The 56,898-nt window shown below is 67.8% G+C and carries 60 protein-coding genes (1 of these 60 only partly in view); 55 read left to right on the forward strand and 5 right to left on the reverse strand.

Annotated features, from left to right (window positions below; genetic code table 11):
• Positions 1–204 precede the first annotated feature (204 nt).
• The 25 genes from tsf (at position 205) to VF651_09595 (ending at position 27,006) form a co-directional block, all read left to right on the forward strand.
• The gene (gene tsf / locus VF651_09475) at positions 205–1,080 is read left to right on the forward strand and encodes a translation elongation factor Ts (protein ID HEX7965935.1); all 876 of its coding nucleotides are present in this window, start codon (positions 205–207) and stop codon (positions 1,078–1,080) included.
• 173 nt (positions 1,081–1,253) lie between these two features.
• Positions 1,254–1,991 carry a UMP kinase gene (gene pyrH, locus VF651_09480; protein HEX7965936.1) on the forward strand — a complete coding sequence of 246 codons (738 nt, stop codon included), beginning with the start codon at positions 1,254–1,256 and terminating at the stop codon, positions 1,989–1,991.
• Positions 1,988–2,548: a ribosome recycling factor gene (gene frr, locus VF651_09485; protein HEX7965937.1), complete on the forward strand. Its 561-nt coding sequence runs from the start codon at positions 1,988–1,990 to the stop codon at positions 2,546–2,548. The genes pyrH and frr overlap by 4 nt, the downstream gene beginning before the upstream one ends.
• 39 nt (positions 2,549–2,587) lie before the next feature.
• Positions 2,588–3,316 (forward strand): polyprenyl diphosphate synthase, encoded by a 729-nt coding sequence (gene uppS / locus VF651_09490; GenBank protein ID HEX7965938.1) that lies wholly within the window; start codon positions 2,588–2,590, stop codon positions 3,314–3,316.
• Positions 3,309–4,109 (forward strand): phosphatidate cytidylyltransferase, encoded by an 801-nt coding sequence (locus VF651_09495; protein HEX7965939.1) that lies wholly within the window; start codon positions 3,309–3,311, stop codon positions 4,107–4,109. Before uppS ends, VF651_09495 begins: the two co-directional genes overlap by 8 nt.
• Positions 4,106–5,293, forward strand: coding sequence for a 1-deoxy-D-xylulose-5-phosphate reductoisomerase (gene ispC / locus VF651_09500; protein ID HEX7965940.1), 1,188 nt, complete (start codon positions 4,106–4,108; stop codon positions 5,291–5,293). The genes VF651_09495 and ispC overlap by 4 nt, the downstream gene beginning before the upstream one ends.
• A 1-nt stretch (position 5,294) precedes the next feature.
• Positions 5,295–6,659 (forward strand): RIP metalloprotease RseP, encoded by a 1,365-nt coding sequence (gene rseP / locus VF651_09505; GenBank protein ID HEX7965941.1) that lies wholly within the window; start codon positions 5,295–5,297, stop codon positions 6,657–6,659.
• Between the two features lie 11 nt (positions 6,660–6,670).
• Positions 6,671–9,052, forward strand: a complete 2,382-nt coding sequence (bamA, locus tag VF651_09510) for an outer membrane protein assembly factor BamA (GenBank protein HEX7965942.1) — start codon at positions 6,671–6,673, stop codon at positions 9,050–9,052.
• A gap of 22 nt (positions 9,053–9,074) precedes the next feature.
• Positions 9,075–9,620, forward strand: a complete 546-nt coding sequence (locus VF651_09515; GenBank protein HEX7965943.1) for an OmpH family outer membrane protein — start codon at positions 9,075–9,077, stop codon at positions 9,618–9,620.
• 5 nt (positions 9,621–9,625) lie between these two features.
• Positions 9,626–10,648, forward strand: coding sequence for a UDP-3-O-(3-hydroxymyristoyl)glucosamine N-acyltransferase (lpxD, locus tag VF651_09520; protein HEX7965944.1), 1,023 nt, complete (start codon positions 9,626–9,628; stop codon positions 10,646–10,648).
• A gap of 3 nt (positions 10,649–10,651) precedes the next feature.
• The gene (fabZ, locus tag VF651_09525) at positions 10,652–11,110 is read left to right on the forward strand and encodes a 3-hydroxyacyl-ACP dehydratase FabZ (GenBank protein HEX7965945.1); all 459 of its coding nucleotides are present in this window, start codon (positions 10,652–10,654) and stop codon (positions 11,108–11,110) included.
• Positions 11,107–11,883 (forward strand): acyl-ACP--UDP-N-acetylglucosamine O-acyltransferase, encoded by a 777-nt coding sequence (gene lpxA, locus VF651_09530; protein ID HEX7965946.1) that lies wholly within the window; start codon positions 11,107–11,109, stop codon positions 11,881–11,883. The genes fabZ and lpxA overlap by 4 nt, the downstream gene beginning before the upstream one ends.
• A 162-nt stretch (positions 11,884–12,045) precedes the next feature.
• Positions 12,046–13,203, forward strand: coding sequence for a lipid-A-disaccharide synthase (gene lpxB / locus VF651_09535; GenBank protein HEX7965947.1), 1,158 nt, complete (start codon positions 12,046–12,048; stop codon positions 13,201–13,203).
• Between the two features lie 40 nt (positions 13,204–13,243).
• A complete protein-coding gene (gene rnhB / locus VF651_09540) occupies positions 13,244–13,825 on the forward strand; it encodes a ribonuclease HII (GenBank protein ID HEX7965948.1) in 582 nt (193 codons plus the stop codon).
• Complete coding sequence (dnaE, locus tag VF651_09545; GenBank protein HEX7965949.1) at positions 13,822–17,373, forward strand: DNA polymerase III subunit alpha; 3,552 nt, start codon at positions 13,822–13,824, stop codon at positions 17,371–17,373. The genes rnhB and dnaE overlap by 4 nt, the downstream gene beginning before the upstream one ends.
• Positions 17,374–17,437: 64 nt before the next feature.
• Positions 17,438–18,394 (forward strand): acetyl-CoA carboxylase carboxyl transferase subunit alpha, encoded by a 957-nt coding sequence (accA, locus tag VF651_09550; protein HEX7965950.1) that lies wholly within the window; start codon positions 17,438–17,440, stop codon positions 18,392–18,394.
• Positions 18,395–18,421: 27 nt separating this feature from the next.
• Entirely contained in the window at positions 18,422–19,771 is a 1,350-nt protein-coding gene (gene tilS, locus VF651_09555) for a tRNA lysidine(34) synthetase TilS (GenBank protein HEX7965951.1), read from the forward strand.
• A 129-nt stretch (positions 19,772–19,900) separates the two neighbouring features.
• Positions 19,901–21,556, forward strand: a complete 1,656-nt coding sequence (locus VF651_09560) for a CTP synthase (protein HEX7965952.1) — start codon at positions 19,901–19,903, stop codon at positions 21,554–21,556.
• On the forward strand, positions 21,553–22,386 hold the full coding sequence (gene kdsA / locus VF651_09565; protein ID HEX7965953.1) for a 3-deoxy-8-phosphooctulonate synthase: 834 nt from the start codon (positions 21,553–21,555) through the stop codon (positions 22,384–22,386). The genes VF651_09560 and kdsA overlap by 4 nt, the downstream gene beginning before the upstream one ends.
• A gap of 28 nt (positions 22,387–22,414) precedes the next feature.
• Positions 22,415–23,707 carry a phosphopyruvate hydratase gene (eno, locus tag VF651_09570; GenBank protein HEX7965954.1) on the forward strand — a complete coding sequence of 431 codons (1,293 nt, stop codon included), beginning with the start codon at positions 22,415–22,417 and terminating at the stop codon, positions 23,705–23,707.
• On the forward strand, positions 23,704–24,021 hold the full coding sequence (gene ftsB / locus VF651_09575) for a cell division protein FtsB (GenBank protein HEX7965955.1): 318 nt from the start codon (positions 23,704–23,706) through the stop codon (positions 24,019–24,021). Before eno ends, ftsB begins: the two co-directional genes overlap by 4 nt.
• A 10-nt stretch (positions 24,022–24,031) precedes the next feature.
• The gene (ispD, locus tag VF651_09580; protein ID HEX7965956.1) at positions 24,032–24,736 is read left to right on the forward strand and encodes a 2-C-methyl-D-erythritol 4-phosphate cytidylyltransferase; all 705 of its coding nucleotides are present in this window, start codon (positions 24,032–24,034) and stop codon (positions 24,734–24,736) included.
• A 2-nt stretch (positions 24,737–24,738) separates the two neighbouring features.
• Positions 24,739–25,212, forward strand: a complete 474-nt coding sequence (gene ispF / locus VF651_09585) for a 2-C-methyl-D-erythritol 2,4-cyclodiphosphate synthase (GenBank protein HEX7965957.1) — start codon at positions 24,739–24,741, stop codon at positions 25,210–25,212.
• 5 nt (positions 25,213–25,217) lie between these two features.
• A complete protein-coding gene (gene truD / locus VF651_09590; protein HEX7965958.1) occupies positions 25,218–26,264 on the forward strand; it encodes a tRNA pseudouridine(13) synthase TruD in 1,047 nt (348 codons plus the stop codon).
• Positions 26,248–27,006 (forward strand): enoyl-CoA hydratase/isomerase family protein, encoded by a 759-nt coding sequence (locus tag VF651_09595; protein HEX7965959.1) that lies wholly within the window; start codon positions 26,248–26,250, stop codon positions 27,004–27,006. Before truD ends, VF651_09595 begins: the two co-directional genes overlap by 17 nt.
• 553 nt (positions 27,007–27,559) lie before the next feature.
• On the opposite strand, the gene VF651_09600 is transcribed toward VF651_09595, so the two are convergent.
• Positions 27,560–28,105: a Smr/MutS family protein gene (locus VF651_09600; protein ID HEX7965960.1), complete on the reverse strand. Its 546-nt coding sequence runs from the start codon at positions 28,103–28,105 to the stop codon at positions 27,560–27,562.
• 62 nt (positions 28,106–28,167) lie between these two features.
• On the opposite strand from VF651_09600, the gene surE reads away from it, so the two are divergent.
• The 4 genes from surE (at position 28,168) to rpoS (ending at position 31,377) form a co-directional block, all read left to right on the forward strand.
• A complete protein-coding gene (gene surE / locus VF651_09605) occupies positions 28,168–28,923 on the forward strand; it encodes a 5'/3'-nucleotidase SurE (GenBank protein ID HEX7965961.1) in 756 nt (251 codons plus the stop codon).
• A gap of 20 nt (positions 28,924–28,943) precedes the next feature.
• Entirely contained in the window at positions 28,944–29,579 is a 636-nt protein-coding gene (locus tag VF651_09610; GenBank protein ID HEX7965962.1) for a protein-L-isoaspartate(D-aspartate) O-methyltransferase, read from the forward strand.
• Positions 29,576–30,286, forward strand: coding sequence for a peptidoglycan DD-metalloendopeptidase family protein (locus VF651_09615; protein HEX7965963.1), 711 nt, complete (start codon positions 29,576–29,578; stop codon positions 30,284–30,286). The genes VF651_09610 and VF651_09615 overlap by 4 nt, the downstream gene beginning before the upstream one ends.
• Positions 30,287–30,354: 68 nt before the next feature.
• A complete protein-coding gene (gene rpoS / locus VF651_09620) occupies positions 30,355–31,377 on the forward strand; it encodes an RNA polymerase sigma factor RpoS (protein ID HEX7965964.1) in 1,023 nt (340 codons plus the stop codon).
• A gap of 2 nt (positions 31,378–31,379) precedes the next feature.
• Here the strand turns inward: rpoS and VF651_09625 are convergent, their stop codons facing one another.
• Positions 31,380–31,754: an Mth938-like domain-containing protein gene (locus VF651_09625; GenBank protein HEX7965965.1), complete on the reverse strand. Its 375-nt coding sequence runs from the start codon at positions 31,752–31,754 to the stop codon at positions 31,380–31,382.
• On the opposite strand from VF651_09625, the gene VF651_09630 reads away from it, so the two are divergent.
• The 5 genes from VF651_09630 (at position 31,753) to VF651_09650 (ending at position 38,378) form a co-directional block, all read left to right on the forward strand.
• A complete protein-coding gene (locus VF651_09630; GenBank protein HEX7965966.1) occupies positions 31,753–32,718 on the forward strand; it encodes a hypothetical protein in 966 nt (321 codons plus the stop codon). The genes VF651_09625 and VF651_09630 overlap by 2 nt on opposite strands.
• Positions 32,715–34,439: a single-stranded-DNA-specific exonuclease RecJ gene (recJ, locus tag VF651_09635; GenBank protein ID HEX7965967.1), complete on the forward strand. Its 1,725-nt coding sequence runs from the start codon at positions 32,715–32,717 to the stop codon at positions 34,437–34,439. Before VF651_09630 ends, recJ begins: the two co-directional genes overlap by 4 nt.
• A 19-nt stretch (positions 34,440–34,458) precedes the next feature.
• A protein-coding gene (gene prfB, locus VF651_09640; GenBank protein ID HEX7965968.1) for a peptide chain release factor 2 occupies positions 34,459–35,554 on the forward strand; the annotation gives its coding sequence in 2 pieces (ribosomal slippage) (positions 34,459–34,530 and positions 34,532–35,554; 1,095 coding nt in all).
• Positions 35,555–35,572: 18 nt separating this feature from the next.
• Positions 35,573–37,072 carry a lysine--tRNA ligase gene (lysS, locus tag VF651_09645; GenBank protein ID HEX7965969.1) on the forward strand — a complete coding sequence of 500 codons (1,500 nt, stop codon included), beginning with the start codon at positions 35,573–35,575 and terminating at the stop codon, positions 37,070–37,072.
• Positions 37,073–37,079: 7 nt separating this feature from the next.
• The gene (locus VF651_09650; GenBank protein HEX7965970.1) at positions 37,080–38,378 is read left to right on the forward strand and encodes an RsmB/NOP family class I SAM-dependent RNA methyltransferase; all 1,299 of its coding nucleotides are present in this window, start codon (positions 37,080–37,082) and stop codon (positions 38,376–38,378) included.
• Between the two features lie 106 nt (positions 38,379–38,484).
• On the opposite strand, the gene VF651_09655 is transcribed toward VF651_09650, so the two are convergent.
• Positions 38,485–39,399: a folate-binding protein gene (locus VF651_09655; protein ID HEX7965971.1), complete on the reverse strand. Its 915-nt coding sequence runs from the start codon at positions 39,397–39,399 to the stop codon at positions 38,485–38,487.
• A gap of 91 nt (positions 39,400–39,490) precedes the next feature.
• On the opposite strand from VF651_09655, the gene VF651_09660 reads away from it, so the two are divergent.
• The 7 genes from VF651_09660 (at position 39,491) to VF651_09690 (ending at position 43,775) form a co-directional block, all read left to right on the forward strand.
• On the forward strand, positions 39,491–39,664 hold the full coding sequence (locus VF651_09660) for a DUF1674 domain-containing protein (protein ID HEX7965972.1): 174 nt from the start codon (positions 39,491–39,493) through the stop codon (positions 39,662–39,664).
• 9 nt (positions 39,665–39,673) lie between these two features.
• Positions 39,674–40,060 (forward strand): succinate dehydrogenase, cytochrome b556 subunit, encoded by a 387-nt coding sequence (gene sdhC, locus VF651_09665; GenBank protein HEX7965973.1) that lies wholly within the window; start codon positions 39,674–39,676, stop codon positions 40,058–40,060.
• The gene (sdhD, locus tag VF651_09670) at positions 40,057–40,437 is read left to right on the forward strand and encodes a succinate dehydrogenase, hydrophobic membrane anchor protein (GenBank protein ID HEX7965974.1); all 381 of its coding nucleotides are present in this window, start codon (positions 40,057–40,059) and stop codon (positions 40,435–40,437) included. The genes sdhC and sdhD overlap by 4 nt, the downstream gene beginning before the upstream one ends.
• Positions 40,438–40,439: 2 nt before the next feature.
• A complete protein-coding gene (gene sdhA / locus VF651_09675; GenBank protein ID HEX7965975.1) occupies positions 40,440–42,227 on the forward strand; it encodes a succinate dehydrogenase flavoprotein subunit in 1,788 nt (595 codons plus the stop codon).
• Positions 42,228–42,236: 9 nt separating this feature from the next.
• On the forward strand, positions 42,237–43,013 hold the full coding sequence (locus VF651_09680) for a succinate dehydrogenase iron-sulfur subunit (GenBank protein HEX7965976.1): 777 nt from the start codon (positions 42,237–42,239) through the stop codon (positions 43,011–43,013).
• Positions 43,014–43,177: 164 nt separating this feature from the next.
• Entirely contained in the window at positions 43,178–43,372 is a 195-nt protein-coding gene (locus tag VF651_09685; GenBank protein ID HEX7965977.1) for a succinate dehydrogenase assembly factor 2, read from the forward strand.
• Entirely contained in the window at positions 43,341–43,775 is a 435-nt protein-coding gene (locus VF651_09690; protein HEX7965978.1) for a protein YgfX, read from the forward strand. The genes VF651_09685 and VF651_09690 overlap by 32 nt, the downstream gene beginning before the upstream one ends.
• Here the strand turns inward: VF651_09690 and nadB are convergent, their stop codons facing one another.
• Positions 43,776–45,407, reverse strand: coding sequence for an L-aspartate oxidase (gene nadB / locus VF651_09695; protein HEX7965979.1), 1,632 nt, complete (start codon positions 45,405–45,407; stop codon positions 43,776–43,778).
• Between the two features lie 154 nt (positions 45,408–45,561).
• Here nadB and rpoE point away from each other — a divergent pair, with 154 nt between their 5' ends.
• From rpoE to VF651_09760, 13 genes are all read left to right on the forward strand, one after another.
• Complete coding sequence (gene rpoE / locus VF651_09700; protein HEX7965980.1) at positions 45,562–46,164, forward strand: RNA polymerase sigma factor RpoE; 603 nt, start codon at positions 45,562–45,564, stop codon at positions 46,162–46,164.
• A 13-nt stretch (positions 46,165–46,177) separates the two neighbouring features.
• Positions 46,178–46,786, forward strand: a complete 609-nt coding sequence (locus VF651_09705; GenBank protein HEX7965981.1) for an RseA family anti-sigma factor — start codon at positions 46,178–46,180, stop codon at positions 46,784–46,786.
• Positions 46,787–46,840: 54 nt separating this feature from the next.
• Complete coding sequence (locus VF651_09710; GenBank protein ID HEX7965982.1) at positions 46,841–47,482, forward strand: PDZ domain-containing protein; 642 nt, start codon at positions 46,841–46,843, stop codon at positions 47,480–47,482.
• Entirely contained in the window at positions 47,479–47,727 is a 249-nt protein-coding gene (locus VF651_09715; GenBank protein ID HEX7965983.1) for a glutaredoxin family protein, read from the forward strand. The genes VF651_09710 and VF651_09715 overlap by 4 nt, the downstream gene beginning before the upstream one ends.
• A 208-nt stretch (positions 47,728–47,935) precedes the next feature.
• Complete coding sequence (gene lepA / locus VF651_09720; protein ID HEX7965984.1) at positions 47,936–49,729, forward strand: translation elongation factor 4; 1,794 nt, start codon at positions 47,936–47,938, stop codon at positions 49,727–49,729.
• Positions 49,730–49,744: 15 nt separating this feature from the next.
• Positions 49,745–50,551, forward strand: a complete 807-nt coding sequence (lepB, locus tag VF651_09725) for a signal peptidase I (GenBank protein ID HEX7965985.1) — start codon at positions 49,745–49,747, stop codon at positions 50,549–50,551.
• Positions 50,552–50,593: 42 nt separating this feature from the next.
• Positions 50,594–50,971: a DUF4845 domain-containing protein gene (locus tag VF651_09730; GenBank protein ID HEX7965986.1), complete on the forward strand. Its 378-nt coding sequence runs from the start codon at positions 50,594–50,596 to the stop codon at positions 50,969–50,971.
• Positions 50,968–51,645 (forward strand): ribonuclease III, encoded by a 678-nt coding sequence (gene rnc, locus VF651_09735; GenBank protein ID HEX7965987.1) that lies wholly within the window; start codon positions 50,968–50,970, stop codon positions 51,643–51,645. The genes VF651_09730 and rnc overlap by 4 nt, the downstream gene beginning before the upstream one ends.
• Complete coding sequence (gene era / locus VF651_09740; GenBank protein HEX7965988.1) at positions 51,638–52,537, forward strand: GTPase Era; 900 nt, start codon at positions 51,638–51,640, stop codon at positions 52,535–52,537. Before rnc ends, era begins: the two co-directional genes overlap by 8 nt.
• Positions 52,534–53,253, forward strand: coding sequence for a DNA repair protein RecO (recO, locus tag VF651_09745; GenBank protein HEX7965989.1), 720 nt, complete (start codon positions 52,534–52,536; stop codon positions 53,251–53,253). The genes era and recO overlap by 4 nt, the downstream gene beginning before the upstream one ends.
• A 22-nt stretch (positions 53,254–53,275) precedes the next feature.
• Positions 53,276–54,013, forward strand: a complete 738-nt coding sequence (gene pdxJ / locus VF651_09750) for a pyridoxine 5'-phosphate synthase (GenBank protein ID HEX7965990.1) — start codon at positions 53,276–53,278, stop codon at positions 54,011–54,013.
• Positions 54,010–54,399: a holo-ACP synthase gene (acpS, locus tag VF651_09755; protein ID HEX7965991.1), complete on the forward strand. Its 390-nt coding sequence runs from the start codon at positions 54,010–54,012 to the stop codon at positions 54,397–54,399. Before pdxJ ends, acpS begins: the two co-directional genes overlap by 4 nt.
• Before the next feature lie 205 nt (positions 54,400–54,604).
• A complete protein-coding gene (locus VF651_09760; protein ID HEX7965992.1) occupies positions 54,605–54,793 on the forward strand; it encodes a hypothetical protein in 189 nt (62 codons plus the stop codon).
• 50 nt (positions 54,794–54,843) lie between these two features.
• Here VF651_09760 and VF651_09765 read toward each other — a convergent pair whose 3' ends face one another.
• Entirely contained in the window at positions 54,844–56,073 is a 1,230-nt protein-coding gene (locus VF651_09765) for a cupin domain-containing protein (GenBank protein ID HEX7965993.1), read from the reverse strand.
• Between the two features lie 143 nt (positions 56,074–56,216).
• On the opposite strand from VF651_09765, the gene VF651_09770 reads away from it, so the two are divergent.
• Positions 56,217–56,898: the 5' portion of a SagB/ThcOx family dehydrogenase gene (locus VF651_09770; protein HEX7965994.1), read on the forward strand. Its footprint extends 383 nt past the window's final position; 682 of the gene's 1,065 nt are visible here — the first part of the coding sequence; it begins with the start codon at positions 56,217–56,219; its stop codon lies off the right edge, out of view.

Here is a 56,898-nt window from a genome sequence, read left to right on the forward strand (position 1 = left end):
CCGCCGAGGGCGGTGCGGAAGGCGGCGAACGTCCGGCCCAGCGCCGCGGCGCTCCCGGTGGTGCTGGCGGCGGCGGTGCCCGCAAGAAGCCCCCGGTGCGCAAGAAGGCTGGCGGCCGCAAGCCCGAGGGCGGCGCCGGCGCGTGATCGCCGGCCCCAGGCCGTCCCACACAACCTATATAGATACGGATCAGGTACCAAGGAAATGACGATCTCTGCGAACATGGTGAAGGAACTGCGCGAGCGCACCGGCGCCGGCATGATGGAGTGCAAGAAGGCCCTCACCGAGACCAACGGTGACCTCGACCTCGCGGTCGAGAACATGCGCAAGTCGGGCCTGGCCAAGGCCGACAAGAAGGCCGGCCGCGTGGCGGCCGAAGGCCGCATCGCGATCGAGCAGTCCGGCGACGCCGTGGCCATGATCGAGGCGAACTGCGAGACCGACTTCGTCGCCAACGGCGACGAGTTCGGAGGTTTCGCGGCCGCCGTCGCCAAGGCGGTACTCGCCTCGGCGCCGGCCTCGGTCGAGGCGCTCAACGACGTGAAGCTCGCTTCCGGCGAGACTGCCGACACCACCCGCCGCAACCTGGTGGCGAAGATCGGCGAGAACATCACCGTGCGCCGCATCGAGCGTTACCAGGCCAAGGGCACCGTGCTCGGCGCCTACGCCCATGGCACCCGCATCGGCGTGCTGGTGGAGCTGAAGGGCGGTACCCCCGCGCTGGCGAAGGACATCGCCATGCACGTGGCCGCCAGCCGTCCGCTGTGCGTGAAGCCCGAGCAGGTCGCGCCTGAGGTGCTGGCGAAGGAGCGGGAGATCATCCGTGCCCAGTCCGCCGACAGCGGCAAGCCCGAAGCGATCATCGAGAAGATGGTCGAGGGACGGCTCAAGAAGTTCCTGGCCGAGGTCACCCTGCTGGGCCAGCCCTTCGTGAAGGACCCGGACCAGACCGTCGAGAAGCTGGTCAAGTCGGCCGGCGCCGAGGTGCTGCGTTTCACCCGTTTCGAGGTGGGCGAGGGCATCGAGAAGAAGCAGGAAGACTTCGCCGCCGAGGTCATGGCCCAGGCCAAGCGTGGGTGAGCCGCGAAGCGGCGAGCGCCCGGCCATGGATGGACGGGCCGGACAGCGCGCGGAGCAGGAGTGCAGCGCGCTGATAGGGCCCTCAGAGGCCGTTTACGCTACAATCTGATGACGACGAGGAGCCCCGCTTTGCGGGGCTCCGTTTAACAGCCACCGCCCGGACCCGCAGCGACATGGCTACCCAAGCCCCCGCCTACAAACGCATCCTGCTCAAGCTCTCGGGCGAGGCCCTGATGGGCTCCGGCGACTACGGCATCGATCCCAAGGTGCTGGCGCGCTTCGCCGCGGAGGTCCGCGACATACGCGATGCCGGGGTGCAGGTGGGCCTGGTCATCGGCGGCGGCAACATCTTCCGCGGCGCCGGCCTCGCCAGCGGCGGCATGGACCGGGTCACCGCTGACCACATGGGCATGCTCGCCACCCTCATGAACGCGCTGGCGCTGCAGGATGCCCTGGAACGCCTCGGGGTGTTCGCCCGCGTCATGTCCGGCATGCGCGTCAACCAGGTGTGCGAGGACTACATCCGCCGCCGCGCGGTCCGCCACCTGGAGAAGGGGCGGGTGTGCATCTTCGCCGCCGGCACCGGCAACCCGTTCTTCACCACCGACACGGCCGCGAGCCTGCGCGCCATCGAGACCGGCGCGGAACTGCTGATCAAGGCCACCCAGGTGGACGGCGTGTACTCCGCCGATCCCAAGAAGGATCCGAAGGCCAAGCGCTACGACCACCTCACCTACGACCGGGTGATTGCCGACAAGCTCATGGTGATGGACGCCACCGCCATGGTGCTGTGCCGCGACAACGACATCCCGCTCAGGGTGTTCGACATCTCGCACGAGGGCGACCTCATGCGCATGATCATGGGCGACACCAGCGTGGGCACGCTGGTGGACAACGGAGGAAATTCATGAGCATCGCCGACCTGAACAAGTCCGCCACCACCCGCATGCAGAAGAGCGCCGATACCCTGAAGGATGCGCTTTCCAGGCTGCGCACCGGCCGCGCCAACACCGCCATGCTCGATCACCTGCGTGTCGAGTACTACGGCAACATGGTGCCCCTGAACCAGGTGGCCAACGTCGCGCTCGGCGACAGCCGCACCATCACCATCACGCCCTGGGAGAAGCCCATGATCGCGGTGGTGGAGAAGGCCATCATGACCTCGGACCTGGGGCTCATGCCCGCCACCGCCGGCAACATCATCCGCGTCCCCATGCCCGCCCTCACCGAGGAGCGCCGCAAGGAGATCATCAAGGTCGCCAAGCAGGAAGCGGAAGCCGCGCGGGTGTCCGTGCGAGGCGTGCGCCGCGACGTGAACAACGAGCTCAAGGCCCTGCTCAAGGACCGCAAGGTCACCGAGGACGAGGAGCGCCGCGCCCAGGACGAGGTGCAGAAGCTCACCGACAAGTACATCGCCGACATCGACAAGATCCTGGCTGCCAAAGAAGCCGAGCTTTTGGCTGTCTGAGCGTGCCGGGCCATCGAGCCCGGAACCAGAGGGCGGAACATGACCGAGAACCATGCCAGCGCACCGCCCGCGCACATCGCCATCATCATGGACGGCAACGGCCGCTGGGCGAAGTCCCGCGGCCTCATCCGCCACGCCGGCCACAAGGCCGGCCTCGACACGGCCCGCACCATCATCGAGCACTGCGCCGAGAACAAGGTCGGCGTGCTGACCCTGTTCACCTTCAGCAGCGAGAACTGGCAGCGGCCCGAGACCGAGGTCAGCCGCCTCATGGAGCTCTTCCTCGGCGCGCTCGGCAAGGATGCGCGCGAGCTGCACCAGAACCGCATCCGCCTGCGCTTCATCGGCGACCGCTCGGCGTTCTCCACGAGGCTGCAGGCAGGCATGGCCGAGACCGAGGCGCTCACGGCCGCGAATCCCCGCATGGTGCTCAACATCGCGGTCGGCTATGGCGGCCGCTGGGACATCCTGGATGCGGCGCGCAGGCTGGCGCGGGAAGGGCGCCTGCAGGACGCGGACGAGTCCGCGTTCGGCGCGGCGCTGTCCCTGGATGGCCAGCCGGACCCGGACCTCTTCATCCGCACCGGCGGCGAGAAGCGCATCAGCAACTTCCTGCTGTGGAACCTCGCCTATACCGAGCTCTACTTCACGGACACCCTGTGGCCGGATTTCGGCAAGCCCGAGCTCGACGAGGCCCTGGCCTGGTTCGCGGCGCGCCAGCGCCGCTTCGGCAAGACCGGCGAGCAGGTGGCGGGCGCCCGTGCTTAAGCAGCGCGTCATCACCGCGCTGATCGTCGGCGCCGTCGCGCTGGCGCTGATCTTCTTCGCGCCCCGCTGGCTGTTCACCGCCACGATGTTGGGGTTGCTGGTGATGGCCGCCTGGGAATGGTCGGCCCTGGCCGGCAGCCCGGACCGCAACTCGCGCCTCATGCTGGCCGTGGTCTTCGGCCTGCTGGCGCTGGCCGCGGGCTGGCTGCAGGGCAGGGAGCCCCGGGCACTCCTCATATATAGCGTGGCGGCCCTCGCCTGGTGGGCGGTGAGCCTCGTCTGGATCGCATCCTGGCGGGCCGGGTTCAGCCGTCCGGTGAAGATCCTCTGCGGCCTCCTCACCCTGTTGCCGTCCCTCGCGGCGGTGGTGGCGATCCGCGGCTGGAGTCCCTGGTATCTCCTGGTGCTGCTGCTCGTCACTTCCGGGGCGGACATCGGTGCCTACTTCGCCGGCCGCGCTTTCGGCAGGCACAAGCTCGCGCCGCAGGTGAGCCCCGGTAAGACCTGGGAAGGCGTGGCGGGCGGCGTGGCCATGGTCATCCTGGTGGCAGCCATCTGCGATCATTGGCTCGAACTGCCCGTGCTCCCGTTCATCGCGCTCTGTGTCTGCGTCGCGCTGCTCTCGGTGGTGGGCGATCTCTCCGAGAGCCTGTTCAAGCGCCAGGCCGGCCTCAAGGACAGCGGCAACGTCTTCCCGGGCCACGGCGGAGTCCTGGACCGGGTGGACAGCATCACCGCCGCCGCGCCCCTCTACTGGCTCGGCATGAGCTGGCTGCTGGGAGGTCTGTCGTGATCGGCGTCGCGGTCCTCGGTTCCACCGGCAGCGTCGGTGTCAGCACGCTGGACGTGGTGGCGCGCCACCGCGACCGTTTCAGGGTCCTCGCGCTCACCGCGCACCGGGACGTGGACGGCCTGCTCAAGCAGTGCCTGGAGCACCAGCCAAAGCTCGCGGTCATGGTGGACGAGAAGGCCGCACAGGCGCTTGCCAAGCGCCTCAAGGAGAGCGGCCTCGACACCGAGGTGCGCGCCGGCGCCGGCGCACTCCTGGAAGCGGCCGCGCTGCCGGAGGCGCGCTACGTGATGGCCGCCATCGTCGGCGCCGCGGGGCTCGAGGCCACCCTCGCCGCGGTGCGTGCCGGCAAGCGCGTGTTGCTCGCGAACAAGGAAGCCCTGGTGATGGCGGGACCGCTGTTCATGGACGCGGTGCGCGCCCACGGCGCCGAGCTCATGCCCATCGACAGCGAGCACAACGCGGTGTTCCAGTGCATGCCCGGCGGCTACCACGCCGGCACCTGGCCGCGCGGCGTACGGCGCATCCTGCTCACCGCTTCCGGAGGCCCGTTCCGCGGCTGGCCTGTGGAGCGCCTGGCGGAAGTCACGCCGGCGGAAGCCTGCGCCCATCCCACCTGGAGCATGGGCCGCAAGATATCGGTGGACTCCGCCACCATGATGAACAAGGGCCTGGAGGTGATCGAGGCCTGCTGGCTGTTCGGCACCGGTCCTGAGCGGATCGAGGTGGTGGTGCATCCGCAGAGCGTGATCCACTCCATGGTGGAATACGACGACGGCTCGGTGTTGGCGCAACTCTCCAACCCGGACATGCGCACGCCCATCGCCCACGGCCTTGCATGGCCGGAGCGGCTCGAGGCAGGCGTCGAGCCCCTCGACATCCTGGCCCGCGGCAACCTGGACTTCGAGCCGCCGGACCTGGAGTCTTTCCCCTGCCTCAAGCTCGCCATGCAGGCGGCGGAGGCGGGCGAGGGGGCGCCGGTGGTGCTCAATGCCGCCAACGAAATCGGGGTAGCCGCGTTCCTGGAGGGACGGCTAGCCTTCACCGGCATCGCTGACCTGGTGGCCGCCGCATTGGACGAGGTGCCGCGTGCGCGCTGCGCCAGCCTGGACGACGTGCTGGCCCTGGACCGGCGCGCACGCAAGACCGCCGAGGCGCGCCTCGCCGCCCTGGCCCGGAGCGCCTGACATGCAGATCATCATCAGCATCCTCGCCTACGTGGCCGCCATCGGCGTGCTGGTCACGGCCCATGAGTTCGGCCATTTCATCGTGGCGCGCCGGCTCGGCATCAAGGTGCTGCGCTTCTCCATCGGCTTCGGCAAGCCGCTCTATACCTGGCGCCGCAAGGGCGACGAGACCGAGTACGTGCTCGCAGCGCTGCCGCTCGGCGGCTACGTGAAGATGGCGGACGAGCGGGAAGGCGAGGTGGCGCCGGCGGACCTGCCGCGTGCCTTCAACCGCCAGCGCATCCCCAAGCGCTTCGCGGTGGTGCTGGCGGGCCCGGTGTTCAATTTCCTGTTCGCGATCCTCGCCTACTGGGTGATCTTCATGGCCGGTGTGCCCGGCATCAGGCCGGTGGTGGGCGACATCAAGCCGGGCTCGGCCGCCGCGGCCGCCGGCTTCGAGGCGCGCGATGTGATAACTGCGGTGGCCGGCCACGAGACCGCCACCTGGGACACCGTGCAACTCGAACTGTTCCGCGAGGTGCTGCGCGGCGGCCCCATAGCCATGCAGGTCACTACCCCGGCCGGCGAGAGCCGGGCGCTCGAGGTGCAGGTCCAGGACGTCCATGCCCTCACCGAGCCCGGCATGCTGCTGACCGGCCTGGGCTTGGCCCCCTGGGTCCCGCCTATCCCCGCGGTGGTGGGGGAGCTCACCCCGGACGGCACCGCCGCGGCCTCGGGCCTCAAGAGCGGCGACCGCGTGCTGTCGGTGGCGGGGAAACCCGTGTCCGACTGGCAGTCCCTGGTGCAGGTCATACGCGATTCGCCGGGCCGGACTTTGGCGCTGGTGGTGGAGCGGGACGGCCGGAGCCAGGAGCTCGCGCTCAAGGTCGGCAGCGCAGACGTGGATGGGGTCAGCGTCGGCCGCGTGGGCGCCGGTTTCGCCAGGCTGCCGGACAGCTTCTATGACAGTTTGACGGTGGAACAACGGTATAATCCCCCGGCCGCCCTGTGGCAGGGGATCAAGCGCACCGCCGACATGTCGTGGCTGACGCTGGTGGCCGGCTGGAACATGCTGATCGGCAACGTGTCGCTGAAGAACCTCAGTGGGCCCATCGACATCGCGCAGTACGCCGGTTACGCCGCGGAGAGCGGCCTGACCACGTTCCTGGAGTTCCTGGCCTTCGTCAGTGTCAGTCTCGGCGTGCTGAACCTGCTACCGATACCGGTGCTGGACGGCGGACACCTGCTGTACTTCTCGGTCGAGGCGGCCAAGGGGTCGCCGTTGTCGGAGCGCATGGAAGTGCTGGGTCAGCGTATCGGCATCGTGCTGCTGCTGACGCTGATGGTGTTCGTGATCTACAACGACCTGATACGTGTCTTGAGCTGAGGAGGCCAGTTTTGGGTAACTTGAAAGGCGTCGGACTCGTCCTCGCCACCCTCGTCCTGCTGCTGTCGGCCTCCATCGCTCGCGCGGACGATTCCTTCGTCGTAAAGAAGATCCAGCTCGAGGGCCTGCAGCGCATCTCGGACGGCACCCTCTACGACTACCTGCCAGTGAACATCGGCGACACCATGGACGCCGCGCACGTGCAGCAGGCGATCCGCGCGCTCTACAAGACCGGCTTCTTCCGCGACGTCGAGTTGCGGCGCGACGGTGACACCCTGGTGGTGGTGGTGCAGGAGCGCCCCTCCATCGCGCACTTCACGATCACCGGCAACAAGCTCATCAAGACCGAAGACCTCAACAAGAACCTGACCAAGGCGGGCCTCGCCGAGGGCCAGATCTTCAACAAGGTGGTGCTGGACGGGTTGGAGCAGGACCTCTACGACCAGTACTACAGCCACGGCCACTACGGCGTGACCATGAAGACCGACGTGCGCGACGTCGGAGACAACCGCGTGGACGTGTCGGTGACCATCTCCGAGGGCATCACCGCGCGCATCCGCTCGGTCAACGTGGTCGGCAACCACGACTTCACCGAGAGCGACCTGCAGGACATCTTCAAACTCAAGGTCTCGGATTTCTGGACCTACTTCGGCAGTTCCGACGAGTACGCGCGCGAGAAGCTGGTGGGCGACCTCGAGTCGCTGCGCTCCTTCTACATGGACCAGGGCTACGCGGACTTCGGCATCGACTCCACCCAGGTGGCGGTCTCGCCGGATCACAACAGCGTGTACATCAGCGTCGGCATCACCGAAGGCGACATCTACAAGATCAAGAACGTGAAGCTGTCCGGCAACCTGGTGGTGGGGGAGGAACAGCTCAAGCCCTACGTGCTGCTCAAGACGGGCGACACGTTCTCGCTGGCACGGGCCAACGCCACCGCCGACCTGATCCGCAAGCGCCTGGGCGTGGACGGCTATGCCTTCGCCCAGGTCAACCCGGTACCGGACATCGACCGTGAGCACAGGGTGGTGTCGCTCAACTTCGTGGTGGACCCGGGCGAGCGCACCTACGTGCGCCACATCGCGTTCAGCGGCACACCGGAGACCAACGACGAGGTATATCGCCGTGAGATGCGCCAGTTCGAGGGCGCCTGGCTCTCGAACCTCGACCTCGAGCGCTCGCGCGTGCGCATCCAGCGCCTGGCCTGGGTGGAGGACGTGCAGGTCAAGACCAATCCGGTCCCCGGCACCGCGAACCTGGTGGACGTGAGCTTCGACGTGAAGGAGCGCCCGCCGGGCACCGCCAACATCGGCGTCGGCTACGGCAGCCAGTCAGGCCTGGTGCTGGACGGCCAGATCTCCAACGCCAACTTCCTCGGCACCGGCGAACGGCTGTCGCTGCAGGCCAGCCACACCGCGATCGGCCACAGCTACACCTTCAGCTTCACCGATCCGTACTGGACGGTGGACGGCGTGAGCCGCACCTGGAGCCTGTTCCAAAGCCGTATTTCCTCGCTCACCATCAACAGCGCGCCGCTCACCACCGCCTCCTATGGCGCGGGCCTGAACTTCGACATACCGTTGTCCGAGTACAGTGCCTGGGGCGTGGGCCTGACGTACTCCCACAACGAGCTGTTCTCCTCCAACGGCACCTCGCAGGAATACATCAAGTTCATCCAGCAGCCGGGTAACGGCGAGATCTTCTACACGCCCGCCGCCTGTTCCGACCCGCTGCGCGGCTTCATATTCGTGTGCGAGTTCCCCGGCCTGCGCTACAACAGCCTGGAGAACTCGCTGAGCTACGTGTACGACACCGAGAACCGGGTGATCTTCCCGACTGCCGGCGTGCGCGATGCGCTCAGCCTGATCACCGCCATCCCGGGCGGGGACCTGCGCTACTGGATCGTCAACTACCAGCAGTACGCGTTCCTGCCGCTGCCGTTCAAGTTCATCTACGCGCTCAACGGCCAGTTCAGCTATGGTGCGCCCTACGGCAAGACCGCCACCTATCCGCCGTTCAAGAACTTCTTCGTCGGCGGTCCGGACACGGTGCGCGGCTGGGAGACCGGCACGCTGGGTCCCCGCGACAGCCTCAGCACGCTGCCGATCGGCGGCCGCACCATGCTCTACGCGCAGAACGAGTTCGTGCTGCCGCGCTTCGGCAAGGACACCGGCGGCAGCGGCTCCTACCGCCTGGCGGTGTTCTTCGACATCGGCAACGCCTTCACCCAGCCGAGCGACGTCCGCTTCAAGGACCTGCGCGAATCCTGGGGCATCGCGGCCACCTTCCTCACGCCCCTGGGGGCGATGAAATTCAGCTATGCTTTCCCGATCAACCCGAAACCGGGCGACAAGACCGAGCGCTTCCAGTTCACCCTGGGCGCCTATTACTGACGCATCCCTTCAGGAGCACACCGTGATCACCAAATCCCGAATCCTCGCCATCCTGCTCGCGACTTGCGCCGCCGGCATCATGACCGGCGCCCAGGCTGCCGACCTCAAGGTGGGCGTCATCAGCATGTCGAGCCTGCTGCAGAAGTCGCCGCAGGCCCAGAACGCGTCCTCCGAGATCACCAAGAAGTTCGACGTGCGCAAGAAGGACCTGCTGGCCGAGCAGGACAAGATCAAGAACCTCCAGGACCAGCTCAACAAGAACGGCGCCACCATGACCGCCTCGCAGGCCCAGGACTCGCAGTCCCAGCTCGACGAGCTGCAGCGCGACTTCAGCCGCAAGTCCAGCGACTTCCAGGACGACTTCAACATGGCACGCAACGCTGCGTTGAGCTCGCTGCAGCAGGACGTGCTGAAGGCGGTGCAGGAGTTCGCCCAGGCGCAGAAGTACAACCTGATCCTGGCCGAGGGCGTGATGTACGCCGACAACGCCGTGGACGTCACTGACCAGGTACTGGCGCAGATGCAGAAAGACTTCAAGGCCGCCGGGAACGCCAAGGGCGGCGACTGACCGGCATGGGGGCGGGGTACACGCTCGCGGAGCTGGCCTCCCGCTGCGGCGGCGAAGTGCGGGGTGAGGGCGGCACGCGCGTGCGCTCCGTCGCCACCATCCAGAACGCCGGCGCCGGCAGCATCGCGTTCCTCGCCAACCCCCACTACAAGCGCCACCTCGCCGGCACGGGCGCGGCGGCGGTGATCCTCGCGCCGGCCGACGCGGAAGGCTGCCCGGTCCCGGCGCTCGTCACCAAGAATCCCTACCTGCTGTACGCGAAGGTCGCGACGCTGCTCGCGCCGGACACGCCCGTGAAGGGCGGCGTGCATCCGGCCGCGTCGGTCGATCCCGCCGCACGCGTCGATGCCAGCGCCTGGGTCGGTCCGGGCGCGGTGGTGGAGGCGGACACCGAGGTCGGCGCGCGCGCGTCCATCGGTCCCAACTGCGTGGTGATGCGCGGTGCCAGGGTGGGGGAGGATAGCCGCCTCACTGCCTCGGTCACGCTCTGCCACGGCGTCAGCGTCGGCAAGCGCGCGCTCATCCATCCCGGCGTCGTCATCGGGGGCGACGGTTTCGGCATCGCACCGGACGCGGGCGGCTGGGCCAAGGTGCCGCAGCTCGGCTCGGTGCGGGTGGGCGACGACGTGGAGATCGGCGCCAACACCACCATCGACCGGGGCGCCCTCGAGGACACCGTGATCGAGGACGGCGTTAAGCTGGACAACCAGATCCAGGTGGCCCACAACGTGCGGATCGGCGCGCACACCGCCATCGCGGGCTGCGCCGCCATCGCCGGCAGCGCCGTCATCGGCAAGCGTTGTATGATCGCCGGCGGTGCAGGCATCACCGGCCACATCGAGATCTGCGACGGCGTGACGGTCACCGCCATGACGCTGGTGACGCACTCGATCACCGAATCCGGGGTCTATTCTGGCAGCCTGCCGATGGACACCCAGCAGCAGTGGCGCAAGAACAGCGTGCGCTTCCGCCAGCTGGACGCGCTGGCGCGCCGCATCGCCGAACTCGAGAAGAAACTCAAGGACTAAGCCATGGGCCAGAAGCCGTTCCTCGACATCCACGCCATCATGAAGCAGCTGCCGCACCGCTACCCGTTCCTGCTGGTGGACCGGGTGCTGGAGTGCGTACCCGGCGAGACGCTGACGGCGCTCAAGAACGTCACCATCAACGAGCCGTTCTTCCCCGGCCACTTCCCGCAGCGGCCGGTGATGCCGGGCGTGCTGATCCTGGAGGCGATGGCCCAGGCCACGGGCCTGCTGGCCTTCGCCAGCATCGGTTCGGCGCCGGACAAGAACGAGCTGTACTACTTCGTCGGCATCGACAAGGCGCGCTTCCGCCTGCCGGTCGAGCCGGGCGACCAGCTCATCTTCAAGGTCAGGGTGCTGGGCTCCAAGCGCGGCATGTGGAAGTTCGCGGGCACCGCCGAGGTGGACGGGCAGGTGGCCGCCGAAGCCGAGCTCATGTGCGCCGCCAGGAAGCACGAAGAGTGAGCCGAGTCCATCCCCAGGCCCTCGTCGATCCCAAGGCGAAGCTGGACAGCAGCGTCAGCGTCGGCCCGTTCAGCGTGATCGGCGCGGACGTGGAAGTCGGCGCCGGCACCGTCATCGGCCCGCACGTGGTGATCCAGGGCCCGACCCGTATCGGCCGTGACAACCGCATCCACGCCTTCGCCTCCCTGGGCGGCGCGCCGCAGGACAAGAAGTACGCCGGTGAGCCCACGCTGCTGGAGCTCGGCGACCGCAACAGCATCTTCGAGTTCGTGACCCTGAACCGCGGCACCGTGCAGGACAAGGGCACCACCAGGATCGGCAGCGACAATTGGCTGATGGCCTACGTGCACGTGGCCCACGACTGCCTCTTGGGCGACAACATCATCATGGCCAACAACGCCACCCTGGCAGGGCACGTGGACATCGAGGACTGGGCCATCCTCGGCGGCTTCAGCAAGATCCACCAGTTCGTGCGCATCGGGGCCCACAGCTTCACCGGCATGAACGTGGATGTCACCCGCGACGTGCCGCCCTACGTGATGGTGTCCGGCACGCCCGTGGAACCCCATGGCATCAACAGCGAGGGCCTGAAGCGCCGCAGCTTCAGCGCCGACCAGCTGCGCAACATCAAAAACGCATACCGCATCCTGTACCGCTCGGACCTCCGCCTCGCGGAGGCCCTGGAGCAGCTCAAGGTGCTCGGCGAGAGCCAGCCTGAGGTGGCGCTGATGGTGCGCTTCCTGGAGAAGAGCGAACGCAGCATCACGCGCTGAGGGTGCTTGGGGTGAGCCAAGCCACGGTGCAGGGATGCACCGTACGCGAATCAAGCGCGATAGCGCTTGATTCGGCGGAGGCGAGCCCGGACATGCGCCAGGCTCGCCGAGTAGCAAAAGTTCATGGATGAACTTTTGCGTATCCATCTTGATGAGGATTTCATGCGTATCGGCATCGTCGCGGGGGAGAGTTCGGGCGACATCCTGGGCGCAGGGCTGATCCGCGCCATCAAGGAGCGCGCGCCCGAGGCCCGCTTCGAGGGCGTGGCGGGCCCCGCCATGATCGCAGCCGGCTGCGAGGCGCTGTATCCCGCGGAGACCCTCGCGGTGATGGGCCTCGCCGAAGTGCTCGTGCACCTGCCGCGCCTGCTCAAGGTGCGCGCGCATCTGAAGCGCCACTTCATGCAGGACCCGCCGGACCTGTTCATCGGCGTGGACTCGCCGGACTTCAACCTCGGGCTCGAACAGGCGCTGCGCCGCCACGGCATCCCCACGGTGCACTACGTGAGCCCATCCATCTGGGCCTGGCGGCCCAAGCGCGTGTTCAAGGTGGGCAGGGCGGCGGACCTCACGCTCGCGCTGCTGCCTTTCGAGCCGCCCCTCTACGAGAAGCACGGCTTCAAGTCCGTGTTCGTGGGTCACCCCCTGGCGGACACCATCCCCGAGCACCCTGACCGCGCCGCGCTGCGCCGCGAGCTGCACCTGGGCGAAGATGACTGGGTGGTGGCGCTCCTGCCGGGCAGCCGCTTCTCCGAGGTTGAGCGCCTCGGCCGGCTGTTCCTGGAGACGGCCCAGTGGCTCAACCTCGAGCAGCCGCGTTTGCGGTTCGTGATCCCCGCGGCGACACCCGCGCTCAACCGCATGTTGAAGGAGCTGATCCGCACCACCCAGCCGGACCTGCCGGTGACGCTGGTGGAAGGTCACTCCCACGACGTCTTGGGCGCCGCCGACGCGGCGCTGCTCGCTTCCGGCACTGCCGCACTGGAGGCGCTGCTGTTCAAGTGCCCCATGGTGGTGGCCTACAAGCTCTCCGCTGCCAGCCACGCATTCATCCGTTTCTTCGACCTGCTCAAGATCCCCTACGTGTCCCTGCCCAACCTGCTGGCGGGCCGCGCGCTGGTGCCTGAGTTCCTGCAGCGCGAAGCGACGCCCGAGGCCATGGGCGCGGCCCTGCTGCATCTCCTGGAGGACGGTCCGGCGCGCGACGCGCAGGTGCAGGGCCTCACGGCGCTCACCGGCAGGCTGCGGCGCGGCGCGGACCAGCGGGCCGCCGAGGCGGTGCTGGCGCTCCTCGACTCGCGCCGCTCGGCGCGGGTGTAGGATTGCGGCCATGGTCAGGTTGCGGGACAGAGTCAGGGAGATGAGCCTCACCATGGTGGTGGCGGGGGTGGACGAGGCCGGCCGCGGCCCCCTGGCGGGCCCGGTGATGGCCGCCGCAGTGGTGCTGGATACCGCGCGTCCCATCCGGGGACTCAAGGACTCCAAGCTGCTCGACCCCGAGCGGCGCGAGGAGCTGGCGGCGCAGATCCGCGAGCGCTCCCGCGCCTGGGCCGTGGCCTGGGCGGACCACGAGGAGATCGACCGCATCAACATCCTGCAGGCCTCGCTGCTCGCCATGGCCCGCGCGGTGGCGGCGCTCGCCATCGAGCCCGAGCAGATCTTCGTGGACGGCAACCAGTTGCCGCCGGTGCGGCAGAAGGTCACCACCGTCGTGCAGGGGGACCTCAAGCTCCCGGCCATCGGCGCCGCCTCCATCCTGGCCAAGGTGGAGCGGGACGCGGCCATGCGCCGCCTGCATGCGATCTATCCCCAATACGGCTTCGACGAGCACAAGGGCTATTCCACCCCCGCGCACCTCGCGGCGTTGAACGCCCACGGGGCCTGCGCCGTGCACCGCCGCAGCTTCGAGCCGGTGCGCCGCTGCCTGGACAGGCTGTTGTGACGCCGCGCTTCATCCATCTTCGCCTGCACACCGAGTATTCCCTGGCGGACAGCGTGATCCGGGTGCCGGACCTGCTGGACGCGGTGAAGGCGGGCGGCATGCCGGCGGTGGGCGTCACCGATCAAGGCAACCTGTTCGCCCTGGTGAAGTTCTACCGCGACGCCCAGAAGGCGGGCATCAAGCCCATCGTGGGCGCGGACCTGAGGGTACGGGACGGCGACGGCGGCGACGCCGCGCTCATCACGCTGTTCTGCCTGGACCATCAGGGTTACCTCAACCTGTCTGCGCTCATCACCCGCAGTTACATCGAGGGCCAGAGCCGCGGGCAGCCCATGCTGGAACGCGGCTGGTTCACGGGACTCACGGACGGGCTGATCGCGCTCTCCGGCGGCCGCGAGGGGGACGTGGGCCGGGCGCTGCTGGCCGGGCGCGAGCCTGAGGCCCATGCGCGGCTCGCCGCCTGGCGCAGCCTGTTCCCGGACCGTTTCTACATGGAGTTGCAGCGCACCGGCCGCGAGCAGGAGGCGGAGTACCTGGAGGCTGCGGTGCGCATGGCCGCCGCCGCGGGTGTGCCGGTGGTGGCCACCAACGACGTGCGCTTCCTCGCGCCCGACGACTTCGAAGCCCACGAGGCCCGTACCTGCATCCAGGAGGGGCGGGTGCTGGACGACCCGCGCCGACCGCGCCGCTACAGCGAGCAACAGTACCTCAAGAGTTCCGCGGAGATGGCGGAGCTCTTCTCCGACCTGCCGGAGGCGCTGGCGAACTCCGTGGAGATCGCGCGCCGCTGCAACCTGAAGCTCGACCTCGGCAAGAACTACCTGCCGGCCTTCCCGGTGCCGGAAGGCCATACCACCGAGAGCTATCTCAGGGCCGAGGCCGGCCGCGGCCTGGAGCTGCGCCTCAAGAAGGTACTGGAGAAGGCCGGGGCTCGCCGCACCGAGACCGAGCAGGCCTATCGTGCGCGGCTCGAGTTCGAGCTCAACGTCATCATCCAGATGCAGTTCCCCGGCTACTTCCTCATCGTGGCGGACTTCTGCGAGTGGGCCCGCACCCACGGCGTGCCGGTGGGGCCGGGCCGCGGCTCCGGCGCGGGCTCGCTCGTCGCATGGTGCCTCGGCATCACCGACCTGGATCCCATCGAGTACGACCTCTTGTTCGAGCGCTTCCTGAACCCCGAGCGCGTGTCCATGCCGGACTTCGACGTGGACTTCTGCATGGAGGGACGCGACCGGGTCATCGACTACGTGTCGGAGCGCTACGGTCACAAGCGCGTCTCCCAGATCATCACCTACGGCAGCATGGCGGCGCGCGCGGTGGTGCGCGACGTGGGCCGCGTGCTCGGCCATCCCTACGGCTACGTGGACAAGATCGCCAAGCTCATCCCCATGGAGCTGGAGATCACCCTCGACAAGGCGCTGGCGGACGTGGACGAGCTCGCGCAGATGTACGAGTCGGATGAGGAGGTGCGCGCCCTCATCGACCTCGCCAAGCGCCTGGAGGGCCTGGCCCGCAACGCCGGCAAGCACGCCGGCGGCGTGGTCATCGCGCCCACCGAGCTCACGGATTTCACGCCGCTGTACTGCGAAGAGGGCGGCCACCACCCGGTGACGCAGCTCGACAAGGACGACGTGGAGGCGGTGGGCCTGGTCAAGTTCGACTTCCTGGGCCTGCGCACCCTCACCATCATCGACTGGGCGGTGCATTCCATCAACCGCGAGCGCGCGGCGCGCGGCGAGCCGCCGCTGGAGGTGGGCGCGCTGCCGATGGACGACGTCGCCACCTATTCGCTGCTCAAGCGCTGCCAGACCACCGCGGTGTTCCAGCTCGAATCCCGCGGCATGCGCGACCTCATCGGCCGCCTCAAGCCGGACCGCTTCGAGGACATCGTGGCGCTGGTGGCGCTGTTCCGCCCCGGCCCGCTGCAGTCCGGCATGGTGGACGACTTCATCGCCCGCAAGCACGGCATGAAGGTCGAGTACCCGCACCCCAAGCTCGAGCCCATCCTCAAGCCCACCTACGGCGTGATCCTGTACCAGGAGCAGGTGATGCAGATCGCCCAGGTGCTGGCGGGGTACACGCTCGGCGGCGCGGACCTCCTGCGCCGCGCCATGGGCAAGAAGAAACCGGAGGAGATGGCCAAGCAGCGCAGCATCTTCACCGAGGGCGCCATCGGTAACGGCGTGGACGGCAAGCTCGCCACCTACATCTTCGACCTGATGGAGAAGTTCGCGGGCTACGGCTTCAACAAGTCCCACTCCGCCGCGTACGCGCTGCTTTCTTACCAGACCGCCTGGCTCAAGGCGCACTACCCGGCGCACTTCATGGCGGCGGTGCTGTCCTCGGACATGGACCACACCGACAACGTGGTGGGCTTCATCCACGAGTGCCGGCAGATCGAGCTCAAGATCCTGCCGCCGGACATCAACCACTCGGACTACAAGTTCGCGGTGGCGGACGCGGACGCCATCCGCTACGGCCTCGGCGCCATCAAGGGCGTGGGCCTCGCCGCGATCGAGGGCTTGCTCACCGAGCGCGCCGCCAACGGCCCCTTCAAGGACTTGGAGGACGTGTGCCGGCGCATGGACCTGCAGAAGGTGAACAAGCGCGTGCTGGAGGCGATGATCCGCGCCGGCGCCATGGACGGGCTGGGCGCGAACCGCGCCACCCTCATGGCGCGCCTGCCGGAGGCCATGGCCATGGCCCAGCAGCAAAGCCGCGCCAGCGAGGCGGGGCAGAACGACATGTTCGGGCTGGCGGCGCCGGCCCCGGCGGCGCAGAAGTCCGCCGCGCCCGCCAAGGAGCTGCCGGACTGGGACGAGGCGGAGCGCCTGCGCCACGAGAACGAGACCCTCGGCCTCTACCTCACCGGCCATCCCATCACCCGCTACCTGCGCGAGCTCAGGCAGGTAGCGCCGGTGGACTTGGGCGAGCTCGCCAGCGAATCGCCGCCCGCGCCGCTGCCATCCTCCCGTGAGGGCGGTTTCGTGCGCCGGCCCACCCGCCGCATCACGGTGGCGGGCCTCTTGCTCGCGATCCGCAAGAAGGGCAACCGCGTCATCCTCACCCTCGACGACAGCACCGGCCGCATGGAGGTGATGTTGTTCGAGGACGCCTTCGCCAAGTTCAAGAACGTCGCCATCAAGGACCGCATCCTGGTGGTGGAAGGCGAGCTCGGCTACGACGACTTCAACCGCGCCTGGCGCGTCAGCAAGGTCAAGGAGATGTGCGAGCTGGACACGCTGCGTGCCCAGCGCCTGGCGCGGCTCGACATCGTGCTGGAGCGGGCGGCCCTGGACCATAAGCTCATCCAGGAGCTGCGCAACATCCTCAAGCCCACGCCCCAGGGCCGTCTCGCCGTGAACATCCAGGTGCGCTTCATGCACGAGGGCGTGCCTTACCTCACCCCGGTACCGGGCATGGCGGACTGGCGCATCCACCCGTCGGAAGAGGTGATCCGGGCCCTGGAGCGGCTGGTGGGCGCCGAGGGCTTCAAGCCCCATTACCTCAGCCGCGCCGCGAGCCAGCCCGAGGTCGCCTACGCCTGACCGGGCTTGCCCCCGGGGGCTGCAACCGGTAACGTTTACAGCCTGTTGGCACGATTTTCAGAGAATGAACCTCAACTTCCTCGAATTCGAACAGCCCATCGCCGAGCTTGAAGCCAAGATCGAAGAGCTGCGCTTCGTCGGCGACGAGTCCGCCATCAGCATCACCGACGAGATCGAGCGCCTGCAGGCCAAGAGCCGCACGCTCACCGAGAACATCTTCTCCAACCTGTCCTCCTGGCAGGTGGCCCAGCTGGCGCGCCACCCCCAGCGTCCTTATACCCTCGACTACGTGCAGCGCATCTTCACGGACTTCGAGGAGCTGAAGGGCGACCGTGCCTTCGCCGACGATCCGGCCATCGTGTGCGGCGTGGCGCGCCTGGACGGCAAGCCGGTGGCGGTGATCGGCGAGCAGAAGGGCCGCGACACCAAGGAGAAGATCCGCCGCAACTTCGGCATGCCGCGCCCCGAGGGTTACCGCAAGGCGCTGCGCATCATGAAGCTGGCGGAACGCTTCCGCCTGCCCATCTTCACCTTCATCGACACTCCCGGCGCCTATCCCGGCGTGGGAGCGGAGGAGCGGGGCCAGAGCGAGGCCATCGCGCGCAACCTGTTCGAGATGTCCACCCTCCGGGTGCCCATCGTCTGCACCGTGGTGGGCGAGGGCGGCTCCGGCGGCGCGCTCGCCATCGGCGTGGGCGACCGGGTACTGATGCTGCAATACAGCATCTACTCGGTGATCTCGCCGGAAGGCTGCGCCTCCATCCTGTGGAAGAGCGCCGACAAGGCCTCCGACGCGGCCGAAGCCATGGGCATCACCGCCGAGCGCATCAAGAGCCTGGGGCTCATCGACCAGGTCATCAAGGAACCCCTCGGAGGCGCCCACCGCGACGTGGACGCCACCGCCGCCAGCGTCAAGAAGGCGCTCTTGGACAGCCTTGCCCGCCTGGAGGGCATGTCCGTGGACGAGCTCGTGGAAGCCCGCTACAAGCGCTTCACTTCCTTCGGCAACTTCAAGGAATGACCGGGGCCGTCACCCGGCCGTAGCCCCGTGTCCTTCTCACCCGATCGGCTCCTCGAGACCCTGCGCGGCCTGCCGGCGGCGTCGTGCTATCGGGTGGGCATGAGCGGCGGCCTCGACTCCACCGTGCTCCTGCATGCCCTCGCGTCACTGAGGGCGAACCTCTCCGGCGCGCTCGCGGCGCTGCACGTGGACCACGGCCTGCACCCTGACGCCGCCCGCTGGCAGCAGCATTGCGCGGATCTCTGCGCGCGTCTCGGCGTGCCGCTGGAATCCCACCGGCTACAGGTCGCGCCCGCCGCCGGCGAGAGCCTGGAGGCGGCGGCCCGGGAACGGCGCTACGCCGTGTTCCGCCAGGCCATGCACCCCGGCGAGATGCTGCTCTTGGCCCAGCACGCGGACGACCAACTGGAGACCTTCCTGCTCCAGGCCCTGCGGGGTGCGGGCGTGCGTGGCCTCGCCGCCATGCCCGAGTGCGTGCCGTTCGAAAGAGGCTGGCTGGCACGCCCTCTGTTGCGCCACGGCCGCACGGAACTGGAGGCCTGGGCTGGGAGCCAAGGCCTCACCTGGATCGAAGACCCCAGCAACGCGGATACCGCCCTGGACCGCAATTACCTGCGCCACGAGGTGCTGCCGCGCCTCACGGCCCGCTGGCCCGCTGCGGCGGATACGGTCGCCCGCGCCGCGCGCCACTGTGCCGAAGCGGCCGAGACCCTCAAGGCCGTGGCGGCGGAGGACTGGGCCCATCACGGCGCGGGAGAGATCCTGCCGGTGTCGGCCCTGGAGGCGCTGCCGGAGGCACGGGCGCGGCATCTCTTGCGTCATTGGATCGAGGCCCGGGGCCTGCCGCTGCCGCCGGCCCACAAGCTCACGGAGATCCTGCTCCAGGCCCGGGCGGCGGAGGACCGTAACCCCTGCGTGGACTGGGCCGGGGCCGAGGTGCGCCGCTACGGCGGCCATCTGTATGCCCAGCGGCCCTTGCCCCCGGCGCCGGGGGAATTCCGGCTCAAGCCCGGCGTGGCGCGGGAGCTGGGGGAAGGCCTCGGGGCCTTGAGCCTGGTGCCTGCCACGGGCGAGGGCATCCGCGCCGCGCTCTGCGGCAGCGGGGGCCTGAGGGTCGCGTTCCGCAGCGGCGGTGAGAGCTGCCGGCCCGCCGGCCATGGGCACACACGGCCCCTCAAGAAGTGGCTGCAGGAGATGCACGTGGTGCCGTGGCTCAGGGACCGGCTGCCGCTGATCTATGGTGAAAGTGGGGACGAGAGCACGGGCGGCGGCGCGCTCCTGGCGGTGGCGGGGCTGTTTGCTTGTGAGCCCCATGCAGCCGGGCCCGGGGAGGCGGGTTTGCGCATCGAATGGCGGGGGCATCCGCCGCTCGCGTGAACGAGGCGGGTTTTTCCCGCATAAATCCGCAACGTCGCGCGCCGCGCTTTTTAAAGCCTCCCCTCTCTGGTAATCTGTCTTCCCGAATTCAGCAGCGCCGTCCTGGTGCCGCGTTCGGGAGTCCTGCAGATGACCCAGTTCGTATTCGTCACCGGTGGTGTGGTTTCCTCGTTGGGGAAGGGCATCGCCGCCGCCTCGCTTGGCGCGATCCTGGAAGCCCGGGGCCTCAAGGTCACCATGGTCAAGCTGGACCCTTACATCAACGTGGATCCGGGCACCATGAGCCCGTTCCAGCACGGCGAGGTGTTCGTCACCAACGACGGCGCCGAGACCGACCTGGACCTCGGCCACTACGAGCGCTTCGTGCGCGCGCGCATGGGCAAGAGCAACAACTTCACCACCGGCCGCATCTACGAGAACGTGATCCGCAAGGAGCGCCGCGGCGACTACCTGGGCGGCACCGTGCAGGTCATCCCCCACATCACCGACGAGATCAAGCGCTGCATCCGCGAGGGCGCCGGTGACGCGGACGTGTGCCTGGTCGAGATCGGCGGCACCGTGGGCGACATCGAGTCGCTGCCGTTCCTGGAGGCGATCCGCCAGATGGGCGTGGAGATGGGCCGCAGCGGCAAGTGCGTGTACATGCACCTGACCCTGGTGCCCTACATCCCCACCTCCGGCGAGACCAAGACCAAGCCGACCCAGCACTCCGTGAAGGAGCTGCGCTCCATCGGCATCCAGCCGGACATCCTCCTGTGCCGCGCCGCGGCCGAGCTGCCGCAGGACGCGCGCCGCAAGATCGCGCTGTTCACCAACGTCGAGGAGCGCGCGGTGATCTCCGCGCCGGACGTGGACGACATCTACAAGATCCCGCTGGTGCTGCACGAGCAGGGCCTGGACGACATCGTGGTGGACCACCTGCGCATCAACGCCCGCTCCGCCAACCTCTCCGAGTGGCGGCGGGTGGTGGAGGCGCGCATCAGCCCCGAGGCCACCGTCAACGTGGCAATGGTCGGCAAGTACGTGAACCTGGCGGACGCCTACATGTCCCTCAACGAGGCGCTGCGCCACGCCGGCCTCAACACCCGCACCTCCGTGAAGATCCACTACATCGACTCCGAGGAGGTCGCCAAGAGCGGTACCGCCATGCTGCGCGGCATGGATGCGATCCTGGTGCCGGGCGGCTTCGGCGAGCGGGGCATCGAGGGCAAGATCGCCGCCGCGGGCTATGCCCGCGAGCACAACATCCCTTACCTGGGCCTCTGCCTCGGCATGCAGGTGGCGACCATCGAGTTCGCCCGCAACGTGGTGGGTCTCAAGGGTGCCCACAGCACCGAGTTCGAGCGCGGCACGCCGCACCCGGTGATCGCGCTCATCACCGAGTGGAAGGACCGCAGCGGCAACGTGGAGAAGCGCGACGACAAGTCCGACATGGGCGGCACCATGCGGCTCGGCGCCCAGGAGGCGATCCTCACGCCCGGTACCCTGGCCCACAAGCTGTACGGCAAGGACCGGATCATGGAGCGCCACCGCCACCGCTACGAGTTCAACAACAACTACCTCGACCAGCTCGAGAAGAAAGGCCTGGTGTTCTCGGGCCGCTCCCAGGACGAGCTCGTCGAGATCGTGGAGCTGCCGGGCCACCCGTTCTTCATCGCCACCCAGTTCCACCCGGAGTTCACCTCCACGCCGCGCGACGGGCACCCCCTGTTCACCGGCTTCATCAAGGCGGCACGCGCCTTCTCGCAGTCCTCGGGGCAGACCCTGAAGGCGGCGCGCGCATGAAGCTGTGCGGGTTCGAGGCCGGCTCCGACAAACCCTTCTTCCTGATCGCCGGCCCTGACACGCTGGAGAGCGAGCAGCTCGCCCTCGACGTCGCGGGCCACCTCAAGGAAGTGACGGGCAAGCTCGGCATCCCCTACATCTTCAAGGGCTCCTTCGACAAGGCCAACCGCACCTCCGGCAAGAGCTACCGCGGTCCCGGCATGGAAGAGGGCCTGCGCATCCACGCCAAGGTGCAGAGGGAGATCGGCGTGCCGGTGCTCACCGACGTCCACGAGGACACCGATATAGAAGCGGTGGCCAAGGTCGTTGACGTGATCCAGACCCCGGCGTTCCTCTGCCGCCAGACCAACTTCATCCAGCGCGCCGCCAAGGCCGGCAAGCCGGTCAACATCAAGAAGGGCCAGTTCCTCTCCCCCTGGGAGATGCAGAACGTGGTGGACAAGGCGGTAGCCACCGGCAACAGGCAGATCATGGTCTGCGAGCGCGGCTTCAGCTTCGGCTACAACAACCTGGTGGTGGACATGCGCGGCCTCGCGGTCATGCGCGCCACCGGCTGCCCGGTGGTGTTCGACGCCACCCACTCCGTGCAGCTGCCGGGCGGGCAGGGCGGCAGCTCCGGCGGCCAGCGCGAGCACATCTCGGTGCTGGCGCGCGCCGCCATCGGCGCCGGCGTGGCCGGCGTGTTCATGGAGACGCACCCGGATCCGGACAAGGCGCTCTGCGACGGCCCCAACTCCATGAAACTCGCCCACATGGCGGCGCTCCTGGAGACGCTCAAGGAGCTGGACACGGCGGTGAAGCGCCGGCCCTACATCGAGACCCAATTCTGACCACGGCATAGAAGGAAGACGGCTGACCATGGCTAAGATCACCGAGATACGCGCCCGCGAGATCATCGACTCCCGCGGCAACCCCACCGTCGAGGCCGACGTGCTCCTGGACAGCGGCGCTTGGGGCCGTGCCGCGGTGCCGTCGGGCGCCTCCACCGGCAGCCGCGAGGCGGTGGAGCTGCGCGACGGCAACAAGAACCGCTACGGCGGCAAAGGCGTGCTCAAGGCCGTGGCCAACGTCAACGGCGCCATCAGGAAGAAGCTCAAGGGCTTCAAGGCCGAGGACCAGAAGAAGCTGGACCAGGCGCTGATCGATCTCGACGGCACCGACAACAAGGGCCGCCTCGGCGCCAACGCGCTGCTGGCGGTGTCGCTCGCCAATGCCCGCGCCGCGGCGAACCACGCGGACCTGCCGCTGTTCGAGTACCTGGGCGGCCGCAAGGCGGTGACGCTGCCGGTGCCGATGATGAACATCATCAACGGCGGCGCCCATGCCGACAACAACGTGGACATCCAGGAGTTCATGATCCTGCCGGTGGGCGCGCCGGACTTCGCCGAGGCGCTGCGCTACGGCGCCGAAGTGTTCCACGCCCTCAAGAAGGTGCTGCACGAGCGCGGCCTCAACACCGCGGTGGGCGACGAGGGCGGCTTCGCGCCGGACCTGCCGTCCAACGAGGCGGCGCTGATGGCCATCATGGAAGCCATCGACCGCGCCGGCTACAAGGCGGGCAAGGACATCCTGCTGGGTCTCGATGCCGCCAGCAGCGAGTTCTACAAGGACGGCCGCTACCACCTGGAGTCGGAGCGCCGCCAGTACACCTCCAGCGAGTTCGCCGATTACCTGGCGGAACTCGTCAAGAAGTTCCCCATCGTCACCATCGAGGACGGCATGTCCGAGGGCGACTGGGACGGCTGGAAGGTGCTCACCCAGAAGCTCGGCAAGCAAGTGCAACTCGTGGGCGACGACCTGTTCGTCACCAATACGAAGATCCTCGAGGAAGGCATCGACCGCGGCATCGCCAACTCCATCCTCATCAAGGTGAACCAGATCGGCACCCTGACCGAGACCATCGCCGCCATCAACATGGCGGTGAAGGCGGGCTACACCGCGGTGGTATCGCACCGCTCCGGCGAGACCGAGGACTCCACCATCGCCGACATCGCGGTGGGCAGCCGCGCCACCCAGATCAAGACCGGCTCGCTGTCGCGCTCCGACCGCCTGGCCAAGTACAACCAGCTCTTGCGCATCCAGGAGAGCCTGGGCGCCAAGGCGCGCTACCACGGCAACAAGGCCTTCCCGGCCGGGATCGGCGGACGGTGAAGCTCGCCGGCAGCCTCGGCTGGAAGCGGCTCGTGCCGCTCCTGCTCGTGCTGCTGCTGGCGCTGTTCCAGTTCCAGCTCTGGTTCGGCGTGGGCAACGTGCCCTCCGCCATCCGCCTCAAGGGGCAGGTGGAGGCCCAGAGCACGGAGAACGCGGGGCTCGCCAAGCGCAACGCCGCGCTCGCGGCGGAGGTGGCCGACCTCAAGGGCGGCCAGGCCGCCATCGAGGAGCGCGCCCGCAGCGAGCTCGGCATGGTGAAACGGGGCGAGACCTTCTACCAGATCGTGCAGGCGCCGGCGCCTGCCACCCCCTGAGGGCCGCCGCGTGAGCGCGCGGTACTGGGCGGTGATCCCCGCGGCCGGCAGCGGCGCGCGCATGGGCAGCGCCATCCCCAAGCAGTACCTTTCCCTCGGCGGCCGCACGCTGCTGGAGCGGGTGCTGGACGTGCTGCTGGCGGAGCCGGCGGTGGACGGCGTCACCGTGGCGGTGGCGAAGGACGATCCCTACTGGCAGCGCTACCTGCCGGGCCAGCGCCCCAAGCCGGTGCGCGTCGCCTCCGGCGGCGAGACCCGTGCCCACTCGGTGCTGAACGCGCTCATGACCCTGCGCGACGAGCTGAAAGACGACGACTGGGTGCTGGTGCACGACGCGGCGCGGCCCTGCCTGCATCCGCGCGACCTCTCGCTGCTGCTGCAGATGGCCGGCCAGGACCCGGTGGGCGCCATCCTCGGCGCGCCGGTGACGGACACCGTGAAGCGGGTGGATGACGAGCGCCGCGTGACCGGCACCCCCGAGCGCGCCGACCTGTGGCGCGCGTTCACGCCGCAGATGTTCCGCTACCGCCTGCTGATGGACGCGCTGGAGGCCGCCATCCGCACCGGCGCGCCGCCCACCGACGAGGCGGGCGCCATGGAGCGGGCCGGCCACCCGGTGCTGGTGGTGGAGGGGCGCAGCGACAACATCAAGATCACCCGTCCCGACGACATCCCGCTGGCCGAGGCGATCCTCGCGCAGCGCGGCGGAGCCTGAACATGAGGATAGGCCACGGTTACGACGTGCATGCCTTCGCCGCCGGCGACCACCTGATGCTGGGTGGCGTGCGCATCCCGCACTCGAAAGGCGTGAAGGCCCACTCCGACGGGGACGTGGTGCTGCACGCCGTCTGCGACGCGCTGCTCGGCGCCGCTGCCCTGGGCGACATCGGCCGCCACTTCCCGGACACGGATGCCAGGTGGAAGGGCGCCGACAGCCGCATGCTGCTCAGGGAGACGGTGAAGCTCATCGCCGCCCGCAAGCTCAAGCCCGCCCAGGTGGACGTGAGCGTCATCGCTGAAGCCCCCAAGCTCGCGCCTCACGTGGCCGCCATGTGCGCGAATCTGGCGGCGGATCTCGGCCTCCTGGCGGAGCGGGTGAACGTCAAGGCCACCACCAACGAAGGCCTCGGTCACATCGGCCGTGGCGAGGGCATCGCCGCCCACGCCGTGGCATTGCTCGAAGACATTTGATCCCCATGGACAAGCTTCCCGACTGGGCGCGCGCCCACGGGCCCGTGTCGCTCACGGCCCGCATCCGCACCGAGCCCGAAGACTTCCGCGTCGAGGAAGTGCTGGGCTTCGAGGCGGACGGGGAAGGGCCCCACGTCATGCTCACGGTGGAGAAGCGCGGCGCCAACACCCATTGGGTGGCGGACCAATTGGCCCGGCACGCCGGCATACAGGGCCGCGAAGTCGGCTATGCCGGACTCAAGGACCGGCATGCCGTCACGGTCCAGCATTTCACCCTGAACCTGGACCGCAAGCCCGAGCCGGACTGGGCCGCGCTGCCGTCCGGTGAGTTCAAGGTACTCAAGTCCGGGCGCCACCGCCGCAAGCTCAAGACCGGCGCGCTGGAGGGAAACCGCTTCCGCCTCAAGCTGCGGGAGCTCAGCGGCCCCGTGAGCGCACTCGTGCCGAAGCTGGAAGCGATCCGGGCCCAGGGCGTACCCAACTACTTCGGCGTGCAGCGCTTCGGCCGTGGCGCCGCGAACATCGGGAAGGCGGAAGCCGCACTCTCGGGGAAGCTGCGCATCCACGACCGGCGCCTCTTCAGCCTGCTCTTGTCCGCCGCCCGCAGCCTGGTGTTCAACGACCTCCTGTCGGCGCGGGTGCGGGCAGAGACCTGGAATAAGGTCCTGCCGGGTGAAGTCCTCATGCTTGACGGCAGCCACAGCGTGTTCAAGGCACAGGAGGGGGACGCGGCGCTCGCGGCGCGCCTCACGCGCGGCGATGTGCATCCCACGGGCCCCCTGTGGGGCAAGGGTGACCCCATGGTCTCCGGTGAAGTCCAAGCCCTGGAAGCGGAAGCGGCCGCCCGCTATCCCGTGATCACAGCCGGCCTCGAGAGGATCGGCATGGAGAGGGCACGGCGCAGCCTGCGCCTGCCGGTGCGGGACTTCGCCTGGAACGAGGAAGCAGACGGGCTGATACTGGAGTTCTTCCTGCCGGCGGGGGCCTACGCCACTACCGTATTGAGAGAGCTAATCGATTTCGAGGGAGAAGAAGATGCTCACGAAGATTAAGCACGGCGACATCCTGGAGCTTCGGCTCGAGCGCCCGCCGGTGAACGCGCTGCATCATCCGCTGGTGCAGGAACTCAAGGCCGCCGTGGAGGCGGCGCCGCAGGAGGGCGCCAAGGCGCTGGTGATCTCCGGCGTCGCGAACATGTTCTCCGCCGGCCTCGACGTGCCATACCTATTGGGGCTGGACAAGGCGGGCATGGAGCGCTTCTGGACCGATTTCTTCGGCATGCTGCGCGGCGTCGCCACCTCGCCCATCCCCACCGTCGCCGCCATGACCGGCCATAGCCCGGCGGGCGGCGCCGTCATCTCCCTCTTCTGCGACTACCGCATCGCGGCCCAGGGCAAGTTCAAGATCGGCCTCAATGAGGTGATGGTGGGCCTGCCGGTGCCGCGGGTGATCCTGGCGGGCCTCACCCGCGTGGTAGGCCAGCGCCAGGCGGAGCGGCTCGCGGTGCGCGGCCTGCTGGTCTCGCCTGACGAGGCGCTGGTTTCGGGGCTGGTGGATGAGGTGGTCGCGCCCGAGGAAGTGGTGCCGAAGGCGATCGCCTGGTGCCAGCATGCCTTGAGCCTGCCCCAGAGCGCACTGCATGCCACCCGCAACGTGCTGCGGGAGGATTACGCCAGGCTCTTCGACACCCTGCTGCCCGTCACCCGCAGCGAGATGACGGCGGTGTGGTTCAGCGATGAGACCCAGCGGGTCCTGAAGGACCTCGTCGCGCAACTGGCTGCCAAGAAGAAATAAGAAGTTCCGCTCCCCAGCGGGGAGCGGGCTACTTTCTTGTCGCGACAAGAAAGTAGCCAAAGAAGCGCTTCCCCCGGATGCCGGCCCGAAGCGGGCTGAAGCTGCGCGCTTCGCTCGCTGCGCAGCTTCACACACGAGGCCTCCTGCCTCGCGTGTGAAGGCGCCGCCGTCCCTGGCGGCGCCCTTCGGCTTGGCTTGCTCGCTCCAGTGCTCGCCGGCATCCAAGGGGACGGGAAGAACTCGCGTCTCTTCCTCTTGCCCCGTAGCGCGAGCCGAGCACTGGACTGAGCAAGGCAAGCCCCGCAGGGGGCGAAGCCAGGGATGGTGAGCTTCCGCACGCGGCATAGGGACATGCCGTGTGCGGAACTCCGCAGTGAAGGGTGAGCGGCATGCCGCGAACGCTGTCCGTCTGGACAGCAGGGCAGCACGCGCAGGGTAGCCGCGTTTCGCGGCCCGCGCTGCGGGTGAGCGGTTTTGGTTACTTTTGGCGCGCCAAAAGTAACCCGGCCCCAGGAGGGGCCGGAACGGATTTGGACAGGGATGTCGTCTTGTCTTAACTCCTACCCAAGAGCACGTACAGCGCTCCCGTCCCGCCATCGACGGGCCGCGCGGAGCAGAAGGCGAGCACCTCTTTCCGCTGCCGCAACCAGCCGCCCAGCTTCTGCTTGATGATCGGTCCCTTGGGTCCCGAGCCCAGGCCCTTGCCATGGATGATCCGCACGCAGCGGTAGTTGCGCTGCCCTGCCTCGTACAGGAACTCCGCCACCGCCACCTGGGCGTCCTCGCTGCGCATGCCGTGCAGGTCCAGCTCGGCGCGGACGCTGAACTGGCCGCGGCGCAGCTTGCGCATCAGCGCATGCTGCACGCCGGTCTTGGCGTACCACAGGTCCTCGCCGCTGAAGGCGCCGTCGTCCGAGAGGTCGAGCCTCAGGCTCTCCTCCAGCACCGCACGGCGCTCCGCGTCCGCGAAGCGCGCCCGCGGCGCCGGCTTGGCCTTGCGTGCCGCCGCTTTCTTCTTGGCGCGCAGGGGCTTCGCGCCCTTCACGGAATCCCGGAACAGCTGGCGGTCCTCGTCGCTGAGCTCGTGCTTGCGGCGCATGGGGTTTGGGGCGGCCTTTACGGTATCCTTAGCATAATAATGCATGTATCCCGGGGCGCGAGTTGAGGATCCTGCTCAGCAACGACGACGGTTTCCACGCACCAGGGCTGCGTACCCTGGCGGAGGCCCTCAAGGGCTTCGCCGCCGTCACCGTGGTGGCCCCGGACCGGGACCGCAGCGGCGCCAGCAACTCCCTGACCCTGAGCTCGCCCATCCGCATGCGGGACGAGGCCCCCGGCATCATCTCCGTGGACGGCACTCCCACCGACTGCGTGCACCTCGCCGTCACCGGCCTCCTGGATGAGGCTCCGGACATGGTGGTCTCCGGCATCAACGGCGGCGCCAACCTGGGAGATGACGTGCTGTACTCAGGCACCGTGGCAGCGGCCATGGAGGGGCGCTTCCTGGGTTTCCCGGCGGTGGCCGTATCCCTGGTGCTGGACGGCCCGCCCAAGCACTACGCCACCGCGGCGCGTTTCACCTGTGATTTGGTGAAGCGGCTGCAGTCCCATCCGCTGCCGGCGGACACCATCCTCAACGTCAACGTGCCCGACCTGCCCTGGGATCGCATCGAGGCGGTGGAAGCCACGCGCCTGGGCCACCGCCACCGCTCCGAGCCTGTCCTGAAGGACACCGACCCCCGTGGCCGCCCCATCTATTGGATCGGGCCGCCGGGAGCGGAGCAGGACGCGGGGCCCGGCACCGACTTCAACGCCATCCGCCGCCACTGCATCTCGGTGACGCCCATCCAGATCGACCTCACGCGCTACACGGCGCTGGACAACCTGTCCCAGTGGCTGCAGGGCATCGCGCTGTGAGCGAGGCCCGCGGCATCGGCATGACCTCGGCGCGCACCCGCGACCGGCTGGTGGAGCGCCTCAAGGAGCAGGGCATCCGCGATGCCTTCGTGCTGAACCTCATCCGTTCCACGCCGCGCCACCTGTTCGTGGACGAGGCCCTGGCGAGCCGCGCCTACGAGGACACCGCGCTGCCCATCGGCCTCGGCCAGACTATCTCACAGCCCTACGTGGTGGCGCGCATGACCGAGGCGCTCACCGCCGGCGGCCCGCTGGAGAAGGTGCTGGAGGTGGGCACCGGCTGCGGCTACCAGACCGCTATCCTCGCCGCGCTGGTGAAGCGCGTGTACACGGTGGAGCGCCTGGCGGCGCTGTCGCAGCGCGCGCGCCAGACGCTCGCTTCCATCGGCGTCCGCAACGTGTTCTTCCGCCACGCCGACGGCGGCTGGGGCTGGCCCCAGCACGCGCCCTACGACGGCATCATCTGCACGGCCGCGCCGGAGGAGGTGCCGCCGGCGCTGCAGGAGCAGCTCGCGGTGGGCGGGCGCATGGTGATCCCGGTGGGGCCGCCCGGCTCCCAGGATCTCCTGCTCATCGTGCGCAAGGGCGAGAAGGACTACGAACGCAAGGTGCTGGACAAGGTGAGCTTCGTGCCTTTGCTCGGGGGGCTCGAGTGAAGCGCGCGCTAGCCGCGTGGTTGCTGTCGCTGTCACTTCCGTTATTGCTGGAAGGCTGCGCCGGCGCGCTGCAGTGGAACGCGCCCCAGGACGGCGCCGCGCTGGAATCCGCGCCGGCGAGCTATGTCGTGAAGCCGGGCGACACCCTGTATTCCATATCCTGGCGCTACGGCCTCGATTACCACGACGTCTCTTCCTGGAACAAGCTGGGCCCGGATTACATCATCCATCCGGGCGACAAGCTCAGGCTGCAGGCCCCGGTGAGTTCCTCGCAACGCGCCGCGCCCTACACGCCGGTGAAGCGCGTGGACGACAGGCTGCCGCCGTCCTCCGGCCCGCTGCAGTGGGCCTGGCCTGTGCAGGGCAGCGTGGTGCGCTCGTTCCACGCGGGCAGCCGCCTCGCCACGGGCGTGGACATCACCGCGCCGCAGGGCACCGAGATCCGCGCCGCCAGCAGCGGCAAGGTGGTGTATGCCGGCAGCGGCATCATCGGCTACGGCAAGCTCATCATCATCAAGGGCAGCGAAGCTTTCCTGTCCGCCTACGCGGACAACGACCAGATCCTGGTGAAGGAGGGCGACATGGTGCGCATCGGCGACCGCATCGCCACCATGGGCCTCGGGCGCGACAGCCGCCCGGTGCTGCACTTCGAGATACGCTACCAGGGCAAGCCCGTGGATCCCTTGGGCTACCTGCCCCGCAAGTGACTTGTTGGCGAGATTGAGGGTATGCTTCCTTCCATGACCCTTCACGAAGAATCCCCGCGGTCTTTTGCGTGAACCGCGAAGGCCAAGCCCCGCAGGACGAGGTCCTGGTGGAGCTGGAGGCGGAAGAGCCGCCGCCGGCCGGGGAGCTTCTGGCTGAGGAAGAATCCGCCGAGCCGCTCATGGAGGCTGCCGAGGCGGAGGATGAAGGGGAAGAGGCCGAGCCTAAGGCCCGCGAGGCCGTCCCCGCCGCGTCCGAGGCCCAGCTCGACGCCACCCGCCTGTACCTCTCCGAGATCGGTTATTCCCCCCTGCTGAGCGCGGAGGAGGAGGTCTACTACGGCCGCCTCGCGCTGCGCGGCGACGAGTCCGCGCGCCGCCGCATGATCGAGAGCAACCTGCGCCTCGTGGTGAAGATCGCCCGCAAGTACATCAACCGCGGCCTGCCGCTGCTGGACCTCATCGAAGAGGGCAACCTCGGGCTCATCCACGCGGTGGAGAAGTTCGATCCCGAACGCGGCTTCCGGTTCTCCACCTATGCCACCTGGTGGATCCGCCAGACCATCGAGCGGGCCATCATGAACCAGACCCGCACCATCCGCCTGCCGATCCATGTCATAAAGGAACTGAACCTCTACCTGCGCACCGCCCGCAAGCTCGCCCATGAGCTGGACCGGGACGCCACCGCCGAGGAGATCGCGGCGGTGATGGACAAGTCCCCGGAGGACGTGAAGCGCCTGCTCGGCCTCAACGAGCGCATCGCGTCCGTGGACTCGCCCATCGGCCGCGACGGCGAGCGCCTGCTGCTGGATGCGATCCCCGACGAGAACAACACTGATCCCTCGCGCCTGCTGCAGGACGCGGACATGCAGACGATCATCGAGAAGTGGCTGTCGAGGCTCAACGACAAGCAGCGCCAGGTGGTGGAGCAGCGCTTCGGCCTGAACGGCCAGGAGAAGGGCACCCTGGAGGACGTGGGCAACACCATCGGCGTCACCCGCGAGCGGGTGCGCCAGATCCAGATGGATGCCTTGAAGCGCCTGCGCCAGATACTCGAAGCGGAAGGTCTTTCCGAAGATTCTCTCTTCGAATAGTCTTAAATCATCAAAATAGCGGCAACGACCTTGCGATCCTCGCTAAGGAGGACGTTATAGGTGCGGCAGGCCGCTGCCGTATCCATCACTTCCAGTCCCATCCCGCTCTTGCTCAAGGCTGCCATCAGCTCCGCCGGTAGGAATTGCTGCTTTGCTCCCGTGCCGATGAGGAGTATCTCCGGCTCCAGTGCCAGGGCGGCCTGGAGGTGCTCGGCGGTCAGCTCCTCGAAGCGCTGCGGCGGCCAATCCTCCACCAGCCGGTCCGGCGCCACCACGAAGCTGCGGGTGAGCAAGGCGTCGTTCACGTTGACGCGGCCCGGCGCGTAGGCGCGGATCACCTTGGTGTCGCGGCCGATGGTGTCCTTGGATATCTTCATGCCGCATATAATAGCCGCATTGAACGCCGCCCCCGCCAGCGCCTGCACTCTCGCGATACCCGACCTGCTCCGGGCCCATCAGGAGCAGGGACGTCCGCGCCTGCCTAGCCTGGAACGCATGCTCGCCCGCGCGGCACGGCGCGAGACGCGGCATCTGCATGGATGTGTCGCGCCCTTGTTCGGCCTCGCGCCGGCCGCCGTGGCGGAAGCGCCCTTCGCGCGCCTGGCGGACGGCGGTACAGCCGATGACAGCTGGTGGCTGCGGGCCGACCCGGTGCACCTCGCACCGGACCGGGACCAGCTGGTGCTGATGCCGCAGTCGGTATTGGAGTTGGCCCATGCCGAGACCCAGGCGCTGGCCGAGGCCTTCAACAAGGTCTTCGCGGATGACGGCTGGCACCTGGAGTTCCCCCATCCACTGCGCGGTTACCTTAGCTGTCCCAAGCCCCTGGACGTGTTCACCCATGACCCGGCGCCCTTCATGGGCGGCCCGGTGCTGGCGGCCATGCCCACGGGGCCAGATGCGGCGCGCCTCAAGCTCCTCATGAACGAGCTGCAGATGCTGTTCCATACCCACGCGGTGAACAGCGCGCGGGAAGAAGCGGGCCGGCCGCCCATCAACAGCCTGTGGTTCTGGGGTGGGGGCCGGCTGCCACCCGTGAGCGGGGTCGCACCACGTCAAGTGGTCAGCGACCTGCCGCTGGTTCAGGGTCTCGCGCTGTGGGCGGGACGCGAGCCCCTCATGCCTGCCGGCGCGCGCATCACGGGCGACAGTCTCATCGCCCTGGCGGCGGGAGACGTTGCCGCTCTGGAGCGGGGCTGGTTTGCGCCGCTCCTCGCCGCCGTGAAGGATGGCACGCTGCGGCACCTGGACATGCATCTCGGCGGCCTCGGCGACTTCACGCTGGATCGCGGCGGCGCACGACGCTTCTGGCGCTTCGGCCGGCCCATGGGAACATCATGAAGGCGCGGCGCATCGAGCGGCGCGCGGCGCCGGAAGTGGACTGGCCGGGGCTGCATCCCCTGCTGCGGCGCATCTATGCCGCCCGCGGCATCACCGACGCCGCGGCCCTGGACCTCGCCCTCAGCGCGCTGGAGGACTACCGCCAGCTGGGCGGCATGGAGCACGCCGTCAGCTTGTTGGCGGACGCGCTCAAGCGGCAGCAGCGCATCCTGGTGGTGGGGGACTTCGACGCGGACGGCGCCACCAGCTCCGCGCTCATGGTGCGCGCGCTGCGGCGCCTGGGTGCCGAACATGCCGACTACCTCGTGCCCAACCGTTTCGAATACGGCTACGGTCTCACGCCCGAGATCGTGGCGCTGGCGGCGGAACGCAAGCCGGACCTCATCATCACCGTGGACAACGGCATCTCCAGCCACGCCGGCGTGAGCGCAGCGCGGCAGCATGGCATGCGCGTGCTGGTCACGGACCACCACCTGCCCGGCGCCACGCTGCCGGAGGCGGATGCGATCCTGAATCCCAACCTCCCGGGCGATGCCTTCCCCAGCAAGTCCCTCGCTGGAGTGGGCGTGGTGTTCTACCTGCTCATGGCGCTGCGCGCGCAGTTGCGGGAGAGCGGCTGGTTCACCGAGCGCGGCATCCCGGAGCCGAACCTCGCGGAGCACTTGGACCTCGTGGCCCTGGGCACCGTGGCGGACATGGTGGCGCTGGACCGCAACAACCGCGTGCTGGTGGCGGAGGGCCTGCGGCGCGTGAAGGCCGGCCGCTGCATCGCCGGCATCCGCGCCCTCATGCTGGCGGGCAAGCGGGACTTCAGGCGCGTCACCGCGGCGGACTTCGGCTTCACGGTGGCGCCGCGGCTCAACGCCGCCGGCCGCCTCACGGACATGTCCCTGGGGATCGAGTGCCTGCTCACGGACGACGAGGCCCGGGCCCGGGAGCTCGCCTCGCGGCTCGACGAGCTCAACCGGGAGCGGCGCGACATCGAGGCCAGGATGCAGCAGGAGGCCCTGGCGGTGCTGGCGCACCTGGACTTCAGCGATGACGATCCCAGCCTGCCCATGGGCCTGTCCCTCTACAACGAGGAGTGGCACCAGGGGGTGGTGGGTTTAGTAGCGTCAAAAGTGAAAGACCGGCTGCACCGGCCGGTGATCGCCTTTGCCCGTGCCGACGACGGCAGCTTCAAGGGCTCGGCCCGCTCCGTGAAGGGCATGCACATCCGCGATGCGCTGGAGGCCATCTCCACCCGCCACCCGGGACTCATCCTCAAGTTCGGCGGCCACGCCATGGCGGCGGGCCTGAGCCTGGAGGCAGGGCGTCTCGACGCGTTCCGCGCCGCCTTCGAGGAGGAGGCGCGCCGCTGGCTCACGCCTGCGGACCTGGAAGGCGTGGTGCACTCCGATGGCGAACTGCCACGGGATTGCTTCACCCTGGAGGTGGCGGAGCTCCTGCGCGGCGCCGGCCCCTGGGGACAGGGCTTCCCGGAACCGGCCTTCGACGGCGAATTCCGCCTCCTGGACAGGCGCATCGTGGGCAGCGGACACCTCAAGCTGGTGCTGGAGCATCCCGACGGCATCCGCTGCGAGGCCATCGCCTTCGGCACCACCGGTTCCCATATCCCCGCGGCTTGCCGCCAGGTGCGCATCGCCTTCAAGCCGGACGTGAACGAGTACCAGGGGGAAAGAAGGCTCCAGCTCTTGGTCGAGCATATCGAGCCAGCTTGAGCCCTGTTAAAATGCACGGATGGAAGTTAACCCCATTAGAAGCAAGATCACCGATCTCCAAGGGCGCGCGAACGCCCTGAGGGGGTATCTTTGAATACGACGCCAAGCGCGAACGCCTCCAGGAAGTAGACCGCGAGCTCGAGAATCCCAAGGTCTGGGACAAGCCGGAACGCGCCCAGGAACTGGGCCGCGAACGGGCGCGCCTGCACGAGGTGGTGACCCTCCTGGACAAGCTCACCACCGGCCTGGCCGACTCCGGTGAGCTGCTGGAGATGCTGGCCGAGGAGGGGGACGAGTCCGGCGTGGCCGACGTCTCCCGCGAAGTGGAGGGCATGGAGCAGCAGGTGGCGGACATGGAGTTCCGCCGCATGTTCTCCGGCGAGATGGATTCCCACAACGCCTTCCTCGACATCCAGGCCGGCTCCGGCGGCACCGAGGCCCAGGACTGGGCCGAGATGCTGCTGCGCATGTACCTGCGCTGGGGCGAGCGGCGCGGCTTCAAGACCGAGCTCGTCGAGGCTTCCGCCGGCGAAGTGGCGGGCATCAAGAGCGCCACCATCCGCTACGAGGGCCCCTACGCTTACGGTTGGCTGCGCACCGAGACCGGCGTGCACCGCCTGGTGCGCAAGTCGCCGTTCGATTCCAACGCGCGCCGCCACACCTCGTTCACCGCGGTGTTCGTCTCGCCGGAAGTGGACGACGAGATCGAGATCGACATCAACCCGGCGGACCTTAGGGTGGACACCTACCGCTCCCAGGGCGCCGGCGGCCAGCACGTCAACAAGACCGACTCCGCCATCCGCATCACCCACATCCCCACCGGCATCGTGGTGGCCTGCCAGAGCGAGCGCTCCCAGCACAAGAACCGCGCCACCGCCATGAAGATGCTAAAGGCCAAGATGTACGAGATGGAGATGCAGAAGCGCCGCGAGGAGCAGCAGAAGCTGGAGGACAGCAAGGCCGACATCGGCTGGGGCAGCCAGATCCGCTCCTACGTGCTGGACCAGTCCCGCATCAAGGACCTGCGCACCGGCTACGAGACCGGCGACCCGCAGAAGGTGCTGGACGGCGCGCTGGATCCCTTCATCGAAGCCTCGCTCAAGCAAGGCCTATAAGAATCACCGGGGAATGACATGACCGATAAGCAACCCGAAGAGCAGCAGCAAGATGTGAACAGCATCATCCAGCTCCGCAAGGAGAAGCTGGCGAAGCTGAGGGAAAAAGGTCAGGCCTTCCCCAACGACGTGCACCGGGATGCGCTCGCTGCGGACCTGCACGGCCTCTTCGGCAACCGCAGCGCCGAGTCCCTGGAGCAGGACAAGACCCGGGTGAAGGTGGCGGGCCGCATGATGGCCAAGCGCATCATGGGCAAGGCCAGCTTCGTCCACATCCAGGACAGCACCGGCCGCATCCAGCTGTTCCTGCAGGCCGCGGCGCTGGGCGAGGTGTACGACGAGTTCAAGGCCTGGGACGTGGGTGACATCGTCGCCGCCGAGGGCGACATGTTCAAGACCAAGACCGGCGAGCTCTCGGTGCGTGCCGACAAGCTGCGCCTCATCTCCAAGTCGCTGCTGCCGCTGCCGGAGAAGTTCCACGGCCTCTCGGACACCGAGACCCGCTACCGCCAGCGCTACCTCGACCTCATCATGAACCCGGCAGCGGCCGAGGTGTTCCGCACCCGCACCCGCATCGTGCAGCACCTCAGGGACTTCATGAACTCGCTCGGCTACCTCGAGGTCGAGACGCCCATGATGCATCCCATCCCGGGTGGCGCCACCGCGCGGCCCTTCACCACCCACCACAACACCCTGGACATGCAGCTCTACATGCGCATCGCGCCGGAGCTGTACCTGAAGCGCCTGGTGGTGGGCGGCTTCGAGCGGGTGTTCGAGATCAACCGCAACTTCCGCAACGAGGGCGTGTCCACCCGGCACAACCCCGAGTTCACCATGATGGAGTTCTACCAGGCCTACGCAACCTACGTGGACCTGATGGACCTCACCGAGAGCCTGATGCGCAGCCTCGCCACGGCCCTCACCGGTGGCAACCAGATCGGCTACCAGGGCGAGACCTACGACTTCGGGCCTGCCTTCAAGCGCCTCTCCATCGAGCATGCCATCACCCACGCCAACAAGCTCGATCCCAAGAAGCTCAGGGACGTGGCTTACCTGCGCTCGGTGTTCGACCAGCAGAGGCTCTCCTACATGCCCGCCTGGGGCGCCGGCAAGCTGCAGCTCGCCCTGTTCGAGCACACCGTGGAGCCGGACCTGAAGCAGCCCACGTTCATCATCGACTACCCGGCGGAGGTCTCGCCGCTGTCCCGCAAGAAGGACTCGGACCCGTTCTTGGTGGACCGCTTCGAGTTCTACGTGGGCGGCCGCGAGCTCGCCAACGGCTTCTCCGAGCTCAACGATCCGGAGGACCAGGCGGAGCGCTTCCGCGCCCAGGTGGCGGAGAAGGACGCCGGCGACCAGGAAGCCATGTTCTACGACGCGGACTACGTCAGGGCGCTGGAATACGGCATGCCCCCCACGGCGGGCGAGGGCATCGGCATAGACCGGCTGGTGATGCTGTTCACCGATTCCCCGTCCATCCGCGACGTGATCCTGTTCCCGCTGATGCGGCCGGAGTGAAGTAGCCGTGGCGTCCGATGAAGTACGCCACGGGCGTTCCAGGCTGGGCCAAGCGACGGAGATACTGCATAGCATCCTCTCCGAGACGCGCCATCCTGCCGACCACCTCATAGACCAGTACTTCCGTGCCCACCGCCAGATGGGTTCCAAGGACCGGGCCTTCGCCGCCGAGACGGTCTACGGCTGCCTGCGCCGCAAGGCAGAGCTGGAAGCCCTGGCGGGTCCGCTGCTGCAGGACGCTGATCGCGCCCGCTGGCTGGTGGCCACCTATCTATTGAAGTATTCCGGCTGGAGCGGCCGGGCCCTCGGCGAAGCCGGTTTCAAGGATTCAGATGCACTGGTGGCGCGGGTCCGGTCCGTGAAGACCCAAGACCTGCCGTTCGCTGCCCGCATCAACATGCCGGAGTGGCTGGCACAGAAGCTGGTCGCGCAATACGGCGAAGCCGAGACCATCGCTCTCAGCGAAGCTCTCAACCGGCCTGCCCAGGTGGGTATCCGGGTGAACACCTTGCGCACGGACCGGGATACGCTGATGCAGCGCCTCGCGGCCTCCGGCAATCCCTGCGAGCCCATGAAGTATTCGCCCATCGGCCTGCAGCGGGACAAGCGCGGACCCTTGTTCAACACCGAGGAGTTCCGGGAAGGCCTCTTCGAGCTGCAGGACGAGGGTAGCCAGCTCCTGGCGCTCATGACGGAGGCAGCGCCCAAGGAGAAGGTGGTGGATTTCTGCGCCGGTGCCGGTGGCAAGACCCTGGCCCTCGCGGCCATGATGCAGAACACCGGTGCGCTGAACGCCTACGATGTCTCACCCGGCCGCCTGGAGAAGATGAAGCCACGCCTGGCCCGGGCCGGCGCCTACAATGCCCAGGCCTTCGCCATCCGGGACGAGCATGAGGCGATATTGAAGAAATACGCCGGCACCGCCGACGCGGTGCTGGTGGACGCGCCGTGCTCCGGCACCGGCACGCTGCGCCGCAACCCGGACATCAAGTGGCGGCCCATAGACCTCGCCATGCTGACCAAGCTCCAGGCCAGCATCCTGGCGGAGGCAGCCAAGCTGGTGAAGCCGGGTGGAAGGCTGGTCTATGCGACCTGCAGCCTGCTGGAGGAGGAGAATGGCGCCGTCACGGCGGCGTTCCTGGCGGCGCACCCGGAGTTCCAGGTGATGCAAGCGGCGCAGATATTGGAACGCCAGGGCGCGGAAGTGCCGGAAGGCTTGGGTGCAGAGGGAGCCTTGCGCTTGCTAACCCATAAGCACGGCACTGACGGGTTCTATGCCTTGGCGATGCGTAGGGCCGCCATCTGAGGCTTGAGGACTGGGGGAGGGGGTAGGCAGGTCAGTCTGACTGTGTTCCGATCCCTCTTGTTGAGTTCTGGAGCGCTGTCACAAAAGATTCACAATCGAGGGGGGTCTACCATGAAACGAGTTTCATCGGTGCGCCGCTGGCGGCGTGCAGCAGCGCTGCGTCCTTGAAATCGTCTTGGAGCACCATCAGGATCTGCCAGATGTCTTGAGCGTCCTGCCGGGCGTCCACCACTTCCGCCACGGGGGCATCGTGTCCCTGGGCATGGATCTGGGCGCCGGGCCTGAGCTGGACGCTCGTCCGGCTCTCGGCCCGCACCATGTGGCGTTTCACGCCGCCACGGTAGTGGGCGCGGGCGATGACCTCCTGCCCGATGTAGCAGCCCTTCTTGAAGTCGATGGCGCCCAGCTCCGCCAGGCCCAGCATCTGGGCGACGAAGTGCTCACTGGTCTCGGCGAAGACCGTGGGCTCTCCCGCGAGGATCTTGTGCAGGGCCCAGATGTCTTCGGTGCCGGAGGTGGTGACCGGCTCCCAGCGCCGCTTCAGCACGGCCATGGCCTCGGCGCCGCCATAGATGGCGTAACGCGAGTCGCCGTGCAGGCGTATCGCCTGGATGCCGTCCATGCGGGTGAGGTCGTTCACCCGGCTCGGCACGGGGATGCCAGCCTGGGCCAGGAGGGCGGGAGCGCCTTCGCCGATGAGTCCCAATGTCGAGATGCTGTCGCCGGCGTCTTCGAGCTGGACCTTGGAGCGCAATACATACATGGAGAGACGCTTCAGCACCGCGCTCTTGAGGCTCGCTGCCAGCGCGATGTGGATGTGCTCGCCACGGCGGAACAGGCGCAGCACCGCCACCACCCGGCCCTTGGCGTTGCTCCAGCAGCTGAGCTGGCTGATATCGGGCGTGAGCCGCTCGAGGTCGGTGCTGAACTGTCCTTGCAGGAACGCCACGGCGTCCGGTCCGCTCGCGCAGAGCAGGCCCTTGTAGGACAGGTCAACCAGGATGGGCTTGTCGGGCAGCATGACGGCTCATCTATTGTAGTCGCTCGGTCAAGGGGTTCGGGCGGGATGGGCTTTGGGTGTAAAATGGGCGGCTATAAGAGCAAGGCATCCCATGTCCGAGCAGCGCACCGAGATTCCGGCCCCAGACGCCCACCGGGAACCGCTTCCCGGCACGGCAGCTCCGGAGCCCAAGTCCCAGCAGCCCAAGGAGATCGGCGGCCCCAAGGGGCCGGAGCCGACCCGCTTCGGCGATTGGGAGAAGAATGGCCGCTGCATAGATTTTTGAAGGTGAAGCATGGCCGATAACAGACCGCTCTCGCCGCATCTCGGCATCTACCGCTGGCAGATCACCATGACCATGTCCATCCTGCACCGCGTCACCGGGGTGGCGCTGGCGGTGGGCAGCATCCCGCTGGTGTGGTGGCTGGTGGCGGCGGGCACCGGCCCCGAGGAGTACGCCCGTGTGGCGGATTTCTTCCACACCGGTTTCGGCCAGTTCCTGCTCATCGGCTGGACCTTCTCCCTTTACTACCACCTCTGCAACGGTGTCCGGCACCTGTGCTGGGACGCGGGCTGGGGCTTCCAGATCAGGACCTTCTATATCACCGGCTACGTGGCCTGGGTCGCGGCCCTGATCCTTACCGCCTTCACCCTCTGGCGCGCCTATGGAGGTGCCCCATGAGCTTCCGCACTCCCCTGGGACAGGCGCGGGGCTTGGGTTCCGCCAAGAGCGGCACCGGCCACTGGTGGGCGCAGCGCGTCACCGCCCTGGCGCTCATCCCCTTGAGCCTCTGGTTCGCGGGCTCGGTGCTGCAGCTCGTGCACGAGGACTACGTCGTCGTGGTGGTGTGGCTGCACACCCCCTGGGTGGCGGTGCTCCTGAGCCTGTTCCTCGTCACGCTGCTCTACCACGCTTATCTCGGCGTGCAGGTGGTGCTGGAGGACTACGTGCATGGGGAGGGGCTCAAGATCGCGAGCCTGCTGCTCGTCAAATTCGCCTGCATCCTGTTCGGCGCCATCGGCGTGTTCACCGCGCTGCGCGTCGCCTTCGGAGCCTGAACGTGAGCCAAGCCTACAAGACGGTCGATCACATCTACGACGTGGTGGTGGTGGGTGCCGGCGGTGCCGGACTGCGCGCCACCTTCGGCCTCGCCGAGGCGGGGCTCTCCACCGCCTGCATCACCAAGGTGTTCCCCACCCGCAGCCACACCGTGGCGGCGCAGGGCGGCATCAGCGCCGCGCTCGGCAACATGGGCGAGGACGACTGGCGCTGGCACATGTACGACACCGTCAAGGGCTCCGACTGGCTCGGCGACCAGGACGCCATCGAGTACATGTGCAAGGAGGCGCCGCAGGCCGTCATCGAGCTCGAGCACTACGGCGTGCCGTTCTCCCGCACCGAGCAGGGCAAGATCTACCAGCGTCCCTTCGGCGGCATGACCACCCGCTACGGCGAGGGCACCGCGCAGCGCACCTGCGCCGCGGCGGACCGCACCGGCCACGCCATGCTGCACACCCTCTACCAGCAGAGCCTCAAGCACCAGGCCGAATTCTTCATCGAGTACTTCGCCCTGGACCTGCTCATGGAGGGCGAGCAGTGCCGCGGCGTGGTGGCCTGGGACCTCGCCACCGGCACGCTGCACCGCTTCATCGCGCAGCAGACCATCCTCGCCACCGGCGGCTACGGCCGCACCTACTTCTCCTGCACCTCGGCCCACACCTGCACCGGCGACGGCAACGGCATGGTGCTGCGCGCGGGCCTGCCGCTGCAGGACATGGAGTTCGTGCAGTTCCACCCCACCGGCATCTACGGCGCCGGCTGCCTCATCACCGAGGGCGCCCGCGGCGAGGGCGGCTACCTGACGAACAGCAAGGGCGAGCGCTTCATGGAGCGCTATGCGCCCAACGCCAAGGATCTCGCCTCCCGCGACGTGGTGTCCCGCGCCATGACCATGGAGATCCGCGAGGGCCGCGGCGTCGGTCCCGAGAAGGACCACATCCACCTGCACTTGGAGCACCTGGGGCCCGAGGTGCTGCACGAGCGCCTGCCCGGCATCTCCGAGACCGCGCGCATCTTCGCCGGCGTGGACGTGACCAAGCAGCCCATCCCGGTGCAGCCCACGGTGCACTACAACATGGGCGGCATCCCCACCAACTACCACGGCGAGGCCCTGACCCTGAAGGGCAAGAACCCGGACAGCGTCGTCCCCGGCCTCATGGCCATCGGCGAGGCGGCCTGCGTGTCGGTGCACGGCGCCAACCGCCTGGGCTCCAACTCGCTGCTGGACCTCGTGGTGTTCGGCCGTTCCGCCGCGCACCGCTGCGCCGAGACCGTGAAACCCGGCAAGACGCCGCGCAACTTCCCGCAGGAGTCCACCGACCAGGTGCTCTCGCGCTTCGACGGGCTGCGCCACGCCGACGGCAAGGAGAGCACCGCCGCCATCCGCCTGCGCATGCAGAAGGTGATGCAGAGCGACGCCGCCGTGTTCCGTACCGAGAAGAGCCTGGCGGAAGGGAAGAAGCGCCTGAAGGACGTCTACGACTCCTTCCAGGACGTGAAGGTGAGTGACCGCTCCCTCATCTGGAACAGCGACTTGGTCGAGACCCTGGAGCTCGACAACCTCCTGGGCTGCGCCATGGTCACCATGAACGGCGCCCTGAACCGCGAGGAGAGCCGCGGGGCCCACGCCCGCGAGGACTTCCCGGACCGGGATGACAAGAAGTGGATGAAGCACACCCTGGCCTGGATGGACGGGAAGGGCAAGGTGGAGTTCGGTTATCGTCCGGTGCACATGGAAACGATGACCGACGAAGTTGATCCTATTCCTCCCAAGAAGCGCGTGTATTGAGGGATCGCCATGGCTGAATTCCTGCTGCCCAAGAATTCCCGCATGAAGGAAGGCAAGACCTTCAAGGCCATCGACGCCAAGAACGTCAAGCGCTTCCGCGTCTACCGCTACGATCCGGACAGCGGCGAGAACCCGCGCATCGACACCTATGAAGTGGACATGGACAAGTGCGGCCCGATGGTCCTGGACGCGCTGCTCAAGATCAAGAACGAGATCGACCCGACCCTGACGCTGCGCCGCTCCTGCCGCGAGGGCATCTGCGGCTCCTGCGCCATGAACATCGATGGCACCAACACGCTGGCCTGCACCAAGGCCTGCGACGAGATCAAGGGCGACGCCCGGGTCTACCCGCTGCCCCACATGAAGGTGGTGAAGGACCTGGTGCCGGACCTCACCAACTTCTACGCCCAGTACGCCTCCATCAGGCCCTGGATACGCACCCAGTCCGCCGCGCCGGACCGTGAACGCCTGCAGTCCAAGGAGGAGCGGGAGAAGCTGGACGGGCTGTACGAGTGCATCCTCTGCGCCTGCTGCTCCACGAGCTGCCCGAGCTACTGGTGGAACAGCGAGCGCTACCTGGGTCCCGCCATCCTGCTGCAGGCCTACCGCTGGATCGTGGACAGCCGCGACGAGGACACCGGCGAGCGCCTGGACGAGCTGGAGGATCCCTTCAAGCTCTACCGCTGCCACACCATCATGAACTGCGCCCGCACCTGCCCGAAGGGCCTGAACCCCGCGAAAGCCATCGCCGAGATCAAGAAGCTCTTGGCGGCTCGTCAGCACTAAGCCCCGCATGCCGGAGATCGCCCAGCTCAAGTGGCGCTGCCGTAGAGGGCGAGGCCGCATGCGGCCGAGCGACCGGCCAGGGATGGCCGGGCTGGAAGGCGCACCAGGGATGGTTAGCAGACGTGTCTGAAGTTCCCCAGCTGCGATGGAAATGCCGCAGAGGTATGAAGGAGCTCGATCTCCTGCTGGTCCGCTACCTGGATTCCCGTTATCCCGCCGCGCCCCAGGAAGAGCAGGGCGCGTTCCGGGAGCTGCTGGAGATGCAGGACCCGGTGCTCTTCGCCTACGTCACCGGGCGCGAACGCCCCGCCACCGAGGAGCTGTGCCGTGTCGTCGACGCCCTACGGCGCGCCCCTTGAGCTCCTGGTGAGGCCCTCGCGCCTCACCGCCGTGTTCCTCTGCCTCATGCATTCCCTGGCCGCGCTGGTGTGCCTGCCGCTGCCTCTCGCGCCCGTGACCCGCATCGGGCTGCTGGTCGCCATCATCTGTGCCTTCGTCTGGAACATGTACGTGTTCATGCAGCGCACGCCGAAGCGGCTGCATTGGTCGCCGGAGGCGGGCTGGAACATGACCGACCGGCACGGCGTCGAGCACGCCCTCAAGCCGCTGCCGGAGGCCTACATCGGCAACTGGCTGGTGGTGGCGTACTTCCGGGACGAGGGCGACAAGAAGCGGACCGTGATGCTGGCCCAGGACAGCGTGCGGGCGGAAGGGTTCCGGCGCCTCAAGGTGCTGCTGCGTTACGGAACACCTAAAGCCTGATCAGCGCCAGTTCACCTGCAGGTTGCTGCCGGCGAAGTTAGGCGGGACCAAGACTGTGTTCTGCGGGATGCGCTTCTTGTCCGCCTCGGGATAGTCGAGGGTGTAGTGCAGGCCGCGGCTCTCGCGGCGGCGCTGGGCCGACTGGATGATGAGGCTCGCCACCAGCGTCAGGTTGCGCAGCTCCACGAGGTCGCCGTTGATGCGGAAGTTGCCGTAGTACTCTTCGATCTCGTGCTGCAGGAGCTCGGTGCGGGAGAGGGCGCGCTTCAGGCGCTTGTCGGTGCGCACGATGCCCACGTAGTCCCACATGAAATGCCTAAGCTCGCTCCAGTTGTGGGATACCACCACCTCCTCGTCGGAGTCCGTCACGCGGCTCTCGTCCCAGTCCGGGAGCTTCTTCGGCAGCTCCGCGTCACCGGCCTGGGCCGCGATGTCCGCCGCCGCGGCGAAGCCGAACACGATGCACTCCAGCAGCGAGTTGCTGGCCATGCGGTTGGCGCCGTGCAGGCCCGTGAACGCGGTCTCGCCGACGGCGTAGAGGCCCGGCAGGTCAGTGCGGCCGGCGAGGTCCGTGAGCACGCCGCCGCAGGTGTAGTGCGCCGCAGGCACCACCGGGATCGGCCCCTTCGTCATGTCGTAGCCGTAGTCGAGGCAGCGGGCATGGATGGTGGGGAAATGCTCGCGGATGAAGTCCGCGGGCCGGTGGCTGATGTCCAGCAGCACGTGGTCTGAGCCCAGGCGCTTCATCTCGTGGTCGATGGCGCGGGCCACGATGTCACGCGGAGCGAGCTCGCCGCGCTTGTCGAAGCGCTGCATGAAGGGCGTGCCGTCCGGCAGCAGCAGCTTGCCGCCTTCCCCGCGCACCGCCTCCGAGATCAGGAAAGATTTCGCGCGCGGATGGTAGAGGCAGGTCGGGTGGAACTGCATGAACTCCATGTTCCCCATGCGGCAGCCGGCGCGCCAGGCCATGGCGATGCCGTCGCCGGTGGAGCCGTCCGGGTTGCTGGTGTAGAGATACACCTTGTTGGCGCCGCCGCTGGCGAGCACCACGTGCCGCGCCGCCACGGTCCGCACCTTGCGTTTCCGGCGGTCCAGGAGGTAGGCGCCGTAGCAGCGGGGCTCCGGCAGACCGAGCTTGGCGGCGGTGATGAGGTCCACCGCCATGTGATGCTCCAGCAGCGTCACGTTGCCGCGCTTCCTCACCAGCTCTTCGAGGGTCGTCTCGATGGCGCGGCCGGTGGCGTCGGCCGCATGCACCACGCGCCGGTGGCTGTGGCCGCCCTCGCGGGTGAGGTGGTAGGCACCCAGCGCCTCCTCGTCGCGGGTGAACTTCACGCCCTGCTCGATGAGCCAGCGGATGCAGGAAGGTCCCTGCTCGACGACATATCTCACCGTGGCCGGGGTGGAGAGGCCGGCGCCGGCGTTGAGGGTGTCCTCGATGTGGGACTCGATGGAATCGGCCTCGTCCAGGACTGCCGAGATGCCCCCCTGGGCATACAGGGTGCTGCCCTCCGTCAGGGGCCCCTTGGAGACCAAGCCGACGCGCAGGGAAGGGGGCAGGCGCAGGGCCAGGGTGAGGCCCGCGGCGCCGCTGCCGATGATGAGCACGTCGTAGGAGGCCGTCTGCTGCATGGGGGTGACTTGGCCCGCCGGCCCCGGTGGGGGCTGCTAGACTAGCGGGCAGGGGCCCCTTCAAGCCCCCGGAAGGACGCGAAATATACTCGCATCCCCCAGTCCTGGCGAACTTTTCCCCTATCCGGTTGTCCATGACCTTAGAGCCATGAACATGCCCAGGCCCATAGTCGAACTTGAGCCTGGCAAGGCCGATGCCGACCAGGTGCTGGTGCGGCGCGTGCAGCGTGGCGACAAGGCCGCCTTCGACGTGCTGGTGCGTAAGTACCAGCACAAGATCGTGAAGCTGGTCACACGCTACGTGCATGACAGCACCGAGGCCCTGGACGTGGCCCAGGAGGCCTTCATCAAGGCCTACCGGGCGATACACGGGTTCCGTGGAGACAGTGCGTTCTACACCTGGCTCTACCGGATCGCGATCAACACGGCCAAGAACCACCTGGTGGCGGAAGGCCGCCGGCCGATGGAACGCGGCATGGACCTGCAGGATCCGGAGCAGTACGAACTGCAAGCCCGGCTGCGGGATGTGGCGACCCCCGAGCGGCTGCTGCTCACGGACGAGATCCAGCGCACGGTGGAGGAGGCGATCGCCGACCTGCCCGAGGACCTGCGCACGGCCATCGTGCTCAGGGAACTGGAAGGCATGAGCTACGAACAGATCGCCGAGACCATGGCCTGCCCGGTGGGCACGGTACGGTCGAGGATATTCAGGGCGCGCGAGGCGATAGACGCCAAGCTCAAGCCCCTTTTGGACTGAACGAGAGAGAGCGATGACCCAGAAGCTGCGCGAACAGATATCGGCCCTGGCCGACCACGAACTCCCGGAGGGCGAGCACGAGCTCCTGCTGCGCCGCTTCGCCGTGGAGAAGTCGCTGCGGCTGCACTGGGAGCGCTACCACCTCATCGGCTGCGCCCTGCGCAAGGAGCTGCCGGCGGTGGACACCCGCGGTTTCGCCGACCGGGTGATGGCCGTGCTGTCGGACGAGCCGCTGCCGGCCGCGCCGCCGGCCCGGTTGATGGACAAGCTGCTCAGGGGCGCCGCCGGCTTCGCCATCGCCGCCTCGGTGGCGGTGGTGGCCATCGTGGGCCTCAAGCACGGCGGCCACACCGGCGCCGCGCCCTCGGAGATCGTGCCGAGCAGCGCAGCGAGTGGCGAGAGCTCGCCCGTGGACCTCATGAACGATGCGAACTGGACCGGCGATCCGCTGCCGGCGTCCCTGGACAACGCGCTGGTGGACCAGGAGGGCATGATGCCCGTGGGGATGCACGGCCTGCAGTCCCGCCGCTACCAGGCCAAGCCCAAGGCCGACCCGGATACGGCGCTGGACGGGACCCAGGAAGAGACCAGGGACCGCCCCCGGCCCCCCCGCCAGTACTAGGCTCCCGGGCCGCTATTGCGGCGGGCTTAGGCATCCACCACAATCCTGGCTCCTATGCGAGCCATCGGCCTGTTCCTGGCGACCAGCCTCGCGAGCACCCTCATGGGGGTATCGCAGGGTGAGTGCGCGCCGGCCGCGGCCAACATCCGTCCCATCCCCCTCGTGGTCACCGACGCGCCCGCCCGGCCGGGCGTGAAGACCGGCCATGTCTCGTCCATGCCCAACGGTTATGGCGATGAACCCGGCGACCGCTCCGCCTCCAGCACCGGCCGCCGCAGCCATACCGAGGCTGCGCCTAGCGAGGGTGGCTCCGGCCAGAGCCCGGTACACAACCGCGTCAGCGCCTATTCGGCGGTATTGGACACCTTGGGCAGCGCCCATGGCAGCAGCGCCACTGGCGGCGGCGAGGCCCAGGGCCTCGGGCTCGCGCTCCGGCCGCTCACGGATGCCGAGCGCCGCGCCTTCGCGGTGGAGGCCGGAGGCATCATCGTCACCAGCGTCACGCCGGGCGTCGGCATGCGCGCCGGCTTCCATGCGGGCGACGTGGTGCTGATGCTGGATGGCGTGGACGTGACCAGCACCGACCAGTTCTACAAGCTCACCCGAGAGCTTCCCCGCGACCGTCCGGTGCCGGTGCTGGTGCGCCGCCCGGGCAGCAACCTGTTCCTGCCCCTGGGCGCTCCGGCGCACCGTTGACCGGCCTCACGCTCTATCACCGCCCGGCTTGCCACCTCTGCGAGCAGATGCTCGCGGCGATCTATTTCCACTATGGCGACGAGATCGAGGTCGCCCTGGTGAACGTGGACGGGGATCCGGCCCTGAAGCAGCGCTACGGCACCCGCATCCCGGTGTTGGCGGCGGGGGAGCGGGTGATCTGCGAGGGGCGGCTGGATGAGGCGGCCCTGCAGGGCTATTTCCACCAGAAGGCCGGCCTCGCGTGAGGGGCTAAGTCACTGATTCGCCGGCGCTACGTCCCTGTTTCGTCATACTCCAAACCGTTATAATGCGCTGTCCCGCAAGGCCTTTTGGCCGGCGGGGCATGAACGGGGCCCTACCTGAACATATAGGGGCCTGCCCGGCTTCCAGGCGACCACCTCCGGCGTCCGAAAAGCTCACCCAGATCAGCAAAAGTACCGGCCCGCCGTGGACATGCAGCGCATCCGCAATTTCTCCATCATCGCCCACATCGATCACGGCAAATCCACGCTCGCCGACCGCTTCATCCAGTTCTGCGGCGGCCTGGAAGCGCGCGAGATGGAGGAGCAGGTGCTGGACTCCAACCCCATCGAGCGCGAGCGCGGCATCACCATCAAGGCCCAGAGCGTCTCGCTGCGATTCAAATCGAAGGACGGTCAAGCCTACCAGCTGAATTTCATCGATACCCCGGGCCACGTGGACTTCTCCTACGAGGTGTCCCGCTCGCTGGCCGCCTGCGAGGGCGCGCTGCTGGTGGTGGACGCCTCCCAGGGCGTGGAGGCCCAGAGCGTCGCCAACTGCTACACCGCGCTGGACCAGGGCCTGGAGGTAGTGCCGGTCCTGAACAAGATCGACCTGCCCAACGCCGAACCGGACAAGGTGGCGGAGGAGATCGAGGAGATCATCGGCATCGGCGCCACCGACGCGGTGCGCGTCAGCGCCAAGACCGGCCTCGGCGTTCCGGAACTGCTGGAAGAACTGGTCAGGCGCATCCCGCCGCCCAAGGGCGACGCCAACGCGCCGCTGCAGGCGCTCATCATCGACTCCTGGTTCGACAACTTCGTGGGCGTGGTGTCGCTGGTGCGCGTGGTGAACGGCAGCATCAAGCCGCGCCAGAAGCTCCTGGTCATGTCCACCGGCCGCGCCCATGAAGTGGCGCGGGTGGGCATCTTCACTCCCAAGATGGGCGACACCGAGGGGCTGAGCGCCGGCGACGTGGGCTACGTCATCGCCGGCATCAAGGAGATCGACGGCGCGCCGGTGGGTGACACCTTCACTTCGGCGGACAAGCCGGCCAATTCGCCGCTGCCCGGCTTCAAGCAGGTGCAGCCGCGCGTGTTCGCCGGCATGTTCCCCATCAGCTCCGACGACTACGAGAACTTCCGAGAGGCGCTGCGCAAGCTGCGCTTGAACGACTCGGCCCTGCATTTCGAGCCGGAGACCTCCACCGCGCTCGGCTTCGGCTTCCGCTGCGGCTTCCTCGGCATGCTGCACATGGAGATCGTGCAGGAACGCCTGGAGCGCGAGTACAACCTGAGCCTGATCACCACCGCGCCGACCGTGGTCTACGAGGTGCTGACCACCGGCGGCGAGACGCTGTACGTGGACAACCCGTCCAAGCTGCCGCAGGTCGACCGCATCGACGAGATCCGCGAGCCCATCATCACCGCCAACATACTGGTGCCCCAGGAGTACGTGGGCAACGTCATGACGCTTTGCCAGGAGAAGCGCGGCATGCAGAAGAAGATGCTGTACCACGGCAGCCAGGTGGCCATGGCTTACGAGATGCCGCTCAACGAAGTGGTGATGGATTTCTTCGACCGGCTCAAGTCCTCCAGCCGCGGCTATGCCTCCTTCGATTATGTGTTCGAGCGCTTCCAGGCGGCGCCCCTGGTCAAGCTGGACCTGCTCATCAACGGCGACCGGGTGGATGCGCTCTCGCTCATCGTGCACAAGGACAGCGCCTACGTGCGCGGGCGCGACCTGTGCGAGAAGATGCAGGAGCTGATCCCAAGGCAGATGTTCGAGGTGGCCGTGCAGGCCGCCATCGGCTCACACATCATCGCGCGCACCTCCGTGAAGGCCTTGCGCAAGAACGTCACCGCCAAGTGCTACGGCGGCGACATCACCCGCAAGCGCAAGCTGCTGGAGAAGCAGAAGGAAGGCAAGAAGCGCATGAAGCAGATCGGCACGGTGGAGATCCCGCAGGAAGCGTTCCTGGCGGTGCTCCATGTGGGTAAAAAGTAAACCAAGGGGTTATCGATGCATTTCGACTTCGAAGCGATCCTGACCCTGGCCACCGCGTTCACGGGCGTGGTGTGGCTGGTGGACGCGTTGTACTTCGCGCCGCGCCGCCGCAAGGCCGCGCCGCCAGTGCTGGGCGTGGACGGCGTGGAGGCGCCGGGGGCGCGCGAGCCCATGCTGGTGGACTACTCCAAGTCCTTCTTCCCGGTGATCCTCCTGGTGCTGGTGCTGCGCTCGTTCCTGGCGGAGCCCTTCCACATCCCGTCCTCGTCCATGGTGCCCACCCTGGAGCAGGGCGACTTCATCCTGGTGAACAAGTTCACCTATGGCATCCGCCTGCCGGTGCTGCACACCAAGATCGTGACGCTGGGCGAGCCCAAGCGAGGCGACGTGGCCGTGTTCCGCTATCCCAACGACCCGCGCGAGGACTACATCAAGCGCATCGTGGGCGTGCCGGGGGACCATATTGTTTACCGGGATAAAACGCTGTATATCAATGGCGTCGTCATGGCCAAGGACGCGCTCGGCACCTACGCCGGGCCGGACCCGGAATCGCAGGGAAGTGCGCTGGCGCGCGAGCACCTGGGCGACGCGGTCCACGAGCTGCTCACCAATCCTGAGCGCTTCGGCCGCGAGGGTGAATGGACCGTGCCGGAGGGAGAGTACTTCGCCATGGGCGACAACCGTGACAACAGCAACGACAGCCGCTACTGGGGCTACGTCCCCGAGGGGAACCTGGTGGGCCGGGCCTTCTTCATCTGGCTGAACATCGACGCGTTCGGCAACAGGGCACTGTGGCACCGTGTCGGCACCGTGATCCATTGACCGTCTGATAGCGCGGCGCGCGCCGCACCTGGGAGAACAGCGATGAGCAAGCGTAAGCACCAAAGCGGCCTGACCATGATCACCTGGATAGTCCTGATCGCGATGATCGGCTTCATCGGCATCTTCGGCTTCAAGCTGATGCCGATCTACATGGAGTACAACTCCATCAACAACTCCCTGACCACGGTCTCCAAGCAGGTCACCAGCGGCGAGACTCCTGCCCAGATCCGCTCCAACATCTCGAGCCTGTTCGACGTCAATAGCGTGGACGTCATCAAGGCCGACGACGTGGAGATCAAGCAGGATCCGGACACCAAGGCCCTGGTCATGAACCTCGACTACGATGCCCGCACCAACTTCATCGCCAACGTCGACCTGGTGGTGCACTTCGAGAAGACTTACTCGGCCAGCGGGCATTGAGCCACGACCGCGCCAGCCTGTTGCGGGCGCTGGGCCGGACTTTCTCCGACCCCGACCTGCTGGCGCTGGCGCTCACCCACCGCAGCGCCGGGGGGCATAACAACGAGCGCCTCGAGTTCCTGGGCGACGCGCTCATCAACGTCTGCGTGGCCGAGGCCCTCTACCGGCGCCATCCCGGCCTGGAGGAGGGCGACCTGAGCCGCCTCAGGGCCAGCCTCGTGAACCAGGAGACGCTCGCCGAGGTGGCCCGTGAGCTGGACCTGGGTTCCCACCTCACCCTCGGTCCCGGCGAGCTCAAGAGCGGCGGCTTCCGCCGCGCTTCGATCCTCGCCGACGCGCTCGAGGGCCTGGTGGGCGCGGTGTTCCTGGATGCCGGCTTCGACGCCGCCCGCGAAGTGACGTTGCGCCTGCTGGAATCGCGTCTCGCTACCCCGCCGTCGGCGGAATCCCTCAAGGATGCGAAGACCCGCCTGCAGGAGGTGCTACAGGCGCGCGAGCTGCCGCTGCCGGCATACGCGGTGGAATCGGTGCGGGGCGAGCCCCACAAGCAGACCTTCCGCGTGAGCTGCAGTATCACGGCCCTGCAGGTGCGTACCGAGGGCGAGGCGGGGAGCCGCCGTGCCGCGGAGCAGGAAGCGGCGCGGCGCGCCCTGGAGCGGCTTGCCCATGGCTGAATCGAATTTCCGCGCGGGTTTCATCGCGGTCGCTGGCCGTCCCAACGTCGGCAAGTCCACGCTGGTGAACGCACTGGTGGGCCGCAAGATCAGCATCGTCACCCCCAAGCCCCAGACCACCCGCCGCAGGGTGCTGGGCATCAAGACCACGCCCACCGAGCAGCTCATCTTCGTGGACACGCCGGGCCTGCACTCAGGCGAGAAGCGCGCCATCAACCGATCCATGAACCGCACCGCCGTATCCGCCGCCAGCGAGGCGGACCTGTGCCTGCTGGTGGTGGAGGCGCTGCAATGGAACGACGATGACGTGGAGGCCCTGGCCCGGCTCGCGCGGCTGGAGCGCCCCCTGGGTCTCGTGGTCAACAAGCTGGACAAGGTGAAACCCCGCGATCGCGTGCTGCCCTTCCTGGAGGAGATGCAGGCGCGCCATCCCTTCCTGTTCGTGGTGCCGGTCTCGGCCTCCAAGCAGGACAACCTTAACGGGCTTGAGCGCCTGCTCGCCGAGAACCTGCCGGAATCGCCCATGCTGTTCCCGGCGGAGCAGGTCACCGACCAGGACGAGATGATGCGCGCCTCGGAGTTCGTGCGCGAGCAACTCATCATGGCCCTGCGCGAGGAAGTGCCGTATTCGGTGGCGGTGACCATCGATGAGCTCAAGCTGGACGGCGAGATGCTGCGCATCACCGCCAGCATCTGGGTGGAGCGGGAAGGGCAGAAGTCCATCGTCATCGGCCAAGGCGGCGCGCTGCTCAAGCAGGTGGGCCGGGCCGCGCGCCTGGAGATGGAGAGGGAGTTCGGCCGCAAGGTGTTCCTGCAGATGTGGGTCAAGGTGCGGGAGAACTGGTCCGACGACGCCCGCGCGCTCGCCACCCTGGGATTCGAGGAAGGATGAGGGCCGAGCGGGTCAGCCTCGCGCCCGCTTACCTGCTCCACCAGCGCAACTGGCGCGAGACCAGCCGGCTGCTGGAGGTGTGGAGCCGGGAGCATGGCCGCCTGGGACTCGTGGCGCGCGGGGTACGCAGGCCGACTGCGCCGCAGCGCAGCCTGCTGCAGCCTTTCACGCCGCTGCTCCTGTCCTGGTCCCAGCGCGGCGAGCTCGGCAACCTCGGTGCCGTGGAGGCGGCCGGTCCGCCGGTGCTGCTGCGCGGCCGCCCGCTGCTGGCGGCGTTCTACATGAACGAGCTCCTGCTGCGCCTCTTGCCGCGCCAGGATGCACACCCGGATCTCTACGACGCCTACGCCCGCACCCTCATGGAATTGGCCGGTCTCACACCCGCCGCAGCGCTGCGCCGGTTCGAGCTCGGCCTCCTGTCTGCCATCGGCTATGGCCTCAACCTCATACAGCTCGCCTCGGCGGATGAGCCGGTGGAGGCGGGGGAAGACTATCTCTACGACCTGGACGCCGGGCCGCGCCCGGCCGGGGGGCGCCGCGGGCCGGGCGTGCCGATCCGCGGCCGCGCGCTGCTTGCGCTGCATGCGGGAGCGTTGGATGATGCCGACGACCTCAAGGACGCGAAGCGGCTGCTCAAGGCGGCGCTGGAGCGGCACCTGGAGGGGCGCGCCCTCAAGACCAGCGGCGTGATGCGCGCGCTGGCGCGCAAGGCCTGAACCCCTAAGGAGGTGTAACCACATGAATCCTGCCGGCGGCATCGCCCTCGGGGTCAACATCGATCATGTCGCCACCGTGCGCCAGGCGCGCGGTACGCCTTACCCGGATCCGGTGGAGGCAGCCGCGCTGGCGGAGGGCGCCGGCGCCGACTCCATCACCGTGCACCTGCGGGAGGACCGGCGCCACATCCAGGAACGTGACGTGGTGCTGCTCAAGCAGACCGTGAAGACGCGCCTCAACCTCGAGATGGCGGTGGAGGAGGAGATGCTGGCCTTGGCGGAACGGGTGCTGCCGCCGGACTGCTGCCTGGTGCCGGAACGGCGCCAGGAGCTCACCACCGAGGGCGGCCTGGACGTGCGCGGCCAGCTCGCGCGCCTCAAGCAGGCTTGCATCCGGCTCAAGGCCGCCGGCATCCGCGTGGCGCCGTTCATAGACCCGGACCGGGACCAGATCGACGCCTGTGCCGAGGCCGGCGCTCCGGTGGTGGAGCTGCACACCGGCGCCTACGCGGAAGCACAGGGTGCGCGCCAGGCTGAGGAGCTGCACCGGCTGGTGGAGGCGGCGCGCCATGCCGCCCGCATCGGCATCGAAGTGCATGCCGGCCACGGCCTGCACTACCACAACGTCAAGCCGGTGGCGGCGATCCCCGAGGTCGTGGAGCTCAACATCGGCCATTCCATCATCGCGCGGGCGGTCATGGCGGGCCTGCCGGCGGCGGTGAAGGAGATGAAAGACCTGCTGCGGGAGGCACGGGCTTGATCTACGGCGTCGGCACCGACGTGGTGCAGGTGTCTCGGGTCGAGGCGATCTGGCGGCAGCGCGGCGAGGCCTTCGCGCGCCGCATCCTCATGCCGGAGGAACTCGCGTTCTTCGCCCGCAGCAGGAACCCGGTGCGTTTCCTCGCCATGCACTTCGCCGCCAAGGAGGCGGTGGTCAAGGCGCTCGGCACCGGATTCCGACATGGCATGTGGGTGCGGGACACCGGTTTCGTGCCGGACGAGCGCGGCAAGCCCTGTGTCATCTTCTCGGAACGCGGCAGGCGCGTGTGCGGCAGTCTCGGCGTCGGCGTGGCTCATGTGAGCCTCACGGATGAGGCGGGCTTGGTGGTCGCGATGGCCGTGGCCGAGAAAGCGCAGCAAGCGTGAACCAAGTCTCATACCCGCGGGTCTCGGGTTTTCCCCTATTGCCGAATAGGGGGTTTCCCGTATACCTGCAACGCTTTCACCTCGCTCCCTGACATATAATTAGCCCAGCCCGCGGAATTGCGGGCTCTTCACGGTCACCGCCGGTGCCCGTGGAGGCCGTCCCCATGATGGGGACGTCAAATGGACCCTGACAAGGAGATGAGTCATGTCTAGCAAGGTCGCTGTCAACGTGTGTGATGAGATCAGGAAGAGCCTCACCGCCGCCCAGCCGGCACGCTCCTCTCATGAGAAGCAGGACTTCAAGCTGAAGCGGTTCCAGGGCAACAAGGGCGGCTTCGGCGCGTCCACGCTCTGCGCCGGCACCGTGTTCGGATTGAGTGGGCTGAAGGACTGAGCGTGACGAGAGCCCACTCGTCCGGTCCGCGGACGAGTGGGAATTTTTCCTCAGGCACGCTCACGGCTGAACCGGTAGAGTCCCAAGCGGACCGTGATCACGTCGAGATATCCGAGCAATTCTTCCTGGGTGCAGCCCGCGCCCGCCGACAATTCCTCCAGCGTCTGACCGTCTTTCGTCCTTAGTGCCTCCCAGAAAGAGACCGGCAGGTAAGAATAGTCCTGGCCATCCGTGGTGATGGCGAGGAAGCCGGTCGAATTGTGCTCGCGCAGCAGGAAGCGGGCGCCGGTGGGTACCAAGCGCGCTTCCTTGCCTTCGGATGTCTTCAGCAACTGGAGCGAGCGCTGCGCTGCTTCCAAGGCGGACGTGTTTCCGCCGGCGTGGGGGATGAAGTCCAGGCTCGCCGCGGGGCCGTTGGCCAGAGCTTCCGTAAGGTACGTCTCGAACTCCCGGCAGATGAGCGCGAGCCGCTCCCGGCCCCGGGGGCTTTCCAGCTCCTCGAGTTCCAGCGCCCTGCGCAGTTCCACCGTCTCCCCCAGCCTGTTGTAGGCATAGCGCAACAGGTTCGAGAACAGGCCGATCCAGGTATTGGGGGTGTACGCCACCGCCATCTGCAGCGCCGGGGCCGGCGAGTCATTGGTGACCCGGTGCACCCATCCCCTTGGCATATAGAGACAGTCGCCGGCGACTTGGCGCACGTCGTATCGCGGGACCGACATGTCTACGTCCGGCTCGACTTCCTGCATGGAGAGATGCCTGGTCGGCAGGGGCGTGACGGGATCATGCAGCCGCCAGCGCTTCGCCCCCGCGAGGTTGAAGCTGAACACGTCCAAGTCATCGTAATGGACGTCCGATGCGGCCGCCTCCGCCGGGGTGGCGATGCAGTAGTCGTACAGGTCGCCCTCGAGGCGCTCCTGCAGCACCCTAAGCGGCGTCCCGAGGGCAGGGAGGTAACGGGAGCAGTGCCGGATGACGAAGGCGACCTTCTCTTCCTCGAACATGCGCCGGAACCAGGCGGGATGGTCCGATACGCCCTGCATGCGCTCGCCGATCTCGCGTGCCGGGATCTCGCCGCCGGCGTCGCGGCTGCGGGTGTAGCGGGCGTCGCCGTTCGCATGGGCGAGGTGCACGATCCCGAACACATCGTCCAGGCTCGCGCAGAGGGGCAGGGCGGACTTGCCGAACCAGGGACGCCGCTCGAAGATGTCGGCGAAGAACGTCTCGTCGGACAGTCCGCCGAAGAGCTGGGCCAGGCCGGGTCGCGGGATGGGCTGTCGCATGCGCTCTCCATGGGGCGAGCGAGTCCCTTCGCGCGGGCCGGCGGTCCTTCCATACCGCCGTGGCATATCCAGTCTAGAGCATTTCACGCGGCTTGCCCGCTATACAATGGGACGATGGCTCGGATCGCCGGAGGGAGCTAAGGATGAGATTCAGGCGCGCGGCTACGCTAAGTGCGGGTTTCGAGGCCGGGGAGATCGTGGTCCACAACTTCCTGACCCAGGATCGCTTCACCTGCTCCCTCGAATGCCTGCAGTTCCTGGCGCAGCTGGACGAGTGGCACAAGGACCGCGAGCTGTTCCGCTATTTTCCCGACACCGACGCCGGCAGCCTGGCGGAGCAGGTGGCCGAGCTCGTGGGCATGAACGCACTGGTGGTGGAGGGCACGCCCCAGGCGGAGCGGGACGAGACCTACCGGCGCGAATGGCTCTGGGGCACCACCGCGGGCCTGTTCCACTTCGGCGTCCGGAACACGCCCTTCATGGTGGGCAAGCCGGCGCGGCAGTTCATGCGCAAGCGCAAGACGTGGCGCGCCTCGCCGCCCCTGCACCAGACCAACAGCAGGCGGCGCAAGGTGACGGCACTGCCGCGCACCGACCTCGAGCAGGAGCCCTTCGCGCTGATGCGCCGGCGCCGCAGCCAGCGCGACTTCGATGGCCGCGCTATCGGCCTGCAGGCGCTGGCGGACTGCCTGTTCGCCGGCAACGGCATCGTCGACTTCTTCACCGAGGATGCGGACTACGGGCGGCTGCCCATCGCCATGACGCCGTCAGGCGGCGCACGCAATCCCTACGAGCTCTACGTGTATGCGCGCAACGTCGCGGGGC

Source organism: Gammaproteobacteria bacterium (assembly GCA_036383255.1).
In the GTDB taxonomy this organism is placed as follows: Bacteria; Pseudomonadota; Gammaproteobacteria; order Natronospirales; family REEB76; genus DASUBN01.

Coding starts and splice junctions, on each gene's coding strand:
- VF651_09710 (HEX7965982.1), top strand. CDS start 46,841: ATGCGAGCCATCGGCCTGTTCCTGGCGACCAGCCTCGCGAGCACCCTC.
- sdhD (HEX7965974.1), top strand. CDS start 40,057: ATGAGCTTCCGCACTCCCCTGGGACAGGCGCGGGGCTTGGGTTCCGCC.
- rnhB (HEX7965948.1), top strand. CDS start 13,244: ATGAGCCTCACCATGGTGGTGGCGGGGGTGGACGAGGCCGGCCGCGGC.
- recJ (HEX7965967.1), top strand. CDS start 32,715: ATGAAGGCGCGGCGCATCGAGCGGCGCGCGGCGCCGGAAGTGGACTGG.
- VF651_09630 (HEX7965966.1), top strand. CDS start 31,753: ATGCCGCATATAATAGCCGCATTGAACGCCGCCCCCGCCAGCGCCTGC.
- VF651_09610 (HEX7965962.1), top strand. CDS start 28,944: ATGACCTCGGCGCGCACCCGCGACCGGCTGGTGGAGCGCCTCAAGGAG.
- lpxB (HEX7965947.1), top strand. CDS start 12,046: ATGCGTATCGGCATCGTCGCGGGGGAGAGTTCGGGCGACATCCTGGGC.
- VF651_09660 (HEX7965972.1), top strand. CDS start 39,491: ATGTCCGAGCAGCGCACCGAGATTCCGGCCCCAGACGCCCACCGGGAA.
- pyrH (HEX7965936.1), top strand. CDS start 1,254: ATGGCTACCCAAGCCCCCGCCTACAAACGCATCCTGCTCAAGCTCTCG.
- VF651_09705 (HEX7965981.1), top strand. CDS start 46,178: ATGACCCAGAAGCTGCGCGAACAGATATCGGCCCTGGCCGACCACGAA.
- lepB (HEX7965985.1), top strand. CDS start 49,745: ATGCATTTCGACTTCGAAGCGATCCTGACCCTGGCCACCGCGTTCACG.
- VF651_09680 (HEX7965976.1), top strand. CDS start 42,237: ATGGCTGAATTCCTGCTGCCCAAGAATTCCCGCATGAAGGAAGGCAAG.
- VF651_09560 (HEX7965952.1), top strand. CDS start 19,901: ATGACCCAGTTCGTATTCGTCACCGGTGGTGTGGTTTCCTCGTTGGGG.
- rpoE (HEX7965980.1), top strand. CDS start 45,562: ATGCCCAGGCCCATAGTCGAACTTGAGCCTGGCAAGGCCGATGCCGAC.
- pdxJ (HEX7965990.1), top strand. CDS start 53,276: ATGAATCCTGCCGGCGGCATCGCCCTCGGGGTCAACATCGATCATGTC.
- truD (HEX7965958.1), top strand. CDS start 25,218: ATGGACAAGCTTCCCGACTGGGCGCGCGCCCACGGGCCCGTGTCGCTC.
- rseP (HEX7965941.1), top strand. CDS start 5,295: ATGCAGATCATCATCAGCATCCTCGCCTACGTGGCCGCCATCGGCGTG.
- fabZ (HEX7965945.1), top strand. CDS start 10,652: ATGGGCCAGAAGCCGTTCCTCGACATCCACGCCATCATGAAGCAGCTG.
- frr (HEX7965937.1), top strand. CDS start 1,988: ATGAGCATCGCCGACCTGAACAAGTCCGCCACCACCCGCATGCAGAAG.
- VF651_09685 (HEX7965977.1), top strand. CDS start 43,178: ATGAAGGAGCTCGATCTCCTGCTGGTCCGCTACCTGGATTCCCGTTAT.
- lpxD (HEX7965944.1), top strand. CDS start 9,626: ATGGGGGCGGGGTACACGCTCGCGGAGCTGGCCTCCCGCTGCGGCGGC.
- uppS (HEX7965938.1), top strand. CDS start 2,588: ATGACCGAGAACCATGCCAGCGCACCGCCCGCGCACATCGCCATCATC.
- recO (HEX7965989.1), top strand. CDS start 52,534: ATGAGGGCCGAGCGGGTCAGCCTCGCGCCCGCTTACCTGCTCCACCAG.
- lysS (HEX7965969.1), top strand. CDS start 35,573: ATGACCGATAAGCAACCCGAAGAGCAGCAGCAAGATGTGAACAGCATC.
- ispF (HEX7965957.1), top strand. CDS start 24,739: ATGAGGATAGGCCACGGTTACGACGTGCATGCCTTCGCCGCCGGCGAC.
- sdhC (HEX7965973.1), top strand. CDS start 39,674: ATGGCCGATAACAGACCGCTCTCGCCGCATCTCGGCATCTACCGCTGG.
- accA (HEX7965950.1), top strand. CDS start 17,438: ATGAACCTCAACTTCCTCGAATTCGAACAGCCCATCGCCGAGCTTGAA.
- kdsA (HEX7965953.1), top strand. CDS start 21,553: ATGAAGCTGTGCGGGTTCGAGGCCGGCTCCGACAAACCCTTCTTCCTG.
- VF651_09600 (HEX7965960.1), bottom strand. CDS start 28,105: ATGCGCCGCAAGCACGAGCTCAGCGACGAGGACCGCCAGCTGTTCCGG.
- nadB (HEX7965979.1), bottom strand. CDS start 45,407: ATGCAGCAGACGGCCTCCTACGACGTGCTCATCATCGGCAGCGGCGCC.
- VF651_09625 (HEX7965965.1), bottom strand. CDS start 31,754: ATGAAGATATCCAAGGACACCATCGGCCGCGACACCAAGGTGATCCGC.
- VF651_09655 (HEX7965971.1), bottom strand. CDS start 39,399: ATGCTGCCCGACAAGCCCATCCTGGTTGACCTGTCCTACAAGGGCCTG.
- lepA (HEX7965984.1), top strand. CDS start 47,936: ATGCAGCGCATCCGCAATTTCTCCATCATCGCCCACATCGATCACGGC.
- eno (HEX7965954.1), top strand. CDS start 22,415: ATGGCTAAGATCACCGAGATACGCGCCCGCGAGATCATCGACTCCCGC.
- VF651_09595 (HEX7965959.1), top strand. CDS start 26,248: ATGCTCACGAAGATTAAGCACGGCGACATCCTGGAGCTTCGGCTCGAG.
- era (HEX7965988.1), top strand. CDS start 51,638: ATGGCTGAATCGAATTTCCGCGCGGGTTTCATCGCGGTCGCTGGCCGT.
- VF651_09765 (HEX7965993.1), bottom strand. CDS start 56,073: ATGCGACAGCCCATCCCGCGACCCGGCCTGGCCCAGCTCTTCGGCGGA.
- VF651_09760 (HEX7965992.1), top strand. CDS start 54,605: ATGTCTAGCAAGGTCGCTGTCAACGTGTGTGATGAGATCAGGAAGAGC.
- VF651_09730 (HEX7965986.1), top strand. CDS start 50,594: ATGAGCAAGCGTAAGCACCAAAGCGGCCTGACCATGATCACCTGGATA.
- tsf (HEX7965935.1), top strand. CDS start 205: ATGACGATCTCTGCGAACATGGTGAAGGAACTGCGCGAGCGCACCGGC.